The 52,661-nt window shown below is 67.8% G+C and carries 49 protein-coding genes, 1 tRNA gene and 1 pseudogene (1 of these 51 only partly in view); 31 read left to right on the top strand and 20 right to left on the bottom strand.

Translation table 11 applies throughout. The features are described from left to right. Window positions 1–310: 310 nt before the first annotated feature. Window positions 311–1,573 carry an SGNH/GDSL hydrolase family protein gene (locus WS89_RS08110; protein ID WP_059790409.1) on the bottom strand — a complete coding sequence of 421 codons (1,263 nt, stop codon included), beginning with the start codon at window positions 1,571–1,573 and terminating at the stop codon, window positions 311–313. Window positions 1,574–1,774: 201 nt separating this feature from the next. On the opposite strand from WS89_RS08110, the gene paaA reads away from it, so the two are divergent. From paaA to WS89_RS08070, 8 genes are all read left to right on the top strand, one after another. Then, on the top strand, window positions 1,775–2,773 hold the full coding sequence (gene paaA / locus WS89_RS08105; RefSeq protein WP_059790407.1) for a 1,2-phenylacetyl-CoA epoxidase subunit PaaA: 999 nt from the start codon (window positions 1,775–1,777) through the stop codon (window positions 2,771–2,773). 36 nt (window positions 2,774–2,809) lie between these two features. Further along, window positions 2,810–3,094 carry a 1,2-phenylacetyl-CoA epoxidase subunit PaaB gene (gene paaB, locus WS89_RS33675; protein ID WP_006482881.1) on the top strand — a complete coding sequence of 95 codons (285 nt, stop codon included), beginning with the start codon at window positions 2,810–2,812 and terminating at the stop codon, window positions 3,092–3,094. 8 nt (window positions 3,095–3,102) lie between these two features. Continuing rightward, entirely contained in the window at window positions 3,103–3,906 is an 804-nt protein-coding gene (gene paaC, locus WS89_RS08095; protein ID WP_059790405.1) for a 1,2-phenylacetyl-CoA epoxidase subunit PaaC, read from the top strand. Between the two features lie 25 nt (window positions 3,907–3,931). After that, window positions 3,932–4,492 (top strand): 1,2-phenylacetyl-CoA epoxidase subunit PaaD, encoded by a 561-nt coding sequence (gene paaD / locus WS89_RS08090; RefSeq protein WP_059790404.1) that lies wholly within the window; start codon window positions 3,932–3,934, stop codon window positions 4,490–4,492. A gap of 2 nt (window positions 4,493–4,494) precedes the next feature. Next, the gene (gene paaE / locus WS89_RS08085) at window positions 4,495–5,583 is read left to right on the top strand and encodes a 1,2-phenylacetyl-CoA epoxidase subunit PaaE (protein WP_034209525.1); all 1,089 of its coding nucleotides are present in this window, start codon (window positions 4,495–4,497) and stop codon (window positions 5,581–5,583) included. A 128-nt stretch (window positions 5,584–5,711) separates the two neighbouring features. Next, the gene (locus WS89_RS08080) at window positions 5,712–6,533 is read left to right on the top strand and encodes a DUF1835 domain-containing protein (protein WP_059500085.1); all 822 of its coding nucleotides are present in this window, start codon (window positions 5,712–5,714) and stop codon (window positions 6,531–6,533) included. Window positions 6,534–6,549: 16 nt separating this feature from the next. Further along, on the top strand, window positions 6,550–7,155 hold the full coding sequence (locus tag WS89_RS08075; protein ID WP_006482923.1) for a TetR/AcrR family transcriptional regulator: 606 nt from the start codon (window positions 6,550–6,552) through the stop codon (window positions 7,153–7,155). A 233-nt stretch (window positions 7,156–7,388) separates the two neighbouring features. Next, window positions 7,389–8,036, top strand: coding sequence for a GNAT family N-acetyltransferase (locus tag WS89_RS08070; RefSeq protein ID WP_059790402.1), 648 nt, complete (start codon window positions 7,389–7,391; stop codon window positions 8,034–8,036). Between the two features lie 67 nt (window positions 8,037–8,103). On the opposite strand, the gene WS89_RS08065 is transcribed toward WS89_RS08070, so the two are convergent. Continuing rightward, entirely contained in the window at window positions 8,104–8,628 is a 525-nt protein-coding gene (locus tag WS89_RS08065; RefSeq protein WP_059790400.1) for an Lrp/AsnC family transcriptional regulator, read from the bottom strand. A 214-nt stretch (window positions 8,629–8,842) separates the two neighbouring features. Between WS89_RS08065 and hppD the strand changes: the two genes are divergently transcribed. Next, window positions 8,843–9,940 (top strand): 4-hydroxyphenylpyruvate dioxygenase, encoded by a 1,098-nt coding sequence (hppD, locus tag WS89_RS08060; RefSeq protein WP_059503372.1) that lies wholly within the window; start codon window positions 8,843–8,845, stop codon window positions 9,938–9,940. Window positions 9,941–10,074: 134 nt separating this feature from the next. Here hppD and WS89_RS08055 read toward each other — a convergent pair whose 3' ends face one another. Then, complete coding sequence (locus WS89_RS08055; RefSeq protein ID WP_059790398.1) at window positions 10,075–10,269, bottom strand: hypothetical protein; 195 nt, start codon at window positions 10,267–10,269, stop codon at window positions 10,075–10,077. Window positions 10,270–10,597: 328 nt separating this feature from the next. On the opposite strand from WS89_RS08055, the gene WS89_RS08050 reads away from it, so the two are divergent. After that, the gene (locus tag WS89_RS08050) at window positions 10,598–14,188 is read left to right on the top strand and encodes an indolepyruvate ferredoxin oxidoreductase family protein (protein WP_059790396.1); all 3,591 of its coding nucleotides are present in this window, start codon (window positions 10,598–10,600) and stop codon (window positions 14,186–14,188) included. Between the two features lie 147 nt (window positions 14,189–14,335). On the opposite strand, the gene WS89_RS08045 is transcribed toward WS89_RS08050, so the two are convergent. Then, entirely contained in the window at window positions 14,336–16,606 is a 2,271-nt protein-coding gene (locus tag WS89_RS08045; protein WP_059790394.1) for an NADP-dependent malic enzyme, read from the bottom strand. A 459-nt stretch (window positions 16,607–17,065) separates the two neighbouring features. On the opposite strand from WS89_RS08045, the gene WS89_RS08040 reads away from it, so the two are divergent. The 7 genes from WS89_RS08040 (at window position 17,066) to WS89_RS08010 (ending at window position 24,612) form a co-directional block, all read left to right on the top strand. After that, entirely contained in the window at window positions 17,066–17,752 is a 687-nt protein-coding gene (locus WS89_RS08040) for an orotate phosphoribosyltransferase (protein WP_059503367.1), read from the top strand. Window positions 17,753–17,993: 241 nt separating this feature from the next. Then, the gene (locus WS89_RS08035; RefSeq protein WP_059503365.1) at window positions 17,994–18,590 is read left to right on the top strand and encodes a YbhB/YbcL family Raf kinase inhibitor-like protein; all 597 of its coding nucleotides are present in this window, start codon (window positions 17,994–17,996) and stop codon (window positions 18,588–18,590) included. Window positions 18,591–18,804: 214 nt separating this feature from the next. After that, a complete protein-coding gene (locus tag WS89_RS08030) occupies window positions 18,805–19,377 on the top strand; it encodes a flavodoxin family protein (RefSeq protein ID WP_059790392.1) in 573 nt (190 codons plus the stop codon). A gap of 191 nt (window positions 19,378–19,568) precedes the next feature. Continuing rightward, window positions 19,569–20,519 carry an N-acetyl-gamma-glutamyl-phosphate reductase gene (gene argC, locus WS89_RS08025; protein ID WP_059503363.1) on the top strand — a complete coding sequence of 317 codons (951 nt, stop codon included), beginning with the start codon at window positions 19,569–19,571 and terminating at the stop codon, window positions 20,517–20,519. 435 nt (window positions 20,520–20,954) lie between these two features. Beyond that, complete coding sequence (locus WS89_RS08020) at window positions 20,955–22,382, top strand: DUF2957 domain-containing protein (RefSeq protein ID WP_059503361.1); 1,428 nt, start codon at window positions 20,955–20,957, stop codon at window positions 22,380–22,382. A 142-nt stretch (window positions 22,383–22,524) separates the two neighbouring features. Then, window positions 22,525–23,766, top strand: coding sequence for a DUF2957 domain-containing protein (locus WS89_RS08015; RefSeq protein ID WP_059503359.1), 1,242 nt, complete (start codon window positions 22,525–22,527; stop codon window positions 23,764–23,766). Between the two features lie 18 nt (window positions 23,767–23,784). Continuing rightward, a complete protein-coding gene (locus WS89_RS08010; RefSeq protein WP_059503357.1) occupies window positions 23,785–24,612 on the top strand; it encodes an OmpW/AlkL family protein in 828 nt (275 codons plus the stop codon). Window positions 24,613–24,796: 184 nt separating this feature from the next. On the opposite strand, the gene WS89_RS08005 is transcribed toward WS89_RS08010, so the two are convergent. Beyond that, complete coding sequence (locus tag WS89_RS08005; protein ID WP_059790390.1) at window positions 24,797–25,726, bottom strand: LysR family transcriptional regulator; 930 nt, start codon at window positions 25,724–25,726, stop codon at window positions 24,797–24,799. Window positions 25,727–25,823: 97 nt separating this feature from the next. Here WS89_RS08005 and WS89_RS08000 point away from each other — a divergent pair, with 97 nt between their 5' ends. Beyond that, window positions 25,824–27,107, top strand: a complete 1,284-nt coding sequence (locus WS89_RS08000; protein ID WP_059503353.1) for an MFS transporter — start codon at window positions 25,824–25,826, stop codon at window positions 27,105–27,107. 91 nt (window positions 27,108–27,198) lie between these two features. On the opposite strand, the gene WS89_RS07995 is transcribed toward WS89_RS08000, so the two are convergent. Together WS89_RS07995 and WS89_RS07990 are read right to left on the bottom strand one after the other, a co-directional pair. Continuing rightward, complete coding sequence (locus WS89_RS07995) at window positions 27,199–27,834, bottom strand: LysE family translocator (RefSeq protein ID WP_059503351.1); 636 nt, start codon at window positions 27,832–27,834, stop codon at window positions 27,199–27,201. Between the two features lie 77 nt (window positions 27,835–27,911). Further along, the gene (locus tag WS89_RS07990; RefSeq protein ID WP_059503349.1) at window positions 27,912–28,781 is read right to left on the bottom strand and encodes an NAD(P)-dependent oxidoreductase; all 870 of its coding nucleotides are present in this window, start codon (window positions 28,779–28,781) and stop codon (window positions 27,912–27,914) included. Window positions 28,782–28,877: 96 nt separating this feature from the next. On the opposite strand from WS89_RS07990, the gene WS89_RS07985 reads away from it, so the two are divergent. Next, window positions 28,878–29,648 carry a Mut7-C RNAse domain-containing protein gene (locus WS89_RS07985; protein WP_059790388.1) on the top strand — a complete coding sequence of 257 codons (771 nt, stop codon included), beginning with the start codon at window positions 28,878–28,880 and terminating at the stop codon, window positions 29,646–29,648. A gap of 79 nt (window positions 29,649–29,727) precedes the next feature. On the opposite strand, the gene WS89_RS07980 is transcribed toward WS89_RS07985, so the two are convergent. After that, window positions 29,728–29,961 (bottom strand): hypothetical protein, encoded by a 234-nt coding sequence (locus tag WS89_RS07980; protein ID WP_012327737.1) that lies wholly within the window; start codon window positions 29,959–29,961, stop codon window positions 29,728–29,730. 359 nt (window positions 29,962–30,320) lie between these two features. Between WS89_RS07980 and WS89_RS07975 the strand changes: the two genes are divergently transcribed. The 4 genes from WS89_RS07975 to WS89_RS07960 are packed head-to-tail and all read left to right on the top strand — an operon-like array spanning window position 30,321 to window position 34,578. Next, complete coding sequence (locus WS89_RS07975; RefSeq protein ID WP_059790386.1) at window positions 30,321–31,526, top strand: efflux RND transporter periplasmic adaptor subunit; 1,206 nt, start codon at window positions 30,321–30,323, stop codon at window positions 31,524–31,526. 5 nt (window positions 31,527–31,531) lie between these two features. Continuing rightward, window positions 31,532–32,230 (top strand): ABC transporter ATP-binding protein, encoded by a 699-nt coding sequence (locus WS89_RS07970; RefSeq protein WP_034209543.1) that lies wholly within the window; start codon window positions 31,532–31,534, stop codon window positions 32,228–32,230. A 21-nt stretch (window positions 32,231–32,251) separates the two neighbouring features. Beyond that, window positions 32,252–33,403 (top strand): ABC transporter permease, encoded by a 1,152-nt coding sequence (locus WS89_RS07965; protein ID WP_059503342.1) that lies wholly within the window; start codon window positions 32,252–32,254, stop codon window positions 33,401–33,403. Between the two features lie 8 nt (window positions 33,404–33,411). After that, entirely contained in the window at window positions 33,412–34,578 is a 1,167-nt protein-coding gene (locus WS89_RS07960) for an ABC transporter permease (RefSeq protein WP_059503340.1), read from the top strand. A 13-nt stretch (window positions 34,579–34,591) separates the two neighbouring features. On the opposite strand, the pseudogene WS89_RS32045 reads toward WS89_RS07960, so the two are convergent. The 3 genes and pseudogenes from WS89_RS32045 to WS89_RS07945 all read right to left on the bottom strand — a co-directional run bounded on the left by WS89_RS32045 (window position 34,592) and on the right by WS89_RS07945 (window position 37,442). After that, window positions 34,592–35,935 (bottom strand): annotated as a pseudogene (locus tag WS89_RS32045) (carotenoid oxygenase family protein). 15 nt (window positions 35,936–35,950) lie between these two features. Beyond that, window positions 35,951–36,577 carry a DUF2239 family protein gene (locus WS89_RS07950; protein WP_059503335.1) on the bottom strand — a complete coding sequence of 209 codons (627 nt, stop codon included), beginning with the start codon at window positions 36,575–36,577 and terminating at the stop codon, window positions 35,951–35,953. A 133-nt stretch (window positions 36,578–36,710) separates the two neighbouring features. Further along, window positions 36,711–37,442, bottom strand: coding sequence for a glutathione S-transferase family protein (locus WS89_RS07945; protein ID WP_059790384.1), 732 nt, complete (start codon window positions 37,440–37,442; stop codon window positions 36,711–36,713). A gap of 40 nt (window positions 37,443–37,482) precedes the next feature. Between WS89_RS07945 and WS89_RS07940 the strand changes: the two genes are divergently transcribed. The 3 genes from WS89_RS07940 (at window position 37,483) to WS89_RS07930 (ending at window position 41,484) form a co-directional block, all read left to right on the top strand. Further along, window positions 37,483–38,466, top strand: a complete 984-nt coding sequence (locus tag WS89_RS07940) for a LysR family transcriptional regulator (protein ID WP_059790382.1) — start codon at window positions 37,483–37,485, stop codon at window positions 38,464–38,466. Between the two features lie 214 nt (window positions 38,467–38,680). Beyond that, window positions 38,681–40,021, top strand: coding sequence for an MFS transporter (locus tag WS89_RS07935; protein ID WP_059503330.1), 1,341 nt, complete (start codon window positions 38,681–38,683; stop codon window positions 40,019–40,021). 62 nt (window positions 40,022–40,083) lie between these two features. Then, window positions 40,084–41,484, top strand: a complete 1,401-nt coding sequence (locus tag WS89_RS07930) for an enolase C-terminal domain-like protein (RefSeq protein ID WP_059790415.1) — start codon at window positions 40,084–40,086, stop codon at window positions 41,482–41,484. 498 nt (window positions 41,485–41,982) lie between these two features. Here WS89_RS07930 and WS89_RS07925 read toward each other — a convergent pair. The 5 genes from WS89_RS07925 to WS89_RS07905 form a co-directional block, all read right to left on the bottom strand. Continuing rightward, a tRNA-Ala gene (locus tag WS89_RS07925) sits at window positions 41,983–42,058 on the bottom strand. A 65-nt stretch (window positions 42,059–42,123) separates the two neighbouring features. Continuing rightward, the gene (locus tag WS89_RS07920; RefSeq protein WP_059790379.1) at window positions 42,124–42,486 is read right to left on the bottom strand and encodes a c-type cytochrome; all 363 of its coding nucleotides are present in this window, start codon (window positions 42,484–42,486) and stop codon (window positions 42,124–42,126) included. Next, window positions 42,483–43,283: a BON domain-containing protein gene (locus WS89_RS07915; RefSeq protein ID WP_059503406.1), complete on the bottom strand. Its 801-nt coding sequence runs from the start codon at window positions 43,281–43,283 to the stop codon at window positions 42,483–42,485. Before WS89_RS07915 ends, WS89_RS07920 begins: the two co-directional genes overlap by 4 nt. Before the next feature lie 17 nt (window positions 43,284–43,300). Continuing rightward, window positions 43,301–43,885: an SIS domain-containing protein gene (locus WS89_RS07910; protein WP_059790377.1), complete on the bottom strand. Its 585-nt coding sequence runs from the start codon at window positions 43,883–43,885 to the stop codon at window positions 43,301–43,303. A 126-nt stretch (window positions 43,886–44,011) separates the two neighbouring features. Further along, window positions 44,012–44,440 carry a YraN family protein gene (locus WS89_RS07905; RefSeq protein WP_179949298.1) on the bottom strand — a complete coding sequence of 143 codons (429 nt, stop codon included), beginning with the start codon at window positions 44,438–44,440 and terminating at the stop codon, window positions 44,012–44,014. A 46-nt stretch (window positions 44,441–44,486) separates the two neighbouring features. On the opposite strand from WS89_RS07905, the gene rsmI reads away from it, so the two are divergent. Continuing rightward, the gene (gene rsmI / locus WS89_RS07900; RefSeq protein ID WP_059790376.1) at window positions 44,487–45,365 is read left to right on the top strand and encodes a 16S rRNA (cytidine(1402)-2'-O)-methyltransferase; all 879 of its coding nucleotides are present in this window, start codon (window positions 44,487–44,489) and stop codon (window positions 45,363–45,365) included. A gap of 78 nt (window positions 45,366–45,443) precedes the next feature. Here rsmI and WS89_RS07895 read toward each other — a convergent pair whose 3' ends face one another. Continuing rightward, complete coding sequence (locus WS89_RS07895) at window positions 45,444–46,055, bottom strand: septal ring lytic transglycosylase RlpA family protein (RefSeq protein WP_059790412.1); 612 nt, start codon at window positions 46,053–46,055, stop codon at window positions 45,444–45,446. A gap of 656 nt (window positions 46,056–46,711) precedes the next feature. Here WS89_RS07895 and WS89_RS07890 point away from each other — a divergent pair. The 3 genes from WS89_RS07890 to WS89_RS07880 all read left to right on the top strand — a co-directional run bounded on the left by WS89_RS07890 (window position 46,712) and on the right by WS89_RS07880 (window position 48,562). Then, window positions 46,712–47,356: an MBL fold metallo-hydrolase gene (locus WS89_RS07890; RefSeq protein ID WP_059790374.1), complete on the top strand. Its 645-nt coding sequence runs from the start codon at window positions 46,712–46,714 to the stop codon at window positions 47,354–47,356. Continuing rightward, on the top strand, window positions 47,353–48,012 hold the full coding sequence (locus tag WS89_RS07885) for a hypothetical protein (protein ID WP_059503317.1): 660 nt from the start codon (window positions 47,353–47,355) through the stop codon (window positions 48,010–48,012). The genes WS89_RS07890 and WS89_RS07885 overlap by 4 nt, the downstream gene beginning before the upstream one ends. A gap of 79 nt (window positions 48,013–48,091) precedes the next feature. Continuing rightward, window positions 48,092–48,562, top strand: a complete 471-nt coding sequence (locus WS89_RS07880; protein ID WP_006477376.1) for an Lrp/AsnC family transcriptional regulator — start codon at window positions 48,092–48,094, stop codon at window positions 48,560–48,562. 51 nt (window positions 48,563–48,613) lie between these two features. Here the strand turns inward: WS89_RS07880 and WS89_RS07875 are convergent, their stop codons facing one another. From WS89_RS07875 to WS89_RS07865, 3 genes are all read right to left on the bottom strand, one after another. Next, window positions 48,614–49,771, bottom strand: a complete 1,158-nt coding sequence (locus WS89_RS07875) for a cation diffusion facilitator family transporter (RefSeq protein WP_059503316.1) — start codon at window positions 49,769–49,771, stop codon at window positions 48,614–48,616. 245 nt (window positions 49,772–50,016) lie between these two features. Continuing rightward, entirely contained in the window at window positions 50,017–50,310 is a 294-nt protein-coding gene (locus WS89_RS07870) for an H-NS histone family protein (protein ID WP_034209561.1), read from the bottom strand. 360 nt (window positions 50,311–50,670) lie between these two features. Next, window positions 50,671–51,330, bottom strand: coding sequence for a HugZ family pyridoxamine 5'-phosphate oxidase (locus WS89_RS07865; protein WP_059790372.1), 660 nt, complete (start codon window positions 51,328–51,330; stop codon window positions 50,671–50,673). Between the two features lie 241 nt (window positions 51,331–51,571). Here WS89_RS07865 and WS89_RS07860 point away from each other — a divergent pair, with 241 nt between their 5' ends. Next, a protein-coding gene (locus WS89_RS07860; RefSeq protein ID WP_059790411.1) for an MFS transporter crosses the window boundary here: on the top strand, window positions 51,572–52,661 show its 5' portion. Its footprint extends 128 nt past the window's final position; 1,090 of the gene's 1,218 nt are visible here — the first part of the coding sequence; its start codon is at window positions 51,572–51,574; its stop codon lies off the right edge, out of view.

Genomic DNA, 52,661 nt, shown 5'->3' with positions numbered 1-52,661 from the left:
TGTTTCGCAGCGCGTCAACAACTTTCTGCACGACATCGTTGCGACTGCGGGGCCATCTTCCTGCGCCGCCGGGCTCGCTACTTCCGAACCTCAACAGCACCGCTTCCCTTCCTCCCGCGCTGCGTTTCCGTTAGCGCGAAAGAGGCGTGATTCTATGCATCCGCCCCCGTCCATGCAAGCTCTTTTGAAGAAAGTTTGAAAAAGCCTCCGTGCGCTGCCGCGCACGGAGGCTTTGGGCGCGACGCACGATGTCACGCTGTCGGCCCGCAGACCGGCGACAACCTTTCTCCCTCCTATATATAGAAGCGCGTCACTTGCTGCCCACCGCAGCCCGCAGTTGCTCGACCGGCACCGCGTCGGCCATCGCCGCGTAGCCCGCATCGCTCGGATGGATACCGTCGCCGCTATCGTATCGGCGCTGCAGCACGCTCGGGCGCGCCGGATCGCGCAGCACCGCGTCGAAGTCCACCACGCCGTCGAACCCGCCGCCGCGGATCCACCGGTTCACCTCGAGCCGAATCGCTTCGCGTCCGGCCGGCAACGCCGCCGGCGTGAGCGTCGCACCGAAGACCTTCACGCCCTGTCGGTGCGCCGCCTCGATCAGCCGGCGATAGCCGTCGATCAACGACGCGGCCGTCACCTGCGTATGCGGGTGATCGCAGTCGAGCCCCGCGCGCGGCGGCATCGCCGCGAAGTTGATGTCGTTGATCCCGATCAGCACGATCGCCGCCTTCACGCCCGAGCGCGACAGCGCATCGCGCTCGAACCGCGACGCCAGCGACGTGCCGTAGCACGCGGAATCGCTGAGCAACCGGTTCCCGCTGATGCCGAGATTCACGACGCCGATCGAATCGGCGCCCGACGCCGTCAGCCGACGCGCGAGCGCGTCGGGCCAGCGACGGTTCCGGTTCACGCTGGAGCGCAGCCCATCGGTGATCGAGTCGCCGATCGCGGCGACGCTGGCATGCGCGGAGCCGACTTCGACGGCCAGCTCGGTCACCCACGCATATTGGGTAAAACGGGTGCGGAACGCGGCGGCGGCCGGATCGCTCACATGATCGCCGGGCCCAGACACATAGTTGAACTGGTTCGACACGCGATGCCAGACCGTCATCCGCTGGTTCGGCCCCATCCGGAGATCGATCGCATACGGCTGCGCGGCCATCACGTCGATCGCCACCGGATCGCTTTCGAGCTCCTGGCCCGGCGCGAGCGTCACCGACGCCTTGCCGCCGAACCGCACCGGTACCGCCGCGCCGCCGGCAAGTGCCGCCCCTTCGCCGGCGCGCGCAAGGCTCGCGCCCTCGACGACCAGCGGCGCGCGACCGTATGCGTTGCTCACGCGAATCCGCGCGGCCCGCCCCGACACGGTCGGGTAGACGATCTGGCGCACGGTCCGCCCGGCCACGTCGGGAGCACGGTAGAGCGGCGGCGGCGAGGCAAGATCGGGAATCGGCTGCAGCGCGGTCGCCCACGCGGCGACCCAACCGGCCGGCGCGGCCGACGCCGCAAGCGGCGACACGAAAACGGCCGCGCCCAGCGCTACCGCGGCGAAACTGCTTCGAAATGACATCGGCGAAATCCTCATCGGAAAGCGGGCATTGTGCCGCAGAAGACGCGAGGCCCACGTGCGGGGCCGTACTCGCGCCGCCCGATCGCGCCCCGACTTCTGTCGTTTACCCGAATCCCGCCGCAAATTCGCGAGAAATTTATTAACCGACCGGTCGGTTGGTTTATACTTCGCAACACACTCAACCGGACGAGAGCTTTCGCCATGTACACGCAATCCCTCGACATCCCCGGCAACGTCGCGCCGCTCGACGCCGCAGCCGAGTCGCCCGAGCAGGCGCGGTTCGATGCGGTGATGGCCGCGGACGGCAAGATCGAACCGCAGGACTGGATGCCCGACGCGTATCGCAAGACGCTGATACGCCAGATCTCGCAGCACGCGCATTCGGAAGTCGTCGGCATGCTGCCGGAAGGCAACTGGATCTCGCGCGCGCCGAGCCTGAAGCGCAAGGCGATCCTGCTCGCGAAGGTGCAGGACGAAGCCGGCCACGGCCTCTATCTTTATAGCGCGGCCGAAACGCTCGGCGTATCGCGCGATGCGCTGATCGACGCGCTGCACGCCGGCAAGGCGAAATACTCGAGCATCTTCAACTACCCGACGCCGACCTGGGCCGACGTGGGCGTGATCGGCTGGCTGGTCGACGGCGCCGCGATCATGAATCAGATCCCGCTGTGCCGCTGCACGTACGGCCCGTACGCGCGCGCGATGATCCGCGTGTGCAAGGAAGAGTCGTTCCACCAGCGCCAGGGTTTCGACGCGCTGCTGTCGATGATGAAGGGCAGCGACGCGCAACGCGCGATGGTCCAGCAGGCCGTCGACCGCTGGTGGTGGCCGGTGCTGATGATGTTCGGCCCGAGCGACGTCGATTCGGTCCACAGCAGCCAGTCCGCCAAATGGGGCATCAAGCGGATCTCGAACGACGATCTGCGGCAGAAATTCGTCGACGCGACGGTCGACCAGGCGAAGGTGCTCGGCGTGACGCTGCCCGACCCCGACCTGAAGTGGAACGAGGCGCGCGGCCACTACGACTACGGCACGATCGACTGGGACGAATTCTGGCGCGTGGTCAACGGCGACGGCCCGTGCAACAAGGAACGCCTCGCGACCCGCGTGAAAGCACACGAAGACGGCGCCTGGGTGCGCGAAGCCGCGCTCGCGCACGAAGCGAAGCGCCGCGCCCGCGCCGAACAGCACGCCGCCTGAGCGGCACCCCTCGAATTCAGGAATCAGGAGAAAGCGATGAACAAGGAATGGCCGATCTGGGAAGTGTTCGTGCGCAGCAAGCAGGGCCTCGACCACAAGCATTGCGGCAGCCTGCACGCCGCCGACGCGACGATGGCGCTGCGCATGGCGCGCGACGTCTACACGCGTCGCCAGGAAGGCGTGAGCATCTGGGTGGTGCCGTCGTCGGCGATCACCGCGTCGGATCCGAGCGAAAAGGCCGAACTGTTCGAGCCGGCGGGCGACAAGATCTACCGTCACCCGACGTTCTATACGCTGCCCGACGAAGTCAACCACATGTAACGCGCGCCATGACGATCACGCCCGAACACCTCTCCTATGTGCTGCGCCTCGCGGACAACGCGCTGATCCTCGGTCAGCGCAACGCCGAATGGTGCGGCCACGGCCCGATCCTCGAGGAAGACATCGCGCTCACCAACATGAGCCTCGACCTCATCGGCCAGGCGCACATGCTGTATACCCACGCGGCCGAACTCGAGCGCCAGCTCACCGGCGCGACGAAGACCGAGGACGACTACGCGTACTTCCGCACCGAGCGCGAGTTCGCGAACTTCACGCTCGCCGAGCTGCCGCACTACGGCCCGGTGTCCGGCACCGCGCACGCCGACAAGGACTACGCGGTGACGATCGTGCGCAACTTCCTGTACGCGACGCTGATGCTGCACGTATGGAGCGCGCTGGAAACGTCGACCGACACGCAACTGGCCGCGATCGCCGCGAAATCGGTGAAGGAAACCCGCTATCACGTCCAGCATGCGCGCGAATGGCTCGTGCGCCTCGGCGACGGCACCGACGAATCGCACCGCCGCGCGCAAGCCGCGCTCGACTACCTGATGCCGTATACGCGCGAATGCTTCGCCGCCGATGCGATCGACGACGCGATCGTTGCAGCGGGCATCGGCCCGGCGCCGGCCGCGATCGAAGCCGCGTGGCGCGCGGACGTGGACGACGCGCTCGCGGAGGCCACGCTGACGCTGCCGGCGCCGGTGAAGCATGTGACGACCGGCAAGCGAGGCGAGCATTCGGAACACATGGGCTACCTGCTCGCGGAAATGCAGAGCCTCGCGCGCCAGCACCCCGGCGCGAGCTGGTAACCGGCCCACGCCACGGAGCCCGACGATGTCCGCCCAGACCGCTGCCCCAGCCCACGACGCCGCCGCGCACCGCGACGATCCGCTGCTCGCCCGTGCGTGGGACGTGCTGGAAGCCGTGCCCGACCCGGAGATCCCGGTCGTGTCGATCCGCGAGCTCGGCATCCTGCGCGACGTCCGCCGCGCGGACGACGGCCGGCTCGAAGTCGTGATCACGCCGACCTACTCGGGCTGCCCGGCGATGTCGCAGATCGCCGAGGACATTGCAGCCGCGCTGCAGGCCGCCGATCTGCCGCCGCACCGGATCGAGACGGTGCTCGCGCCCGCATGGACGACCGACTGGATCACGCAGGAGGCGCGCGACAAGCTGCGCGCGTACGGCATTGCGCCGCCGGCCGGCCAGTGCGGCAGCGCCGCGCCGCGGGAAAACGTCGTGCGCTTCGTGCCGCGGCCGGTCGCGGCACCCGCCTGCCCGCGCTGCGGTTCCGCGCGCACCGAACGTCTCGCGCAGTTCGCGTCCACGGCCTGCAAGGCGCTGTATCGCTGCGTCGACTGCCGCGAACCCTTCGACTACTTCAAACCCTACTGAATATGGCGACCCCGCAATTTCATCCGCTGCGTATCCGCGACGTGCGGCCCGAGACCGCCGACGCCGTGACCGTCTCGTTCGACGTGCCGCCCGAGCTGCGCGACGCATACCGCTTCACGCAGGGCCAGTTCGTCACACTGAAGACCCACATCGACGGCGAGGAGACGCGCCGCTCGTATTCGATCTGCGTCGGCACGACGGACTACGACCGTGACGGCGAACTGCGCATCGGCATCAAGCGCGTGCGCGGCGGCCGCTTCTCGAACTTCGCGTTCGACACGCTGAAGCCCGGCCACACGATCGACGTGATGACGCCGGACGGCCGCTTCTTCACGCACCTGAACGCCGACCACGGCAAGCAGTACGTCGCGTTTTCCGGCGGCTCGGGGATCACGCCGGTGCTCGCGATCGTGAAGACGACGCTCGAACTCGAGCCGCGCAGCACGTTCACGCTGATCTACGGCAACCGCAGCGTCGACGCGATCATGTTCGCGGAGGAGCTCGAGGACCTGAAGAATCGCTACATGAACCGCTTCGTCCTCTATCACGTGCTGTCCGACGACCTGCAGGACGTCGAGCTGTTCAACGGCGTGCTCGATCAGGCGAAGTGCGCGGAATTCCTCGCGACGCTGACGCCGGCCGACGCGATCGACGAGGCATTCATCTGCGGCCCGGCGCCGATGATGGACGCCGCCGAAGCCGCGCTGAAGGCGGCCGGCGTGCCGCAGGCGAAGGTGCACGTCGAGCGCTTCGGCACGCCGCTGCCGCAGGCCGGCGCACCGGTCGTCGAGATCACCGACCAGACGCCGGCCGCCGACCTCGAAATCGTGCTCGACGGCAAGAAGCGCAAGCTGCGTTTGCCGTACGAAGGCGTGAGCCTGCTCGACGTGGGCCTGCGCGCCGGCCTCGCGCTGCCGTATGCGTGCAAGGGTGGCGTGTGCTGCACGTGCCGCGCGAAGGTGGTCGAAGGAGAGGTGCGGATGGAGAAGAACTACACGCTCGAGGACCACGAAGTGAAGGACGGCTTCGTGCTCACGTGCCAATGCCACCCGATCAGCGACAAGGTCGTCGTGAGCTTCGACGAACGTTGAGCGGCATCGCGTCGCGGCGCCCGACGGTTTCTCGCCGTCACACATCTCGCTTACACTAGGGGCCGCCGGCCGGCTGGACGTCGCAACGTCCGCCCGGCCGGCGGTTTTCTTTTGTTGACGACAGGCCGATGAGTACCATTCATGTGATTCAGGGCGGCACCGCCGCCGCGTCGCTGCGCGAGGCTCTTGCGCAAGCCGGACGCGACGAGCGCGTCGTCGGTTTGCTCGACGATCTCGGCGTCGGGCCGCTGAAGGGCGCCGACGAGACGCCCGACACGCGCGCCGCCTTCTGGCAGCACGTGCTCGGCAACCAGATTCCCGACTGGAACGCGGAAATCGAAGGCGAATTCGCACGCCTCGACCAGCTCGCGACGGAGACCGGCCAGGTCGTCGTGTGGCACGCGCCGAGCGTCGGCGACAAGCTGCTGCTGCGCCGCGTCGCCTATCACCTGCGCAACGTGCCGCAGCGCCTGAACGAGGTGCGGCTGTCGGCCGCCGATCTCGACGCCGCGCAGCGCGCGTCGCTGTCGCGCACCGACCAGGCATGCGCGACCGGGATGTTCTCGCCCGCGGAACTGGCGCGCAAGCGGCCGGCGGCCGCGCCGGTCTCGGTCCTGCGCATCGGCCGCCTCGCGCTCGAATGGCAGGAAGCGAAGCACCTGAACGCCGAACTGCGTTATTGGGTCAGCAACACGATCAAGAGCGGCCACTACGCCGATCTCGACGCACTGATCGTCGCGCGCGCGGAAACCGACTGGCAGCCTGCGCGGCGCCTCGTCGGCAGCATCATGGCCGCCGCCGACCGCGGCGGGCTGTTCGTCAGCGACTCGATCGCCTGGTGGCGTTGCCGCGAGCTGGCGGTCGCCGGCCGGCTCGAGCTGCAGGACGATGCGCCCGACGCCCTCTCTTCCACGCAGGTGCGCGCAGTCCGCGCCGCCCCGCACCGCTAATCTTCCGTATTCGACCATGGCCCGAACCCGAGCGCCCGACCACGAATCCCAGCGCGAGCAGATCCTCGACCTGGCCGCCGAGAAATTCGCGCAGACGAGCTACCCGAGCACGTCGATGTCCGATCTCGCGACCGCGAGCGGCACGTCGAAGGCGCGGCTCTATCACTATTACGAGAGCAAGGAAGCGATCCTGTTCGACCTGCTCGACCGCTACACGAAACGGCTGATGCTGATCATCGCCGAGGTTGAGGGCGCGAGCCAGCGGCGCGGCCTCAGCGAGCGCGACGCGTTCGCCGAACTCGTGCGCGCGTTCCTCGCCGAATACGAGACGTCGCACAGCCGCCACGTCGCGCTGCTCAACGACGTGAAGTATCTCGAGGACGCGCAGCGCGAAATCGTGCTCGACCGCCAGCGCGACATCGTCGCGGCGTTCACGCGGCAGCTCGCGCGCGCGTACCCGGACCGCATCTCGAAGGAAAACCAGACCTCGGTGACGATGATGGTGTTCGGGATGATCAACTGGACCTTCACGTGGCTGAAGCCGGGCGGGCGCCTCGGCTACCGCGACTTCGCCGAACAGGTGATCGACCTGATCGAGCGCGGGCTGTCGACAGCCGCCTGATTGCCGCGCAGCAGCATGCGTTGCGTGGCGGGCACAGTGCGACCGCCCGCCACGCATTTCATATGATGAATTTTATATCCGTTAAAAATCAAATAGATAGAGAATGAACTAAGCGGATTTAGAATTCCTCCTCGGCATAAACACTGTCAAATACGGGTTTTCCCCAACCCCGCTCGGGTAAAATGCTGTTGCATTGCACAACCCGTTTGTGCGCCCACACTGAGGAACCCACGATGAACACGCAATTCAACGGCCGTGCCGATGCTGTCGGCAAGGTCGGTACTGCGCCGGTTCTCGTCAGGGAACTGGCTTCCAAAGACCGTGAGCAAATGCTCACCCACTTTCTCTCGCTCGACGAAGAGGACCGCCTGCTGCGCTTCGGCCAGATGGTTCCCGACCACGTGATCGAGAACTATGTCCGCACGATCGACTTCGGTCGCGATACCGTGTTCGGCGTGTTCGACCACGACCTCGAACTGATCGGCGTCGGCCACCTGGCCTATCTGCCGGCCGAGGGCGACACGCGCACGGCGGAATTCGGCGTGTCGGTGCTCGAAAGCGCGCGCGGCCGCGGCGTCGGCTCGAAGCTGTTCGAGCGCGCGGCGATCCGCAGCCGCAACACGCACGTGACGATGCTGTACATGCACTGCCTGTCGCGTAACGCGACGATGATGCACATCGCGAAGAAGTCCGGGATGCGGATCGAGTACGCGTACGGCGAAGCCGATGCGTACCTGTCGCTGCCGCCGGCCGACCACTCGACGATCATCGCCGAGATGCTGCAGGAGCAGGCCGCGGTGTTCGACTACGCGATGAAGCGCCAGGCGCGCCGCACGACGAAGTTCATCGAATCGCTGATGCCCGCCGCACTGACGGCCTGACGTCGACGACGTCAGCCAGCCGGGCCGCGCCTGCGGGCGTGCCCGGCGCCCTCCCTTCCCCGCCGCGCTAGCGCACCGAACGAATCGGCAACGCCGTCGTTTCCTTGAAGCAGTCGAGCGAGAAGCTCGTTTTCACGTCGATCACCGACGGATGATGCAGCAGATGCTCCTGCACGAAGCGGGAGAAATGCGCCATGTCCTCGACCTGCACGCGCAGCAGGTAATCCATGTCGCCCGTCATCGCGTGGCACGCGACCACTTCCGGCCAGGTCTGCACGGCCGCGCGAAACAGTTCCGCGTGGGTCGCGCCCGCGCGCGCCGACGTCTCGTCGGCCCGCATCGGCGCGAGGCCGCCGCGCTTTTCGAGCCGCACGCTCACGTAGGCCAGCAGGTCGAGCCCAAGCTTCTGCGGATTCAGCAGCGCGACGTAGCCCGTGATCACGCCGATTTCCTCGAGCCGCCGGATCCGCCGCAGGCAGGGGCTCGGCGACAGATTCACGCGTTCGGCGATCTCCTGGTTCGACAGGCGCCCGTTCTCCTGAAGAATCGCGAGAATTCGCCGATCGATGGCATCCAATTCGGCTTGCGCCATCTTCTGCCCTCCGATGATTATTTTGAGACTGGAAATTGCGCCATCGTAGGCGCGGGCGATTAAGTTCGCAAGTTTCCGCTCGCGGCCGCCCGCTACACTCTGTCGCATGTTTCGACTCGCCGCGCACGCGCGCTGCCGGCGCGGCCGTCGACATCGAACCACGCCGGGCACGCGCACGCCGCCCCGGCCGATCGCCCCGCACAGGAGACACGACATGCAGATCCCCACCTGGGACAACCCCGTCGGCACCGACGGCTTCGAATTCATCGAATACACGGCACCGGACCCGAAAGCCCTCGGACAACTGTTCGAACGGATGGGTTTCACCGCGATCGCGCGCCATCGCCACAAGGACGTGACGGTGTACCGCCAGGGCGATATCAATTTCATCATCAACGCCGAACCCGATTCGTTCGCGCAACGCTTCGCGCGGCTGCACGGCCCGTCGATCTGCGCGATCGCGTTCCGCGTGCAGGATGCCGCCAAGGCGTACCAGCACGCGCTGGAGCTCGGCGCATGGGGCTTCGACAACAAGACCGGCCCGATGGAACTGAACATCCCCGCGATCAAGGGCATCGGCGATTCGCTGATCTACTTCGTCGACCGCTGGCGCGGCAAGAACGGCGCACAACCGGGCGCGATCGGCGACATCAGCATCTACGACGTCGACTTCGAACCGATTCCCGGCGCGAACCCGAACCCGGTCGGCCACGGCCTCACCTACATCGACCATCTGACGCACAACGTCCATCGCGGCCGCATGCAGGAATGGGCCGAGTTCTACGAACGCCTGTTCAACTTCCGCGAAGTGCGCTATTTCGACATCGAAGGCAAGGTGACGGGCGTGAAATCGAAGGCGATGACGTCGCCGTGCGGCAAGATCCGCATCCCGATCAACGAGGAAGGCTCGGATACGGCCGGCCAGATCCAGGAATACCTGGACGCGTATCACGGCGAAGGCATCCAGCACATCGCGCTCGGCGCGAGCGACATCTACCGGGCGGTCGACGGGCTGCGCAGCAAGGAAGTGAAGCTGCTCGACACGATCGACACGTATTACGAGCTGGTCGACCGCCGCGTGCCGAACCACGGCGAATCGCTGGACGAGCTGAAGAAGCGCAAGATCCTGATCGACGGCGCGCGCGACGACCTGCTGCTGCAGATCTTCACCGAAAACCAGATCGGACCGATCTTCTTCGAGATCATCCAGCGCAAGGGCAACCAGGGCTTCGGCGAAGGCAACTTCAAGGCGCTGTTCGAATCGATCGAGCTCGACCAGATCCGCCGCGGCGTCGTGCAGGACAAGGCCTGACGCTGCCGCCGCGCGGCGGCCGCCCGAGTAACCGGGATGGCCACGCGATCCGGCGGCACAAAGAAAAAGGGCGGGAACCCTCGGATTCCCGCCCTTTTTGCATACCGGCGCAGCCCGCGGGCCGCGCGATCGCATCAACGCACGTTCGCCTTCGACTCGGCGGCACGTTCGGCCGACGGCTGTGCTGCGGTGTCCTGGGCCGGCACGATCTGACGCATTTGCGCGCCGGCTGCCGCCAGTGCGCTCGCGCCGCGCGCGTACACCGGGCCGGTCATCGCGAAAAACGCGGCGGACACGATCAGGAAACTCTGGATATGACGTGTGTTCATTGCACCTCCTGTAAAACTGCCGGCGCCTCCCCGACTGCGTCGGAACGAACCGACGCGGCCGGGCACCTCCGGCAGGCCGACAAGATTAACGGCATTTGCCGGCAGATCAATGCGGCTTTACATGCTTTTACATGATGTAACGCATCATCCCGCCCTGTTTTGCAGTGCGCCGCCCTCGTTTCCCGCGTTGCGACCGATGGGCGGCGGGTTTGCCCCAGTGCTACCATCCCTTGAAACCGGCGAACATGCCGGCCACTGCTGACGCGTCCAAAAGATGCCGACGCAACCGAAGTTTTGGTGATCCCAGACCGGGTGGAGGAGACAGTTAATGAATGCCCCGCTAGACGCAGACCAACGCGCGTCGCTAGAAGCCGCGCTGAAGTCCGTCACGCTTGACGACAAATACACGCTGGAACGCGGCCGCGCGTACATGAGCGGCATCCAGGCCCTCGTGCGCCTGCCGATGCTCCAGCAGGAACGCGACCGCGCCGCCGGCCTCAATACGGCCGGCTTCATCTCCGGCTACCGCGGCTCGCCGCTCGGCGGCCTCGATCTGTCGCTCTGGAAAGCCAAGCAGCACCTGGCCGCCCATCAGATCGTCTTCCAGCCCGGCCTCAACGAAGACCTCGCCGCCACCGCCGTGTGGGGCTCGCAGCAGGTGAACCTGTACCCGGGCGCAAAATACGACGGCGTGTTCGGCATGTGGTACGGCAAGGGCCCGGGCGTCGATCGCACCGGCGACGTCTTCAAGCACGCGAACTCGGCCGGCTCGTCGCAGCACGGCGGCGTGCTGGTGCTCGCCGGCGACGATCACGCGGCGAAATCGTCGACGCTCGCGCACCAATCCGAACACATCTTCAAGGCCTGCGGGCTGCCGGTGCTGTTCCCGTCCAACGTGCAGGAATATCTCGATTTCGGCCTGCACGGCTGGGCGATGAGCCGCTATTCGGGCCTGTGGGTCGCGCTCAAGTGCGTGACGGACGTCGTCGAATCATCGGCGTCGGTCGACATCGACCCGCATCGCACCGAGATCGTGCTGCCGACCGATTTCATCCTGCCGGAAGGCGGGCTGAACATCCGCTGGCCCGATCCGCCGCTCGTGCAGGAAGCGCGGCTGCTCGACTACAAGTGGTATGCGGCGCTCGCGTACGTGCGCGCGAACAAGCTCGACCGGATCGAGATCGACTCGCCGAATGCGCGCTTCGGGATCATGACCGGCGGCAAGGCGTACCTCGACGTGCGCCAGGCACTGACGGACCTCGGCCTCGACGACGAAACCTGCGCGCGGATCGGCATCCGGCTCTACAAGGTCGGCTGCGTGTGGCCGCTCGAAGCGCAGGGCGCGCAGGCGTTCGCGCGCGGGCTCGACGAAATCCTCGTCGTCGAGGAAAAGCGCCAGATCCTCGAATACGCGATCAAGGAAGAGCTGTACAACTGGCCCGATGCGCAACGCCCGCGCGTGTTCGGCAAGTTCGACGAGAAGGACGGCGCCGGCGGCGAATGGTCGGTGCCGATGGGCAACTGGCTGCTGCCCGCGCACTACGAGCTGTCGCCGGCGATCATCGCGAAGGCGATCGCGACGCGGCTCGACAAGTTCGAATTGCCGTCCGACGTGCGTGCGCGCATCGCCGCGCGGCTCGCGGTGATCAACGCGAAGGAAATGGCGCTCGCGAAGCCGCACGTGCAAACCGAGCGCAAGCCGTGGTTCTGTTCGGGCTGCCCGCACAACACGTCGACCAACGTGCCGGAAGGCTCGCGCGCGATCGCGGGGATCGGCTGCCACTACATGACCGTGTGGATGGACCGCAGCACGAGCACCTTCAGCCAGATGGGCGGCGAAGGCGTGCCGTGGATCGGCCAGGCGCCGTTCACGGACGAAAAGCACGTGTTCGCGAACCTCGGCGACGGCACCTATTTCCATTCGGGCCTGCTCGCGGTGCGCGCGGCGATCTCGTCGAAGGCGAACATCACCTACAAGATCCTCTACAACGACGCGGTGGCGATGACGGGCGGCCAGCCGGTCGACGGCGTGCTGACGGTGCCGCAGATCACGCATCAGCTCGCGTCCGAAGGCGCGAAGAAGATCGTGATCGTCACCGACGAACCGGAGAAGTACGACAGCCAGAAGGCGCTGCTCGCACCGGGCGTGACGATCCATCACCGCGACCAGCTCGACGACGTACAGCGCGAGCTGCGCGAGATCGAAGGCACGACGATCCTGATCTACGACCAGACCTGCGCGACCGAGAAGCGCCGCCGTCGCAAACGCGGCACGTATCCGGACCCGGCCAAGCGCGTCGTGATCAACGAAGCGGTGTGCGAAGGCTGCGGCGACTGCTCGGTGCAGTCGAACTGCCTGTCGGTCGAGCCGCTGGAAACCGAATTCGGCACGAAGCGCCAGATCAACCAGTCGAGCTGCAACAAGGACTTTTCGTGCGTGAAGGGCTTCTGCCCGAGCTTCGTCACGGTCGAAGGCGGCCAGTTGAAGAAGCCGAAGGCCGTGTCGGTCGACGGCAGCGCATTGCCGCCGATCCCCGAACCGACGCTGCCGGACATCGAGCGCGCGTACGGCGTGCTCGTCACGGGCGTGGGCGGCACGGGCGTCGTGACGATCGGCGCGCTGCTCGGGATGGCCGCGCACCTGGAGAACAAGGGCGTGACCGTGCTCGACGTCACCGGCCTCGCGCAGAAAGGCGGCGCCGTGATGAGCCACGTGCAGATCTCGCACGCGCCGACCGACATCCACGCCACGCGGATCGCGATGGGCGAAGCCGATCTCGTGATCGGCTGCGATGCGATCGTCACGGCCGGCGACGAATGCACGTCGCGGATGCGGCACGACGCGACACGGGTCGTCGTCAACAGTGCGCAGACGCCGACCGCCGAGTTCATCAAGAACCCGAACTGGGCCTTCCCCGGCGTGTCCGCCGAGAACGACATCCGCGCAGCGGCCGGCGACGCGGTCGACTTCATCGACGCGAACCGCTTCGCGGTCGCGCTGCTCGGCGATGCGATCTACACGAACCCGTTCGTGCTCGGCTACGCATGGCAGAAGGGCTGGCTACCGCTGACGCTCGCGTCGCTCGAACGCGCGATCGAGCTGAACGCGGTATCGGTCGAGAAGAACCGCGCGGCGTTCGACTGGGGCCGCCGCGCCGCGTACGATCTCGCCAGCGTAAAGCAGGCCGCGGCCGGCGACGCCCGCCCCGCGCAAGGCGCCACGGTGATCTCGCTGCACACGAAGAAGGCGGTCGACGCGCTGATCGCAAAGCGCGTGGCATTCCTCACCGCGTACCAGAACGCCGCGTACGCGTCGCGTTATGCGGCATTCGTCGACAAGGTGCGCGCCACCGAGCGTGCGCTGGCGGACGGCGACACCGTGCAGGAGCCGCTGACCGAAGCGGTCGCGCGCAACCTGTTCAAGCTGATGGCGTACAAGGACGAATACGAGGTCGCGCGGCTGCAGTCCGATCCTGCGTTCCTCGCGCGCCTGACCGCGCAGTTCGAGGGAGACTGGAAGCTGAAATTCCACCTCGCGCCGCCACTGTTCGCGAAGACGGATGCGCACGGCCATCTCGTGAAGAAGGCGTACGGCCCGTGGATGATGTCGGCGTTCCGGCTGCTCGCGAAGGCGAAGTTCCTGCGCGGCACGGGGCTCGATCCGTTCGGCCGCACCGCGGAGCGCCGCACCGAGCGCGCGCTGATCGGCGAGTACGAAGCGCTGATCGGCGAGGTGCTGGCCAAGCTGAACGCGGCCAACCGCCCGCTCGCGCTCGAGCTCGCGGCGCTGCCGGACGGCATTCGAGGCTACGGTCACGTGAAGGAGAACAACCTGCGCGCGGTGCGCCAGAAGTGGCACACGCTGCTCGCGAAGTGGCGTTCGCCGGCAGGCGGCGAGTCGCACCAGCAGGTCGCGTAACGGTACGCGGCGGGCGAAGCGTTCGCGGTCGGAACGCCCCGCCCGCGCCGCCCTTCACGGTTCATACGAAAAAAACGCCACGGAACGCAGGTTCCGTGGCGTTTTTCATTGCACCGCGCCTGATGCGCGGCACCCGCGGACGTGAACTTACTTCGTGTTCACGTTCGCGGCGGCAACGGCCGTCATGTTGATGATCCGGCGCACGGTCGCGGCCGGCGTCAGGATGTGGACCGGCTTCGCCGCGCCGAGCAGGAACGGGCCGACCGTCACGCCTTCGCCGCCGACCATCTTCAGCAAGTTGTACGCGATGTTCGCGGCTTCGACGTTCGGCATGATCAGCAGGTTCGCTTCGCCCGACAGCGTCGTGCCCGGGAACGCCTGCTTGCGGATCATTTCCGACAGCGCCGCGTCGCCGTGCATTTCGCCGTCGACTTCGAGGTTCGGCGCACGTTCGACGATCAGCTTGCGGGCCTCGGCCATCCGGCGCGACGACGCCGACGGCGCGCTGCCGAAGTTCGAGTTCGACAACAGCGCGGCCTTCGGCGCGATGCCGAAGCGCTCGATCTCGGCCGCGGCCTGGATCGTCATGTCGGCGAGCTGGTCGGCGCTCGGCAGTTCGTTCACGTACGTGTCGCACACGAACAGGTTGCGGCCCGGCAGCATCAGCAGGTTCATCGCGGCGAAGTGCTCGGCGCCCTTCGCACGGCCCAGCACCTGCTCGATGAACTTCAGGTGGCTGTGGAACGTGTCGATCATCCCGCAGATCATCCCGTCCGCATCGCCCAGGTGCACCAGCATCGCGCCGATCAGCGTGTTGAACTTGCGCATCGCGGCCTTCGCGACTTCCGGCGTCACGCCGTCGCGCGCGCCGATCTCCTGATACGCCTGCCAGTAGCGGTGGTAGCGCGCATCGTCTTCCGGATCGACGATTTCGAAATCGACGCCGGCCTTCAGCTTCGAGCCGATCTTCGCGAGGCGCATGTCGACGACCGACGGACGGCCGACGATGATCGGCTTCGCGATCTTTTCCAGCAGCACGAACTGCGCGGCGCGCAGCACGCGCTCGTCCTCGCCTTCGGCGAACACGATGCGGGCCTCCTTCTGCTTCGCCGCCGCGAACACCGGGCGCATCACCATGCCGGTGCGGTAGACGGTCGCGCCGAGCTGCTCGCGGTATGCGTCCATGTCCTGGATCGGACGCGTGGCGACACCCGAATCCATCGCGGCCTGGGCGACGGCCGGCGCGATCTTGATGATCAGGCGCGGGTCGAACGGCTTCGGAATCAGGTACTCCGGCCCGAATTCGAGCGAATGGCCTTCATACGCCTTCGCGACTTCCTCGCTCTGGTCGGTTTCCTCGGCCAGCTCGGCGATCGCGCGCACGCACGCGAGCTTCATTTCCTCGGTGATCGTCGTCGCGCCGACGTCGAGCGCGCCGCGGAAGATGAACGGGAAGCACAGCACGTTGTTGACCTGGTTCGGGTAGTCCGAACGGCCGGTCGCGACGATCGCGTCCGGGCGCACGGCCTTCGCGTCTTCCGGGCGGATTTCCGGTTCCGGGTTCGCGAGCGCCAGGATCAGCGGGCGATCGCCCATCGTCTTGACCATGTCCTGCTTCAGCACGCCCGCGCTCGAGCAGCCGAGGAACACGTCCGCGCCGACGATCGCGTCGGCGAGCGTGCGCGCGTCGGTGTTCGCCGCATAGCGCTGCTTCGACGGATCGAGGTTGCCGCGCCCTTCGTAGATCACGCCCTTCGAATCGGCGACGAGGATGTTCGACTTCGTGAGGCCGAGGTTCACCAGCAGGTCCAGACACGCGATCGCTGCGGCGCCCGCGCCCGAGCACACGAGCTTCACTTCCGACAGCTTCTTGCCGACGACCTTCAGGCCGTTCAGGATCGCGGCCGACGCGATGATCGCGGTGCCGTGCTGGTCGTCGTGGAAGACGGGGATCTTCATGCGCTCGCGCAGCTTCTGCTCGATGTAGAAGCATTCCGGCGCCTTGATGTCTTCGAGGTTGATGCCGCCGAGCGTCGGCTCGAGCATCGCGATCGCCTCGACGAGCTTGTCGGGGTCGGATTCCGACAGTTCGATGTCGAACACGTCGATGCCCGCGAATTTCTTGAAGAGGCAGCCCTTGCCTTCCATTACCGGCTTCGCGGCGAGCGGGCCGATGTTGCCCAGACCGAGCACGGCCGTGCCGTTCGTGATGACGCCGACGAGGTTGCCGCGCGACGTGTACTTCTGCGCGTCGAGCGGATCGGCGTGGATCGCCTCGCACGCGGCGGCGACGCCCGGCGAATACGCGAGCGACAGATCGAGCTGGTTCGACAGCGGCTTGGTCGGGGTGACCGAAATCTTGCCGGGTTTCGGGTTCAGGTGATAAGCGAGAGCGGCCTGCTTCAGTTGTTCGTCCATGATTGACCTGCGAGAGACATGCGAAATTGTGACGACTCAGTACACAGCACCTTCGGCCGCGTCTGCTTGAATCGAGGGGATGGTCGACTGCGAGACGGCCCGCGACGCGCCGGATCGGCACGCCATCGAACCTTGGCGGATGGCAAGAGGAAAGTACAAAGTACTGAACGATTTCCAAGGGTCGCCTAGTGTACACCCCCTAAATGACCTCTGTTGGTGCACCGCCGCATCCCCGGCATCAGCATCGAACTGGTCGCGCCCCGTTTGTTTCGCCGGTGGCGAGCGGCATCGCGAACCCGCGCGAATTCCGCCGAAAACCGCCCCGAATCGGGTAAAATAGCCGGCTACGCGCGCAGCGATGCGATTGGTCCGCCGATCGCGCCCCGGCCCCCCGGGCGGGTTCCCTTGCTGCGCCACCGGGCCCGCGCCCGCTCCTCGCTCATCACCCAAGGAATGCCCATGACAGGCTACGATCGTCAGTCGATCTCGGATACGACCGCCAAAATCCTGCTCGAAGTGCAGGCGGTGCACTTCAATGCCGAAAAACCGTTCATCTTCACGTCCGGCTGGGCAAGCCCCGTCTATATCGACTGCCGCAAGCTGATCTCGTATCCGCGCGTGCGCCGTGCGCTGATGGAAATGGCGGAAACGACGATCACGCGCGACATCGGCTTCGAGCAGATCGACGCGGTGGCGGGCGGCGAGACGGCCGGCATCCCGTTCGCGGCCTGGATCGCGGACCGGATGATGGTGCCGATGCAGTACGTGCGCAAAAAGCCGAAGGGTTTCGGCCGCAATGCGCAGATCGAAGGCCATCTCGAGGAAGGCTCGCGCGTGCTGCTGGTGGAAGACCTGACGACCGACAGCCGCAGCAAGATCAACTTCGTCAACGCGCTGCGCACCGCCGGCGCGAAGGTGAACCACTGCTTCGTGCTGTTCCACTACGACATCTTCAAGGAAAGCGTGTCGGTCCTGAAGGACATCGACGTCGACCTGCACGCGCTCGCCACGTGGTGGGACGTGCTGCGCGTCGCGAAGGCCTCGGGCTACTTCGAGACGAAGACGCTCGACGAAGTCGAGAAATTCCTGCACGCACCGGCCGAGTGGTCGGCCGCGCACGGCGGCGCGACGGCCCCGAAGGAATGACGCCACGCCGGCATGCGTGCCGGCGCACTGGCCGAGAAAGCCGCCTGCTTCATCGCAGGCGGCTTTTTTTTCGTCCGCCGACCGGCGCCCTGACCGATCGCAATCGCGCTCGCCGGTGTGCGTCGCTCATCGAACCCTAATGCTAGACTTGATCCATCGCCGCCGTCGGCGGCGCGGGCAACACATAACGCCAACAATGCCGGGAGCCTCGGCCCGGCCCACGTGACGGGAGAAGCGCCATATGCGTGTGGATCGCCGGATCGCTCCGCCTGCGCCATCGGGTCGCCCGTCTCCGCTCCGCCTCCCCGCCCTCCTGTACGCCGCCGTTTTCGCGGTGCTGCCCGCGCATGCGGAAGGCCCGTTCACCGTGACGAGCGACGACCTGACGCCGGGCGCCCGCGTGCGGGCCGCGAACGTGTTCGACCGCGGAGACTGCAAGGGCGCGAACCGCTCGCCGCAACTCGCGTGGCGCAACCCGCCGCCCGGCACGCGCGGCTACGCGGTCACGATGTTCGATCCCGACGCGCCCGGGCACGGCTGGTGGCACTGGGCCGTCGCGGGCATCCCCGCGACCGTCACGAGCCTGCCGGCCGACGCGAGCGCATCCGGCTTCCTGCGCCGCATCGGCGCGAGCGAGGCGCGCAACGATTTCGGGATCGACGGCTACGGCGGCCCATGCCCGCCGCCCGGCAAGCCGCATCGCTACGTGATCACCGTCTATGCGCTGAAAGGCACCGACCTGCGCGTCTCGCAGGGCCGCCCCGCGCCGATGTTCGAGCATGAAATCGGCACGCTCGCGATCGGCGCCGCGCAACTCACGGTCACTTACGGACAGTAGGCACTCGCGCGCCGCCGCCCGTTGCGCGGCACGATTGCCCGCGCCGGCGAATTTCAGTGCGCGGCCCGCGCGCTTTTTCCCGTCATTTCGGCTTGCTAGACTCGGCAGCACCGGTCGCGGCGCCCTGCCGCGTATCCGTCGCGCCGCCCGCGTGCGGCGCGCGACGCGGCGAGCCTGCGCTCGGCCGTTCCCATCCCTTTCCGGAGAACGCTTCATGTCGAACATCGTCATCGTCTATCACAGCGGCTACGGTCACACGCAGAAACTGGCCGAGGCCGTGCACGCGGGTGCGCAGGATGCCGGCGCCGCCGCACGCCTCATCGCCGTCGGCGAGCTCGACGACGCGGGCTGGGCCGCGCTCGACGCGGCGGACGCGATCGTCTTCGGCGCGCCGACCTACATGGGCGGCCCGTCCGCACAGTTCAAGCAGTTCGCCGATGCCACGTCGAAACCGTGGTTTACGCAGAAATGGAAGGACAAGATCGCCGCGGGTTTCACGAACTCGGCGACGATGAACGGCGACAAGTTCTCGACGATTCAGTATTTCGTCACGCTGGCGATGCAACATGGGATGGTGTGGGTCGGCACGGGCATGATGCCGGCCAACTCGAAGGCGGCCACGCGCAACGACATCAACTACGTCGGCGGCTTCACGGGCCTGCTCGCGCAATCGCCGGCGGACGCGACGCCCGACGAGGGCCCGCTGCCCGGCGACCTCGACACCGCGAAAGCGTTCGGCCGGCGTGTCGCCGACGCGACGGCGCGCTGGGTAGCCGGCGGCCGCTGAGCGCACCCGGGCGCCCGCCCGCGCCGCGCCGCCGTCCGTGCGGCGGCGCGGCGCGGGCGGCGTCAAAGGGAGGGACACAAGACGGCCGCCGGCCGTCTTTTTTCGCCCCGTGCGGTGCAGCACCGCCGGATGACGTCTTAAAATGGCGGTTTCAGGGCGCCGCGGCTCCCGTTTCATTCAGTGAGAGCGAAATGAGCACCAAAGTTTTTGTCGACGGCCAGGAAGGCACGACCGGCCTCAAGATCTTCGAATACCTGTCGGCACGCAGCGACATCGAGATCCTGCGCATCGATGAAGCGAAGCGCAAGGACGTCGACGAGCGCCGCCGCCTGATCAACGCGTCGGACGTCACGTTCCTGTGCCTGCCGGATGTCGCATCGCGCGAATCCGCATCGCTCGTCGAGAATCCGGACACCACGCTGATCGACGCGAGCACCGCGTTCCGCACCCACGCCGACTGGGCCTACGGCCTGCCCGAGCTGACCCGCGCGCAGCGCGAGAAGATTCGTACGTCGAAGCGCATCGCGGTGCCCGGCTGCCACGCATCGGCGTTCGTGCTCGCGATGCGTCCGCTCGTCGATGCGGGCATCGTCGCGCCGACGTTCGCCGCGCACAGCTACTCGATCACCGGCTACAGCGGCGGCGGCAAGTCGATGATCGCCGAGTACGAAGGCGCCGCGCCGGGCGGCAAGCTCGCGAGCCCGCGCCCGTACGCGCTCGGCCTTGCCCACAAGCATCTGCCGGAAATGGCCGCGCATACCGGCCTCGCGCACGCGCCGATCTTCACGCCGATCGTCGGCCCCTTCCTGAAGGGCCTCGCGGTGACGACCTACTTCACGCCCGAGCAGCTCGCGAAGCGCGCGACGCCGCAGGACGTGCAGCGCGTGTTCGCCGAGTACTACGCGGACGAAGCGTTCGTGCGCGTCGCACCGTTCGACGCGGAGGCGAACCTCGACAGCGGCTTCTTCGACGTGCAGGCGAACAACGACACGAACCGCGTCGACCTGTTCGTGTTCGGCAACGCGGAGCGCTTCGTCACGGTCGCGCGCCTCGACAACCTCGGCAAAGGTGCATCGGGCGCCGCGATCCAGTGCATGAACCTCAACATCGGCGCAGCCGAGGACGCGGGCCTCAAACGCTGATTCAACATCCCACGCGATGCAAAGCCGGCCATTGGCCGGCTTTTTATTTACCCGTATCAGTCAATATACAAAAACACGGGGCCGCGCATTTACAAATATTTACAAGCTTTCCATTGCGCGATTACCAGTGAATTAAACCAGCCCTCTTCCTCATCCAGTCAATCCCGAATAGGGATAAACCGGATACCGTCGATTTAAACGCTGCCGTTATACGCGGGAAGGCGTTGCGAGAGCGCGCCGAACGCCGCGCAACCGCTGCCGCGGCAGCTTTCGACAGTCCGTCACGCGTTTAAATTCTTACCGATTTCCTTATCGGGCAAGGATTCAAATCGCAGATCCCGTTTCAATCGCCTTTTTTAGACGGGTTCATCAATTGACAGCAAAAATCCAGGCGGCGACATTAGCTCGCACAATTAAACGATTGGAGACAGCGGCATGTCGCACGCCTTATCGAAGGGGGTGGCAACGGCCTTTGCCATTGCCCCTTTCCTGGTTGCATGTGGTGGGGGGGACTCCGGTGGCGCGCTCGCGCCGATCGATGCGCCCCAATGTTCCGGCTCGAGCTGCGGCACGCAAGGGCCGCCGCCTTCGCAGCCCATCAACGGCGCACTCTGCCCGGCCAACGCCGATATCGCGAAGAGCACGTATCTCGGCGGCGCAGGTAGCGGCGAGATCGTCAGCGTCAACATCGACGCGGTCGCGATGACGTACACGCTCACGTGGCTCGAATCGCCGATTCCGCTGAAGACGGGCACCGTCACGCCCAGCCGCGTCGGCACGACCATCACGGGCAAGGTCGTCCACCCGCCGGCCGGCACGCTGCCGACCGCCGAGCAGACGCGCTGCGCGTTCGTGCTCACGCCGGGCACCGGCCCCGCGTCGGACGGCTCGACCTATTCGACGGCCGCCGACTTCAACCAGGCGAACCCGCCGATGCTGCTGGTCGGCATGGGCGTGGCGGGCGGCGGCATTCCCGGCGCGACGATCCAGTACGACGGGCTGACGATCGTCCCGGGCGTCGTGCAGAACGTCGGCCAGGTGCCGAACCGTCACTTCGACTTCTATCCGTTCCTCGGCTTCGCGAACACGACGACCGACCTCTCGAAACTGCCGGGCACGTACAACGCGCTGCTCTACCACCTCGTGCCGTCGGGCAACTACGCGACGAAGGGCTCGAATTCGAGCGAGACGTTCGATGCGAACGGCGCGTGCACGTCGAGCGGTTCGGGCGGCTGCCAGACGACCGGCGATCCGTGGAAGACGAGCGCGAAGGGCGGCTACTTCGACAGCACGAAGGCGCCGCAGACGCTGCCGCAGACGCAACTGCCGATCGTCGGCGCGACCGGCAAGTCGGCGACCGCGCACATGGTGATCGGCCAGCTCAACGGCGCGACGGTGCCGGTGATCGTGCGCACGGGCAACGTGAACCTCGGCACGCCGCCGCTGCACCTCGATGCGCAGGTCGACGACGAATCGGGCATCGCGGTGCTCGGCGCGGCGACGGCGATCACGTCGGGCGCGATCGACGGCGGCTACGCGGGCGCGGACTCGAACTTCAAGTACACGGCCGCGCTGATCCGCGGCAGCAACGCGTCGTTCATCAACCCGTCCACGCAGGCCGAGGAAGACGGCTTCACGCTCGACTACGGCCAGACGACGCCGGGCCTGCTGAACGCGACGACGATACCGAAGCCGCCGCCCGGCACGAACTACCCGTCCGCATCGGGCGTCGTGATCGCGACGGGCGGGCTGTACGCGGCGCTGATCCAGGGCACGGTGAACGGCGGCGTCACGTCGACGTCGGCGAATTCGACGACATCGTCGACCCCGTACTTCGGCGTGGGCGCGCAGATCAGCAAGTAGCGATCGAGGGCGCGGCGGCCGGCCCGCCGCCGCGCGCAGGGAAGGCACGAAGGCGCTCGGCTCGGCGCCGGCAGGACGAGCACACGACAGAAGCGGCCGACAGGGAGCTGGCCGCCGCACAAGACAAATCTGGAGGAGCAACATGAAGCGCAACCTCATTCTGGCGGCGGCCCTTGCCGCCCCCCTTCTTTCCGCATGCGGCGGCGGCAGCGACAATCCGCCGCCGCTCGTCGAAGAGCGGCTTTGCCCCGCCACGCTCGACTACAACACCGTGTTTACGGGCGGCGCGGGCAGCGGCGAACTCGCGAAGGTCCAGCTCGACACGACCAAGATGACCTGGCAGGTCACCTATGTCGAATCGCCGGTGCCGCAAAAGACCGGCACCGTCGTGCCGACCCGCGCGGGCACCGTCGACAGCGGCACGCTCACGCAGGAAACGCTGTTGCCGACCAACAAGCTGAACCAGTGCGCGTTCCGCCTGAACGGCGCGAGCCTCGACGCGTCGCGTCCGGCGCGCATCTTCGTCGGCTTCGGCGTGGCGGGCGGCACGATTCCCGGCAAGGAGATCCAGTTCGACGGCGTGCTCGGCCAGGCCGCGGTGCCCGACACGAAATTCCCGTACTACCCGTTCATCGGCTTCTCGTCGATCGAAACCGACATCACGAAGGTCGCGGGCACGTACAGCCACATCGGCTTCGGCGAAGTGCCGTCGCAGAAATTCGCGCCGGCATCGATCGACGCGAAGGTGACGATCAACGCGGACGGCACGTGGACCAAGTGCGACACGACCGGCCAGTTCGCCGGCGGCGCATGCGCGCAGCAGGGCACGAACTTCGTGCAGTCGGCCGACGGCAGCGGCGCGTTCCAGTCGAACAACTACGCGAGCCAGTTGAAGCCGACGCTGTCGGCGACCCCGCAGGGCAAGGGCTTCATGATCGTCGGCAAGCTGCGCAACCAGCTCGTGCCGATCCTCGTGCGCACGGGGGTCGCGAACCCGAACCCGACGCCCGACAGCAACGGCGTGCCGGGCCTGACCGCCGACGACGAATCGAGCATCTCGATCCTCGCGCCGCAGACGGCCGTGGCGGCCGGCTCGCAGAACGGGGAATACATCGGCGTCGACAGCCAGTTCGATTACCGGACCACCGCGCTGATCGACAAGCAGGCCACGCTGCTCGACCCGTTCCAGCCGTCGCAGGCGTCGCTCGCCACCGCGCTCGACCTCGACTACACGCAGAAGGTGCCGGGCACGGTCACGACGATCCACACGGGTTCGGGCAGCACGTCGCCGACCGGCAAGTTCATCTTCACGGGTGGCGTGTTCGGTTTCCTCGACAACGCCGGATCGACGCCGTATTTCACGATCGGCGCATTCGTCCAGTAAGCGGAGGGAGAAGCCGTGATGAAGAAAACCCTTCTCTGCGCGGCGGCGGCCGCCGCCGCGCCGCTCGCGGCGCACGCGCAGAGCGCCGGCAGCAACGTCGTCACGCTGGGCTGGTTCCACATCATGCCGCAGCAGAGCAGCACGCCGATGACGACCAACGTCGCGCCGACGCCGATCAACACGCCGCTGCGGCTGCCGCCGTCGTTCACGTCGCCGGGCACCGGGCTGCACACGAGCGGCGCCGACACCGTCGGCCTGACGGTCAGCCACTTCCTGACCGATCACATCGCGGTCACGTCGGTGGCAGGCGTGCCGCCGGTGTTCAAGGTGTCGGGCCAGGGCACGATCAAGCCGCCCGGCCCCGCCGGCGCGCTCGGCACGCAGAACATCGGGCTGGGATCGGTCAACCCGATCGTGAAGAGCGTGCGGCAGTGGAGCCCGGCGGTGATCCTGCAGTACTACTTCGGGCAGGCCACCGCGAAGTTCCGGCCGTTCCTCGGCCTCGGCGTGTCGTACAACTGGTTCAGCGACCTGCAGCTCAACACGAACTTCATCAAGCAGACGCAGGACAACCTCGGTGCGATCCTTGCGGCGGGCGCGGGCAAGCCGGGGACGACCTCGGTGGAAGCGAAGGCGTCGTCGTCGTGGCAGCCGGTGTTCAACGCGGGCCTGCAGTACAACCTGACCGAACACTTCGGGCTGGTCGCGTCGGTGACCTACATCCCGCTGAAGACGACGTCGACGGTGACGATCAAGGCGGCCGACGGCTCGGTGCTCGCCGAGTCGAAATCGGACCTGAAGGCGGACCCGATCATCAGCTACGTCGGGATGACCTACAAGTTCTGAGCGCGGCGAGAGCCGGCAAATGGAGCGCCGCGACACAATCGCAGGCAAAAAAAAGCCCGCCTAAGCGGCGGGCTGAATCCATATCAGAGGAGACATGGAGGAGACAGGTACAACTATAGCGAATCGGTTTCCGCAATGCAACATTTCCGTAGAGAAAATAAGGATTTTCCCTCGAACGCGGCCTCTAGTTCGCCGTGACGGCACCTGACCCCTTCCCGTTCTCCCGTTCGAGCACCTCGCCCAGCGCGTCGCGCAGCAGCGCGACCGGCCGCACCAGCCGGCCCGGTAACGTGCCGTGCACGATCCACACGTTGATCCGCGTTTCCAGCCCCGTCGTTTCCACCACCCTCAGCGCATCGCGATGCGCGCTGCGCGCCAGCGCGTTCGGCGCCGCGATCCCGATGCCGGCGCCGCGCGCGACGAGCGACAACTGCAACTCCGAGCCGAATGCCTCGACCGCGACGTCGAACGGCAGCCCGGCCGCGCCGAGCGCCCGGCTCAGCGCCGAACGCATCCCGCAGCCGTCCTGGCTCAGCACCCACGGAAAACCCGACAGCGTGTCGAGCGACAGCGGGCCCGCCGGCAGCGGGAAATCGCGCGCGGCGACGAGCACCGTCGGCTGCGTGGCGAGCAGCGTCGCCGTCAACGCGTCCGGTAGCGCCGCGCTCGCCGGCACCATCACGGTGGCGACGTCGAGCGCGCCGCGCTCGACGCCCTGCACCAGCGCGGGCGACCAGCCGGCCGTCACGCGCAGCGTGAGGCGCGGGAACGCGTCGCGCATCCGATCGATCGGCCGCTCCAGCGCGAGCTCGGACAGAAACGGCGGCACGCCGATGCGCAGCTCGCCCGACGGTTCGCCGTCCGGCGCGCCCGCCGCCATCAGCTCGTCGACCGCGCCGAGCACGTTGCGCGCGAGCGCGTAGACGTCGCGCCCGGCCGCGGTCGGCTTCAGCGGCTTGCTCTGCCGCTCGAGCAACGGCACGCCGAGCAGCGATTCGAGGTTCTGCACGCGCCGCGTCAGGCCCGGCTGCGTCAGATGAAGCTTCGCGGCCGCGGCAACCATCGACCCGCTGTCGACGACCGCGACGAACGCCTGGAGATCACGCGTATTCAAAACAAACTCGCATAATCATGTTAGACATATTTCAATTGTCGCATAAACATCAGGGACCTACGATGGGAATTCCTTCGACCTCCCCGTCAGGCTTCCGATGAACTGCCCTGCCAACCGTTGCTCCGCCCCCGTTTCCTCGTCCGTCGCCGCGCCGCCCGCGCTGAGCACCGGCATGACGCTGTTCTTCGCCGCGACGGTCGGCGTGATCGTGATGGATCTGTTCGCCGCGCAACCGCTGACCGGCCCGATCAGCGCGGACCTGCACCTGCCGCCCGGCCTCGCCGGGCTCGTCGCGATGCTGCCGCAACTCGGCTACGCGGCCGGCCTCGCATTGCTCGTGCCGCTGGTCGACCTGCTCGAGAACCGCCGCCTGATCGTCGCGACGCTCGCCGTCTGCGCGGCGGCGCTCGCGCTGCCCGCCTTCACGCGCTCGGGCACCGTGTTCCTGCTCGCGACGCTCGCGGCCGGCGCCGCGTCGAGCGTGATCCAGATGCTCGTGCCGATGGCCGCGTCGATGGCGCCCGAAGCGCAGCGCGGCCGCGCAGTCGGCAACGTGATGAGCGGGCTGATGCTCGGGATCCTGCTGTCGCGGCCGCTCGCGAGCCTGATCGCGGGGTCGGCCGGCTGGCGCGCGTTCTATCTGCTGGCCGCGCTCGCGAACGCGGCGATCGCCGTCGTGCTCGCGCTGCGCCTGCCGACGCGCACGCCGTCGATCACGGCCGGCTACCGCGCGTTGCTCGCATCGATGGGACGCCTGCTCGCCGACGAGCCGGTGCTGCGCCGGCATGCGCTGTCGGCCGCGCTCGCGATGGCCGCGTTCAGCGCGTTCTGGACCGCCGTCGGGCTGCGGCTCGCGCAGCCGCCGTTCGCGCTCGATCTGCATGGGATCGCGCTGTTCGCATTCGCCGGCGCCAGCGGCGCGATCGTCACGCCGCTCGCCGGCCGCGCGGGCGACCGCGGTCACGGCCCGGCCGCGCAGCGGCTCGCGCACGGCACGATGCTCGCGGCGCTCACCGTGCTCGGGATCGCCGGCGCCGGCTGGTTCGGCTTCGACGCGCATGCGCATCGCGGCGTCGCGCTCGCGCTGCTGGCCGGCGGCGCGGCGCTGCTCGATGCGGGCGTGATCGTCGACCAGACGATCGGCCGTCGCGCGATCAACCTGCTGAACCCGGCCGCGCGCGGACGCCTGAACGGGCTGTTCGTCGGGCTGTTCTTCGTCGGCGGCGCGCTCGGCGCGGCGCTCGCGGGCAGCGCGTGGGCATGGGGCGGATGGAGCGCAGTGTGCGGTGTCGGGTTCGCGTTCGCCGGCGCGGCGGCCGTGTTCGGGCTGACGGCCGGACGCGGCGCCGGCGCGGTGGCGCTGGATCGCCCGCGTGCGTAAGCGGACAGCGGTGCGACGCGGAGCCCGAAAACTGAACGCCCCGCCCTCTTGCGAGGGACGGGGCGTTCGGTACGCCGGTGCGGGCCGGGAATCAGTGACGAACCAGCGCCATCATCGCGCCGAAGCCGACGAACAGCCCGCCCGTCAGCCGGTTGAACACCTTCGCGACGCTCTGGCTCTTCAGCGTGGCGCCGATGCGCGTGCCGAACGCCGCGTAGACGAGATACCAGCTCACTTCGATCGCCGCGAACGTGACGACGAGGATGCCGAACTGCGGCAACGTAGGCTCGGCCGCGTTGATGAACTGCGGCAGCAGCGCGGCCGCGAACAGGATCGCCTTCGGATTGCTGCCCGCGACCAGGAAGCCATTGCGGAACAGCGCCACGCGCGACGCCGACGCCCCTTGCGACACGGCATCGGCGTCGGCCGCCGGCGCGTCGTCCACGCGTGCGCGCCACGCCTTCACGCCGAGATAGATCAGGTAGGCCGCGCCCGCGAAGCGCAGCGCGTTGAACATCGCCGGCCATGCCTCGAGCACCGCGCCGAGCCCCGCCGCGGATACCGCGAGCATCAGCACCAGCGCGCTCAGGCAACCGGCCATCGTCGCGGACGAGCGCCGCAGCCCGTGCCGCGCGCCGTGCGTCATCACGAGCAGCATGTTCGGGCCCGGAATCGCCGACACGACGAACACCGTCGCCACGAAAAGCCACCACGTATGCAAGTTCATGAACTGCCTCTGCCTGGAATGATGTAAGGGAAAACGGACTGCCGATTATGCCGTGCGCACGGCGCTTCTGTCGCGTGTCAGCGGCCGGCGCGGCGCAGCGCGGCCTCGCCGAGCACCGCGAAATCCTGGTCGCCGCCGCCGTGCGCGAGCACGTCGAGCAGGCTGTCGCGCACGACGCTCGCCACCGGCAGCGGCACCGACGTCGCGTCGCCGGCCTCCAGCGCGAGCCGGACGTCCTTCAGCCCGAGCCGCGCCTTGAAACGCGCGGGCTCGTAGCGCCGCTCCGCGATCATCGCGCCGTAGCCTTCGTAGACGGGCCCCGGGAACACGCTGCTGGTGATCACGTCGAGGAAATCGCGCATCGCGACGCCGTGCGCGCCCAGCAGCGCGGACGCCTCGCCGAGCGTCTCGATCGCCGACGCGAGCGTGAAATTCGCGGCGATCTTCGCGACGTTCGCGTGCTGCGGCAACGAACCGAAGCGCCAGGTCTTCTGGCCGATCGCGTCGAACAGCGGCTGCACGCGGTCGATCGCCTCGGCCGGGCCGCCCGCCATGATCGTCAGGCGCGCGGCGGCCGCAACGTCGGGCCGCCCCATCACCGGCGCGGCGACGTAGTCGATGCCGCGCGACGCATGCGCGTGCGCGAGCGATTCGGCGAGCGCGACCGACACCGTCGCCATGTTCACGTGGATCAGCCCGCGCGGCGCCTGGGCCAGCAGCGCGTCGTCGAATACCGCGCGCGCGGCCGTATCGTCGCCGAGCATCGAGAACACGGCGTCGCCGCGAAACGCGTCGGCCGGCGTGTCGACGACACGCGCGCCGACTGCCGCCAGCGGCTCGGCCCGCTCGCGCGACCGGTTCCAGACCCGCACCGTGTGGCCCGCCTTCAGCAGGTTCGTCGCGATCGCCTGCCCCATTTCGCCCAGCCCGATAAACCCGAGATCCATGTCCCGCTCCTTCGCTTCGTGAAGCCGCGAGTTAAACACAGATGCCGGCGCTTTGCAGCGCCTGCCGCCGGCCGGGCGCGGTGCGATACTGCACGGATGACGACCGCGACCTTCCGCTTTCACGGCGAACTGAACGCCTTTCTCGCGCGCCCGCAGCGCGACCGGGCGTTCGCGCACGCGTACGCCCGCGATGCGACGGCGAAGCATGCGATCGAGGCGCTCGGCGTCCCGCATACCGAAATCGGCCGGCTGTGCGTGAACGACGCGCCGGCCGCGCTCGACCGGCCGCTCGACGACGGCGACCGCGTCGAGGTCTTTCCCGAGCGCGCAGGGCCGGCGGCCAACGGCGCGGCCGCGCGGCAACCGGCGTCATGGCGCTTCGTTGCCGACGCGCATCTCGGCGGCCTCGCGCAACTGCTGCGCCTCGCCGGTTTCGACACCTGCTACGACAACCACTACCGCGACGATGAACTCGCGGCGCTCGCCGAGCGGGAGAACCGGATCGTGCTGACGCGCGACCGCGAGCTGCTCAAGCGGCGCGCGGTCGCGCGCGGCTGCTATCTCCATGCGCTGCAGCCGGCCGACCAGTTGCGCGAACTGTTCGAGCGGCTCGATCTCGCGCCGCACATGCGGCCGTTCCGGCTGTGCCTGCGCTGCAACGCGCCGCTGCATCCGCTCGATGCGGCGGCCGCGGCACCGCGCGTGCCGGCCGGCATCCGGCAGCGGCACCGGCGCTTCGCCGCGTGCGACGTGTGCCGGCGCGTGTTCTGGGAAGGCTCGCACTGGCGGCGCATGCGCGCGGTGGTCGACGCGATGCGCATGCCGCCGCCCGCCCGGCTCGACGAACCCGCCGAACCCGGCGCCTGAAAAAACGAAACCCCGCATGCCGAAGCATGCGGGGTTGGCAGACCGGTGACCGGCAACGCCGGCCGTGGCGGCGAACCGCTTAGTTCTGCGTGCCTGCGTCGTTCGTGCCGGCAGCCGATGCGGCTGCAGCCTTCGCCTGGCCCTTCTTCGAACCGTGGTGCTTCAGCTGGTGCTTCGGCTTGCTGTGATCCTTCTTGGCCGGTGCCGAAGCGGCGGCCGACGTGTCGGCTGCCGGCGCGGACGCCTGTGCGAATGCCGAAACCGATGCGAGTGCGAATGCTGCGGCGATGATCGAAGCGAGCGTCTTCTTCATTGTTCTTCCTTTAGCGGAGAAAAAATCAAACGTACCGGTAATCAAAGATGCGAGGCATTCGCACCGGAGCCCCAGGCCGCGAGGCCGGCTTTCGCCGTTTCCGTCGCGACAAAACCTGACGCACTGGTTCCATAACGCACCGCGTTCGCGGCAAGTTGACACGTTGCTTGCATCCTCGGGTTTCCCCGGGGGCAGGCGCGTCGGCCGGCGCCGGCAGGCCGGACAGGCCGCCGCCGCGCGGCGCCGCAAACCGGCTCGCGCGACGCCGGGGCGGCGCTTATACTGGCGTCCATCCGTCCCTTTCCCCGGAAACCGGATCGCGCCGGTCATACGACCGCCGCCGTCTCGAGGCGCTCAAATTGCCCGATCACAATCTGGACAAACTGAAAATCGACCGGCGTCCGATCGCACCGGTGCCGCGTCGGCGCCGGTGGGTCCGCTATGCGGTCGCCGCCGCGCTGATCGTCATCGCGATCGTCGCCGGCCTCGCGCTCACCGGTCGGCCGACCGTCGACACTACGTCCGTCACGTCCGCCTATCCGTACCAGAACGACACGCAGCTCAATGCGACCGGCTACGTCGTGCCGCAACGCAAGGCCGCGGTCGCGTCGAAGGGCCAGGGGCGCGTCGAATGGCTCGGCGTGCTCGAAGGCACGCGCGTGAAGCAGGACGAGGTCATCGCGCGGCTCGAAAGCAGCGACGTGCAGGCGTCGCTTGCCCAGGCGCGCGCGCAGGTGCAGGTCTCCCGCGCGAACCTCGGCGTCGCGCAGGCGGAACTCAAGGATGCGGAGATCGCGTTGCGCCGCACCGCCGCGCTCGCGCCGCGCGGCGCCGTGCCGGCCGCGCAGCTCGACACCGACACGGCCCGCGTGAACAAGGCGCGCGCGACGCTCAATAGCGACCGGGCCGCGATCGCGTCCGCCGAAGCGAACGCGCAGGCCGCGCAGGTCGCGGTCGACCAGACGGTGATCCGCGCGCCGTTCGACGGCATCGTGCTGGCCAAGCACGCGAACGTGGGCGACAACATCACGCCGTTCTCGTCCGCGTCGGACAGCAAGGGCGCGGTCGTGACGATCGCCGACATGGAGACGCTCGAGGTCGAGGCCGACGTCGCCGAATCGAACATCGCGAAGATCCGCGCCGAGCAGCCGTGCGAGATCCAGCTCGACGCGCTGCCCGACATGCGCTTCGCCGGCCGCGTGTCGCGGATCGTGCCGACCGTCGACCGCTCGAAGGCCACCGTGCTCGCGAAGGTGCGCTTCGTCGACCGCGACGAGCGCGTGCTGCCCGACATGAGCGCGAAGATCGCATTCCTGTCGAAGCCGGCGTCGCCGCAGGACCGGCAGCCGGTGACCGCCGTGCAGGCGAGCGCCGTGGTCGAGCGCGACGGCCGGCCGGTCGTGTTCGTCGTGAAGGACGACACCGTGCATGCGGTGGCCGTGACGCGCGGCATGCGGATCGGCGAGCTGGTGGCGATCCGTGGCGTGAAACCCGGCGACACGGTCGTGCTCGCGCCGGGCGCGAAGCTGAAGGACGGCGCGAAAGTGACCGTCGCGAAGAAGTAGCGCGCGTGAACGACGCCCCGCCGCCCCTCGTCGAGATCAGCCACGTCGCGAAGTCGTACCGGCGCGGCAACCAGATCGTGCCCGTGCTGACCGACATCTCGCTCGACATCGGCGAAGGCGACTTCGTCGCGCTGATGGGACCGTCCGGCTCCGGCAAGAGCACGCTGCTGAACCTCGTGGCCGGCATCGACCGGCCCGACAGCGGCGAGTTGCGCGTCGGCGGCCTCGACATCTCGCAACTCGCCGAGGCGCAACTGGCCGAATGGCGCGCCGCGAACGTCGGCTTCATCTTCCAGTTCTACAACCTGATGCCCGTGCTCACCGCGTTCGAGAACGTCGAGCTGCCGCTGATGCTCACGCACCTGTCGCGCCGCGAACGACGCGAGCGCGTCGAGCTCGTGCTCGACATGGTGAATCTCGGCGATCGCACGCGCCATTACCCGTCCGAGCTGTCGGGCGGCCAGCAGCAGCGCGTCGCGATCGCGCGCGCGCTGATCACCGATCCCGTGCTGATCGTCGCCGACGAGCCGACCGGCGACCTCGACCGCGCGTCGGCCACCGACGTGCTCGCGATGCTGCAGCGGATGAACGCCGAACTCGGCAAGACGATCATCATGGTGACGCACGACGCGCATGCGGCCGGTGCCGCGCGTTCGCTCGTGCATCTGGAAAAAGGGGAGCTGATCGATGGGCACGCCGGCTGACCGGCGGCGGGAGCGCGCAAGATGGTCGTGAAGCTGATCGCGCGCAACGCGCTGCGGCACCGGCTGCGCACGCTCCTGACCGTACTCGGGCTGACCATCGCGGTGCTCGCGTTCGGGCTGCTGCATACGGTGGTCGACGCGTGGTACGCGGGCGCGGCGGCCGCGTCCAGCGGCCGGCTCGTCACCCGCAACGCGATCTCGCTGGTGTTTCCGCTGCCGGTGAGCGACGAGAACCGGATCCGCGGCGTCGACGGCGTGACGGCCGTGGTCCGCTCGAACTGGTTCGGCGGCATCTACCGCGACCCGAAGAACTTCTTCGCGAGCTTCGCGGTATCGGACAACTATCTCGACCTGTATCCCGAATTCATCCTGCCGGCGCAGCAGCGCGCCGACTACGACCGCGACCGCCGCGGCTGCCTCGTGGGCCGCCAGCTCGCGACGCAATTCGGCTTCAAGGTCGGCGACGTGATCCCGCTGAAGGGCACGATCTATCCGGGCACGTGGGATTTCGTCGTGCGCGGGATTCTCGACGGCCGCGACGATTCGACGATCACGCGCCAGTTGGTGTTCCATTGGGATTACCTGAACGAGACGGTGCGCAAGCGCACGCCGAAGCAGGCCGACCAGGTCGGCGTGTTCGTGCTCGGCATCGCGAACCCCGACGACGGCGCGTCGATCGCGCGCAACGTCGACGCGGTGTTCAAGAACTCGCTCGCCGAAACGCTGACCGAGACCGAACAGGCGTTCCAGCTCGGTTTCGTCGCGATGTCGAACCAGATCATCGCGGCGATCCGCCTCGTGTCGTACGTGGTGATCCTGATCATCATGGCCGTGATGGCCAACGCGATGGCGATGAGCGCGCGCGAGCGCACGGCCGAATACGCGACGCTGAAGGCGCTCGGCTTCGGCCCCGGGTTCCTCGCGCTGATCGTGTTCGGCGAATCGGTCGCGATCGCGGTGGCCGGCGGCGGGCTCGGCATCCTCGCGACGCCGCCCGCCGCGAGCCTGTTCAAGCAGGCGGCCGGCGGCATCTTCCCGGTGTTCAAGGTGTCGACCGAGACGGTCGTGCTGCAGGCCGCGTGCTCGGTCGCGGTCGGCCTCGCGGCCGCGCTCGTGCCGGCATGGCAGGCCGCGCGCGTGCGCGTCGTCGAAGGCCTGCGGGCGATCGGATAGAGGCGCGCATGGCGATCCCGCTCACCTACATCGCGCGCAATCTGTGGACCCGACGGCTCACCACCGCGCTCACCGCAGGGGGGATGGCGCTCGTGATCTTCGTGTTCGCGACGGTGCAGATGCTCGACGCGGGGCTCACGAAAACGCTCGTGTCGACCGGCGAGGCGGACAACGCGGTGGTGATCCGCAAGGGCGCCGAGACCGAGATCCAGAGTTCGATCGACCATCAGCAGGCCAACGCGCTCGAGATGCACCCGGCCGTCGCGCTCGGCCCCGACGGCCGGCCGCTCGTATCGAAGGAAGCCGTCGTGCTGATCTCGCTCGTCAAGACGTCGACCGGCAAGCCGTCGAACGTCGTGATCCGCGGCGTGTCGCCGGCCGGCCTCGCGCTGCGGCCGCACGTGAAGCTCGCGGCCGGCCGCCCGTTCGCGCCGGGCTCGTCGGAGATCGTCGTCGGCAGCGCGATCGCGAAAGGCTTCAGCGGCACGCAGCTCGGCGACCGCCTGCATTTCGCGCAGCGCGACTGGACCGTCGTCGGCGTGTTCGACGCGGGCGGCAGCGGCTTCGACTCGGAGATCTGGGGCGACGTCGACCAGTTGATGCAGTCGTTCCGGCGTACCAGCTATTCGTCGATGGTGCTGCGCATCCCGAGCGCCGACGGCTTCGCGCGCTTCAAGGCCGACATCGACGTCGACCCGCGGCTGACCGACGAGGCGAAACGCGAACAGACCTTCTACGGCGACCAGTCGAAGGCGCTGTCGACGTTCATCAACATCCTCGGCATCACGCTGTCGACGATCTTCTCGATCGCCGCGATGATCGGCGCGATGATCACGATGTATGCGTCGGTCGCGAACCGCGTGGCCGAGATCGGCACGCTGCGCGCGCTCGGCTTCAAGCGCACCAACGTGCTCGTCGCGTTCCTGCTGGAGGCGCTGCTGCTCGGCTTCGTCGGCGGCGTGATGGGGCTCGCGTGCGCGTCGCTGATGCAGTTCGCGTCGTTCTCGACGACCAACTTCCAGACCTTCTCGGACCTGTCGTTCCGCTTCGTGCTGACGCCGGCGATCGTCGTGAAGACGCTCGTGTTCTCGCTCGTGATGGGGCTCGTCGGCGGCTTCCTGCCGGCGATGCGCGCCGCGCGGCTGAAGATCGTCGACGCACTGCGCGCGCAGTGACGCGCGCCGCCGCTCACGTTCGACGTTCGCGCGGCACCCACGCGCCGTGGAACCCGGCCGGCACGCGACGCGGCAGATGCACGGTCGCCACCGGCCCCGCGTCGATCGCGCGCATCGAGGATCACGACGTCGCTCGTATCCGTCGCCGCGCGGTAGACCATCACCAGCAGCCAGCCGTCGTCCTCGCCGTCTTCGTCGCGACGGCCCGGACGCGGCACGAACACCGGTTCGCCGTTCTGGTCGCCGGGCGGCACCGCGAAATGCATCGTCGTGCCGCGCACGTGATCGAAACGCATCACGCCGCGCATTTCCGTGGGGTTCGGCTGCTCGGCCGCATACAGATAGCGGTAGCGGCGCCCGGTCCGGCTTTCGTCGATGCGCGGCAGCTCGATGCCGCCGTCGGCGAGCGGTCCTTCGTCGACCAATCCGTTCGCCGTATCGATCACGTAGCGCCACAGCTCGCCGACCGGGTTGTCGGCGAAGCGGCCCGTGCGCGCGTCGAGCCGCAGGAACGACGGATAGCGCACCGCGTCGAGCACGATGCACGACGCGTCGCAGTCGTACGCGTTCACGACGTGCTGGATGAAGCACGGCTCGACGCCGAACCAGCGCACGTCGCCGCCGTGGCGCGGGATCACGCCGATGCGCGCGGGCCGGTCGTCGTGCCAGCGCAGCGGCATCCGGTGGCCTTGCTTCAGCAGCGAGAAGTCGTAGCCGACGTTCAGGTCGAGCAACAGGCTGCGGGTTTCGGTGATCGTGAGGTCGTGCATCATCGACGGCGCGCTCAGCTCGATCTCGAGACCGACGCGCGGCACGCCCTGCGCATCCACGACGCCGTAGCGCAGCCACGGCGCACGCCAGTCCGCGCGAAACAGGATCAGCTCGCCGGTCACCGGGTCGACCTTCGGATGCGCGGTCATCCCGCCGTCGAAACCCGCATGCCGCGCCGGCAGGCCGGGCGAATCGAGCGCGGCGGTGATCGCGAGCGGCGCGCCGCCCTCGGCCAGCGCGAGCAGTTCGCCCGCATGCTGCAACACGCTCACGTTCGGATTGGTGTCGGGCAGATGCGGCACTTGCCCGGGTGCATGCACGGCGGCCCAGCGCTGCGTGCGCGCCCAGCGGTTCCGGTAGCTGGCGCGCGGCCGCCGTCGAACGCGATCGCATGCAGCATCGCGGCCTCCGGCCACCACGACAGCACGTCGTTGCCTTCGAAACGGCCGCCCGGCGGGTTCGGGCCGTTGCGCAGCAGCGTGCCGTCGAGTTCGCGCGGAATGGTGCCCGTCACACGCAGATCGACGAGGTCGACTTCGTCGGCGACCGGCGCAATCGCGCCGCGGTTCAGGTCGAATACGGTCATTGCGTCGGCGCTCCGTCAGTGGCCTTCGGTGGACGGCGGCAGGTCGCCGCGCGCCAGCGCGAGCGCATGGTCGCGTACGTCGTCGGGCCAGCCGGCGACGCACTCGGCCAGCCGCGCCGGATCGTTCGCATACAGCGCCCGCGCGGCTTCCTCGAAACCGGGCAGGTCGCCCGCCATCGCCGACATGAAGTGGTAGGCACGGGCCTGCGCGTCGCGCTGCCGGTCGGCCGCCGCATGCGTGCGCCGCGCGTCCTCGACGAGCTTGCGCAGCGCGACCGACGCGCCGCCCGGCTGCGCGCCGAGCCATTCCCAGTGACGCGGCAGCAGCGTGACCTCGCGCGACACGACGCCGAGCTTCGGCCGGCCGCGGCCGCGCTGCTCGCCCGCGCCGGCCGGCTCGCCGGCGCCGCCGGATGCATCGCCCGACGGCACCGCATAGCGCGCGCGAACGTCGTCCGCCGTGCCGCGCAGGTCGAGGTCGATCGAGCGGCCCGTCGCGTCGTCGAAGATCAGGATCGAACCGGGCATCGCGTCGCCGGCCGCCTGCCGGACTGCGAGCGCGACCGTCGCGAGCGGGCCCGACGCGAGCCGCCGGTGCCCGTCGAAGGCCGTGTACGAAGGAAGGAGCGTGGAAGTCGTCATGGTGGTCGCCCGCAGGCTGGAATCGGAATGACGCTATTTTTATCCGGGTATTAATTGGATGTCAATATTATCCGGGTAAAAAACGCCAGCGGATTCCACCCCGCCGCGTGGCCGGGATGGCCGACGTGGCCGGTCAGGCCACCCGCGCCGGCACCGCGATGCCGCGCGCGCTGGCCAACGCGTCGTCGAGCGACACATGCCCTTCGAACGCCGACGACGCCGGCGGCGGCAGGTTTTCCTCGATCGCGTGCGCGAACTGCACGCCGGCATCGTCGGCGAGCCGCGCGCGCAGCGCGGCGACACGCGGGAACGCATCGCGCTCGAACACCGCGTGATAGTCGGCCCAGCGCGCGATCCCGGCGAAGTACGCATCGGCCAGCGTGCGCCGCGCGCCCAGCAGCCACGGGCCTTCCCCGCGTTCGAGCAGCGCTTCGAGTTGCCGGTGCGCCTTCAGCACCTTGCCGCGACCGTATGCCTGCAGCGCCGTTTTCTCGGCGCCTTCGGTGTCGTGTTCGTACACGTACCAGAGCGCACCGAACGCGTTGAAGAACGTCGTGTTCAGCCACGCCAGCATCCGGTTCAGCCGGTCGAAATCCGCGCTGCCCTGGCGAAACGCGAGGCCGCTGTCGAGCGCCTGCGCGCCGATATGGCCGAGGATCGCGATGCTTTCGGTCAGCACGTCGCCGTTCGCGGTGACGAACGCCGGCGTTTCCGCGACGGGGTTCAGGGCGACGAACGCGTCGCTCGTCACCGCGCCCGGCATCGTGATGCGCGACAGCCGGTACGGGCGGCCGACCCATTCGAGCGCGACGATCGAGCCGAACGAGCAGCCGGCGGGAATACCGTAGAGAAGGATCGGAGACATCGGAGAATTCCGCGAAAGTTGAACGAGCCGTCATGCTCCCATGGCGGACGATGGCGCAGTAGCCGCTAAAATCGAAACCCGTCGTTTCTCCATGTGGACGCTGGAAGTGAATCTGAACGATCTCTACCTGTTCGTGCAGGCGGTGGATGCCGGCAGCATGTCGGCGGCCGCGCGCCGGCTCGACCTGCCGAAATCGACGGTCAGCAAGCGCGTGGCCGAGCTCGAGCGCACGCTCGGCGCGCGGCTCGTGCATCGCACGTCGCGCAGCTTCCGGCTCACACCGGTCGGCGCCGAATTCTTCGAGCATGCGCGCGCCGCCGTGATCGAGGCCGAAAGCGCGCGCGACGCGGTGCTGCGGCAGGCCGCCGAGCCGGCCGGCGTCGTGCGGATCACGAGCTCGGTGCCGGTCGCGCAGCACATCCTCGCGCCGTGCCTGCCGGCGCTGGCGATCGCGCACCCGAAGCTGCTGCTGCAGATTCATGCGAGCGACCGACTCGTCGACATCGCGCAGGAAGGCTTCGACATCGCGGTGCGCAGCCATTTCGCGCCGCTGCCCGATTCCGCGCTCGTGCAACGGCCGCTCGCGGCGTCGCCGATCGTCGTCGTCGCCGCGCCGGCCTATCTCGCACGGGCCGGCACGCCCGACACGCCGGCCGATCTCGCGCAGCACGACGGGCTCCACCCGGGGCCGCAGCCGTGGCGGCTGCAGCGCGGCGACGACGCCGGCGACACCGTCGACGTGACGCCGCGCTTGCGGCTGCAGGCCGACGAATCGACGCTGCTGCTACAGGCGGCGACGGCCAGCCTTGGCCTCGCATGCCTGCCCGACTGGATCGCCGGGGCCGCGCTCGCGTCCGGTACGCTCGTGCGCGTGCTGCCCGGCTGGTGCGCCGGCACCGTCACGACGACGCTGCTGATGCCGCATCGGCGCGGCCAGTTGCCGGGCGTGCGCGCCGCCGTCGAGTTTCTCGCGCAGCACGTGGCGCACCACCACCGCAGTGGCCCGGACGACGCGCACGCGTGACCGCGCACCGCCTTCGATCGATTCAAATGCTGAATCGATCAAGTCAGCAATTGGCATGAAAGCGCAAATGTCGACATGACAGAATGACCGGGACGCTGCGCCTGCATCGGCGTCCGGTGCCCGGCCTCCCGTCGGCGGCATCCACACACATCACGCGCGCACCCGACGCGCCTGCCGCACGACGGCACCTTCCGCCCTTCGGAGGAGACGAGTCATGAATCCGCTTCACGCGCTGCCGGCGTCCGCGTCGGCAACGGCCCGGCGCACCCGCGTGCGCTGGCTGGTGCTGGCCGTCCTGTTCGCGATCACGACGATCAACTACGCGGATCGCGCCGCCATCGCGATCGCGGGCCCGGCGCTGGCCCGCTCGATGCACCTGAGCCACGTGCAGATGGGCTTCATCTTTTCCGCGTTCGGCTGGTCGTACGTAGTCGCGCAATTGCCGGGCGGCTGGCTGCTCGACCGCTACGGCTCGCGCATCGTCTACGCATTCAGCATCTTCTTCTGGTCGCTGTTCACGCTGCTGCAAGGCGGGATCGGCTTCTTCGGCGGGGCGGCCGCGTTCGCGCTGCTGTTCGGGCTGCGTTTTCTGGTCGGCGCGGCCGAGGCGCCGTCGTTCCCCGCCAACAGCCGGATCGTGTCCGCGTGGTTCCCGGCGCCCGAGCGCGGCACCGCGTCGGCGATCTTCAACGCCGCGCAGTACGCGGCGACCGTCGTGTTCGCGCCGCTGATGGGCTGGCTCGTGCATGCGTTCGGCTGGCAGTCGGTGTTCGCGGTGATGGGCGTGCTCGGCTTCGTGTTCGTGCTGGTGTGGAACCGCACGATGTACGACCCGAAGCATCACCCGAACATCAACCGCGCGGAACTCGACTACCTCGCCGAAGGCGGTGCGCTCGTTAACATCGACCAGGCGACGGGCGGGCGCGACGGCGGCCCGTCGATGCGCCACGTGAAGGCGCTGCTGAGAAACCGGATGCTGGTCGGCGTGTACGTCGCGCAGTACTGCATCAACGCGCTCACCTACTTCTTCATCACATGGTTCCCCGTCTATCTCGTGCAGGCGCGCGGGATGTCGATCCTCAACGCCGGCCTCGTCGCGTCGATCCCCGCCGTATGCGGGTTCCTCGGCGGGATTCTCGGCGGCGTCGTGTCCGATGCGCTGCTCAGGCAGGGCCGGTCGCTGTCGGTCGCGCGCAAGGTGCCGATCGTGATCGGCATGCTGCTGTCGATGTCGATGATCGTCTGCAATTACACCGATTCGCACGTGCTCGTCGTGGTGTTCATGGCGCTGTCGTTCTTCGGCAAGGGGCTTGGCGCGCTCGGCTGGGCCGTCAACGCCGACACCGCGCCGCGCCAGATCGCCGGCCTGAGCGGCGCGCTGCTCAACACGTGCGGCAATCTTTCCAGCATCACGACGCCGATCGCGATCGGCTATATCGTCGACCGCAGCGGCTCGTTCAACGGCGCGCTCGTCTATGTCGTCGCGCATGCGCTCGTCGCCGTGGTCTGCTACCTGTTCGTCGTCGGCGAGATCCGCCGCGTCGAGCTTCAATGAACGGCGCGGGCCGCACCGGCGCGTCCGGCTGCCCGCACGCCACCGGAACCAGGAGCGAATCGATGTCCGAACCCAGCCGTGCCGGCACCCCGCGCGTCACCCGCATGCAGGTGATTCCCGTCGCCGGCCGCGACAGCATGCTGCTCAATCTGTGCGGCGCACACGCGCCGTACTTCACGCGCAACCTCGTGATCCTCGCCGACAGCAGCGGGCATACGGGCGTCGGCGAAGTGCCGGGCGGCGAAGGCATCCGCTACGCGCTCGAGCGCATGACGGATCTCGTGGTCGGGCAGTCGATCGGACGCTACCAGGCAACGCTCAACGCGGTGCGCGCGGCGCTGTCCGGTGCGGGCGGCGCCGGCGCCGGGCGCACGATCCGCCACGAAGTGACGTCGGCCGGCGAGGCGGCGGTGCTGCGTCAGCCGCACGAGATCAACCTGCGGCTCGACAACGTGATCACCGCGATCGAAGCCGCGCTGCTCGACCTGCTCGGCCAGCACCTCGACGTGCCGGTCGCGGCGCTGCTCGGTGAAGGCCAGCAGCGCGACGCGGTGCCGATGCTCGCGTATTTGTTCTACCTTGGCGACCGGCGCCGCACCGATCTGCCGTATCGCGACGAAGCGCAGGCGTCGGACCCGTGGTTCCGGCTGCGCAACGAAGCGGCGCTCACGCCGGCCGCGATCGCGCGGCAGGCCGAAGCCGCGGTCGAGCGCTACGGTTTCGCCGATTTCAAGCTGAAGGGCGGCGTAATGGCCGGCGCCGACGAGATGGAAGCGATCGCGGCGATCAAGGCACGCTTTCCCGCCGCGCGCGCGACGCTCGACCCGAACGGCGCGTGGTCGCTCGACGAGGCCGTCGCGCTGTGCCGCGGGCAAGGCCACCTGCTCGCGTATGCGGAAGATCCTTGCGGGCCGGAAGGCGGCTATTCGGGCCGCGAGGTAATGGCCGAATTCCGCCGCGCGACGGGGATTCCGACCGCCACCAACATGATCGCGACCGACTGGCGGCAGATGGATCATGCGGTGCGGCTGCAGGCGGTCGACATTCCGCTCGCCGATCCGCATTTCTGGACGATGCAGGGCTCGGTGCGGCTCGCGCAACTGTGCCGCGACTGGGGGCTCACGTGGGGATCGCACTCGAACAACCACTTCGACGTGTCGCTCGCGATGTTCACGCATGCGGCAGCGGCCGCGCCCGGCACGATCACCGCGATCGATACACACTGGATCTGGCAGGAAGGCGACGCGCGGCTCACCCGCGAGCCGCTCGCGATCGTCGGCGGCAAAGTGGCCGTGCCGGAACGGCCGGGGCTCGGCATCGAACTGGACATGGCGCAGGTCGAGGCCGCGCATGCGCTGTACAACGAGGTGGGCGGCACCGCGCGCGACGATGCGGTCGCGATGCGTTATCTGGTGCCGGGGTGGACGTATGATCCGAAGCGGCCGAGTTTCGGGCGGGTGTAGAGCGGGCTGAAGGGGCGGCTGCCGAACGCGGAAAACGGCCGCATTCGGCCGGCTGCCCGAATCGGCCCGCGCGGTCGGCGGTCGGGCGCTTCCATCCATCGGCAACAGAACGCGCTCCATGACGGCATCCGGTCCGACACTGCGGCAGATCATCGTCTTCGTGCTGTATTCGGTGCCGTGTCTGGCCGGGAGCATGACCGTCGCTGGCTATGTCGCGCCCCGGATCACGCGGAACGTATCGAATTTCGAAGGCGGTGCGGGCTATGCGGCGCTGGGGTGGATCGTCATCCTGACCTGCACGTTCTGCGGGCTGTCGACCGCCCTCCGCGTGGTGCTGCGGAAAAGAACCGTGGTGCTCGCGGTTATTACGGCGGGATTCGCTGTGTTGTCGGTGTTGGCGTTCAGGGCGATCCGCGAGTTGGCGACCTGGCGGGTCGATCAGCGGTTCCGCAAAAACAAAAAGGGCTTGATCTTGCGATCAAGCCCTTCGAAGTCCGTTGGTGGAGCGGAGGAGGATCGAACTCCCGACCTTCGCATTGCGAACGCGACGCTCTCCCAGCTGAGCTACCGCCCCAACAGTCGATCATCATACACACGCATTTCCGCGCTTGGCAATAGGGGTTACGTCACCCCGACGCGTTACTTCGACGGCGCCCCCGCCAGCACCCATTCGACCACCGAACGGACGTCTGCGTCGCTCATGCGCGGATGCGCCGGCATCGGAATCGCACCCCAGACACCCGAGCCGCCGTCCTTCACCTTCTTCGACAGCTTGGCCACGGCCTGCGGATCGGACTTGTAGCGCGCGGCGATATCCTTGAACGACGGGCCGACGAGCTTGCGGTCCACCGCGTGGCAGCCCATGCACGCGTTGCTGCGGGCCACCTTCAGGCCGTCGCCGACGTCCGCATGCGCGACGCCCAGCGTGCCGGCCGCGAGCGCCGCAGCCGCGGCGCCCTGCACCATCCATCGTTTCATCTGCTTCATCCGCATGCCCGTCATTGCGCCTTCGCCTTCGGATTGCCCGGATGCACGCTCGACGAATTCGAGATCGGCGCGGGCGGCTGCAGCGGCGCGGACTGCACCGATGCGTCGGGCACCGCGCCGACCGTCGCGCTGTCCGCCGGTGCGGCAGCCGCCTGCGCGCCGGATGCGCCGCTCGCCGGCGACGCGTCCTGCAGCGCCTGCGCGTCCTGCGGCTTCACGTACTGGAACACCTTCACGACCTTCTCGACGCCCGGCACCTGGCTCGCGGCTTCCGCACCGCGATTGCCTTCATCCACCGTCACGAGGCCCATCAGGTAAAGATTGCCGCGTTCGGCGACGACCTTGTAGTAGTTCGCCGAGATGCCCTTCGTCGCGATCAGCTCCGACTTCACGCGCCCTTCGAGGTACGAGTCGTTCGCGCGCGACGACAGCGACGACGCCGGCTCGACCGACAGCTCGTTGACGATGCCGTTCACGTTGTTGATGCCGCGCACGATTTCCTCGGCGCGCTGCTTCGACGCATCGTTCGGCACTTCGCCCGTCAGCAGCACGCGACGGTTGAACACCGTCACGTTCACGTGCGACTGGTCCGGCAGCCCGTTGTTGATCTGCGTGAGCGACTTGACCTGGATCTCGCGATCCTCCGTCTGCGCGCCGAGCGTACGGCGATCGGTCGCGATCAGCGCGCCGCCGCCCGCCGCAGCGCCCACGACTCCGAGCACACAACCCTGCAGCGACACGGCGAGGCCCGCCGTCAGCGCGGCGAGCAGCGTGGTTCTGACGAGCGTCTGTTTGACGCGGCTTTGATTCATCGACGGCTCTCCTTCGTTCAATCCTCACCCAGCAGCATCGCGTCGATGCCGTCGCACAGGCAGTGGATGGTCAGCAGATGGACTTCGTGGATGCGCGCCGCGCGAACGGCGGGCACGCTGATCGGAATATCGGTGTCGGACAGCGCGGCCGCGACCGTGTGGTCGTTGCCGCCCGTCAATGCGACGACGGTCATCTCGCGCTCGTGCGCCTCGTCGATCGCCGCGAGCACGCGCGGCGATGCGCCGCCCGCGTCGAGCACCAGCAGGATGTCGCCCGTCTGGCCCAGCACGCGCACCTGCTGCGCGAACAACTGCTCGACGGCCGCGGCGCCCGCGAGGCCGGCCTGCGACGCGTCGGTGGCCAGCGCGATCGCGGGCAAGCCCGGACGCTCGCGCTCGAAACCGCCGACGAGCGACGCGGCGAGGTATTGCGCGGCGGCGGCCGACGGGCCGTCGCCGCATGCGACGATCTTGTTGCCGTTCGCCAGTGCGGCGAACATCGCATCGACCGCGGCTGCGATCGGCAGCGACAGCGTGTCGGCCGCTTCGGCGTGAAGCGCGGCGCTGTCGCGGAATTGTTGCTGAATACGTTCGACTGACATCGATTCCTGGTGAACTGGGCGCGCGGCACAACTCGCGCGACATCGTGGGTGCGGCGAGTTTACCGTACTCCGGCGCCCTCTCCGGGGGTCCGGCAAGAACTCTTTACATCTCGTCACAGCTCGCGGCTACGCGTCGTCGGTACGAAATGCGTCGCGCAACCACGCGAGCCGCCCGGCCTCGAACGCGACGACGTCGAAACGGCATGCGGCGCCGGCGCCGTGCCGCGACCAGAACTGCAACGCGGCCGCGACCAGACGCCGCCGCTTGCGCCAGCCGACGCTCGCGGCCGCACCGCCATGCCGGGTGCTGCGCCGCGCGCGCACTTCGACGAACACGAGCATGCCGTCGGGCTCGCGCATCACGAGATCGAGCTCACCGCCGCGCATCGTCACGTTCGCGGCGACGAACCCGAGACCGCGGCGCTCGAGAAACTGCCGCGCGCGCTGCTCGAACGCCGCGCCGACCGGTTTGGATCGCGCCGCGCCGGAAAAGTTGTCGCCCGAATGCGGCCGACCGCGCGCGCCATCCGGCCGGGCCGGCGCCGCGTGGCACAATGCCGTCCTTGTTCCGCTCGTGCCGCGATTGCGTGCCTTGCCTGCCATGACTGCCCTCCTCGAACTCGCGCCTACGCAGCACTACCCGGACGCCGCGCTCTACGTGGTCGCCACGCCGATCGGCAATACGGCCGACATCACGCTGCGCGCGCTGCACGTGCTCGGCCTCGCCGACCGCATCGCTGCCGAAGACACCCGCAATACGGGCCAACTGCTCGCCCGCTACGGGATCTCGAAACCGCTCGTCGCCGTGCACGAGCACAACGAACGCGAAGCCGCGCAGCGCGTGATCGAACTGCTGCGTGGCGGCGAACGCGTGGCCTACGTGTCGGACGCCGGCACGCCCGGCATTTCGGACCCCGGCGCGCGACTCGTCGACGCCGTGCGTGCCGCCGGCTTCACGGTGGTTCCGCTGCCGGGCCCGAGCGCTGCCGTGACCGCGCTGAGCGTGGCCGGCGACTGGGCCGGCGCATTCACGTTCGCGGGCTTCCTGCCGCCGAAGGCGAAACAGCGCGCGACCGCACTGCAGGCGCTGGCGTCGCACCCGTACGCGCTGGTGTTCTACGAAGCGCCGCACCGGATCGCCGAGACCGTCGCCGCGCTCGCCGACGCGTTCGGCCCCGCGCGCCGGCTGCTGATCGCGCGCGAGCTCACCAAGCTACACGAGCAGTTGTTCCAGGGCACCCTGGCCGAAGGACAGAGCTGGCTCGCGGGCGATGCGAACCGGCAGCGCGGCGAGTTCGTGCTGGTCGTCGAAGGCGCGCCGGCGGCAAGCGGCGAAGCCGACGATACCGCGCACGACGCGCTGCTCAGGCTGCTGCTGGAAGAAGTGCCGGTGAAGAGCGCGGCCAAGCTCGCGGCCGCGCTCACGGGTGCATCGCGCAACACGCTGTATGCGCGTGCGCTCGCGCTGAAGGAAGGCTGACGCGCGACGCCGGCGCGCGGAAACGACAAAGGGCTGCCGGAAGGCAGCCCTTTGTGCATGAGCGGACGATCCGCCGCGTTACTTCGCCGAGATCGACGCGAACATTTCGTCGCGCGCCTCGCGCGCTTCCTGCGGCGACAGCCCTTCGATCTTCACGCGGCCCGTGCCGGCGTGCACGAGGCCGATCACCTTGGCCGCCGCATACGACAGGTCGAGCACGCGGCCACGCTTGAACGGCCCGCGATCGTTGACCTTCACGACGACCCACTTGCCGGTCGATGCGTTCGTCACCTTGATGTACGACGACAGCGGCAGCGTGCGGTGCGCGGCGGTGAACGCGTTCATGTTGAAGCGCTCGCCGTTCGCGGTGCGGCGGCCGTGGAAATCCCGCCCGTACCACGATGCGCGACCGGTCTGGCGGAAATCGGACACGTCCTTGCCGTCGATCGGCTCGGCGTCCGCCAGCGACGACTTCTTCGCGTCCTTGCTGTCGGCAGCCGGCATCGACGCCAGCGCGGAATCGAAATTGAGCGGCTGCTTGTCGTCGTCCGCCTTCGCTGCAGCGGCCGTCCTGTCGACCGCCTTCTTCTGGCTCACGCTGCCGGTGGTCTGGCTGGGTGGCACCGCACAGCCCGTCAGCGCAAAAAATAATGCAATGGTTCCGAATCGGCTCGGAAAACGTAAATTCATCGACGTGTCGCCTTCTGGTTCGGGCCGCATCGATACAACGCTGCTTCACAACGCAGAGATGCGGCCCGGACGGCAAATGCGTGCACGCCCCGCTCGAGTGCGAGCAGGCGGCTAGCATGGGCGCGGCGTTCGTCTAGGCCGCAACCGTCCTGATTAGCTTTCACGTCTGGCGCAACCTGTCCCCAACAGCCTGACCAGACCCCACATGCCGCCATCGAACATGGCTTCACGTTCGCGCGCGTCGATACGACCAACGCACAGGAACGGCGGCACAGGCCTCATCCGGCGGCGCGGCAGCTGGGCCGCAAGCGGGCGCGCAGCACCCGGCCGGACAAGACGTGAGCACCGAATGCTCGGTGCTGGATACACCGCCGGACTCCCCCGGCGGCCGATGCTTGACGGTGAATCGGATGCCTTATTTAACAGGGCCGAAACACCAGCGAATTGCGTGAAATTCACGCGCAATGGGGCGCATTATACATAAATCAAAACCTTGTCTCGAAAAGCGCCCCCGGCGGACCATTGATTCTCGCTATGGCTGTAACAATCGGCATGCTCCGGGAATGCCCTCATCCACGCGCCGCGGCATGCGTCGCACGCACGGCAGGCGGCGCGCGCGACCGGTACAATCGCTCCTTTTAGCCGCCGGTGCCTCCATGAAAGTCACGCTCATTCCGGTCACGCCATTCCAGCAGAACTGCTCGCTGCTCGTCTGCGAGAAGACGGGCCGCGCCGCCGTCGTCGATCCGGGCGGCGATCTCGACCGGATCGAACAGGAAGTCGCGCGGCAGAACGTGCAGGTCGAGAAGGTGCTGCTCACGCACGGGCACATCGATCACTGTGCGGGCGCGAAGACGCTCGCGACGCGCTACGGCGTGCCGATCGAGGGGCCCCAGGAAGACGAACGCTTCTGGATCGAGAAGCTTCCGATGCAGAGCGAACGCTTCGGCTTTCCGGCCGCCGACAGCTTCGAGCCCGACCGGTGGCTGAACGACGGCGACATCGTGCAGTTCGGCGACGAGACGCTCGAGGTCTATCACTGCCCGGGTCACACGCCCGGCCACGTCGTGTTCTTCAGCCGCGCGCATCGCGTCGCGATCGTCGGCGACGTGCTGTTCGCGGGCTCGATCGGCCGGACCGATTTCCCGCGCGGCAATCACGAGGATCTCGTCCGTTCGATCAAGGAAAAGCTGTGGCCGCTCGGCGACGACGTCACGTTCGTGCCCGGTCATGGCCCGGTGTCGACGTTCGGTGACGAGCGCCGCACGAACCCGTTCGTGTCCGACAAGGTATTCGGATGAATCAGACCGCCATCCCGGAAATTTACGTCAGCACCGACGTCGAAGCCGACGGCCCGATTCCCGGCCCGCACTCGATGCTGAGCTTCGCGTCGGCCGCCTATACCGAGGACAAGCAACTGATCGCGACGTTCTCGGCAAACCTCGAGACCCTGCCCGGTGCGCACGCGCACCCGGTGCAGGAAGCCTGGTGGAAAACCGAACCCGAAGCGTGGGCCGCATGCCGGCGCGACCTGCAGACGCCCGAGACGGCGCTGGTCGCCTACGTCGAATGGGTCGAGGCGCTGCCCGGCAAGCCGGTGTTCGTCGCGATGCCGGCCGGCTTCGACTTCACGTTCATGTTCTGGTACATGATGCGTTTCGCGGGGCGCTGCCCGTTCTCGTGGTCGGCGCTCGACATCAAGACGCTCGCGTTCGCGATGACGGGCCTGCCGTACCGCAAGGCGATCAAGCCGCGCTTTCCGAAGCACTGGTTCGACGATCATCCGCACACGCACGTCGCGCTCGACGACGCGATCGAGCAAGGCGCGCTGTTCTGCAACATGCTCGCCGACCTGCGCCGTCAGCAGGCCGCGCTCGCGGGCCTGGCCGTGTCGGATACCGATCGGTCGGATAGCGCGGGGGCGGGACAAAATCCCACGGATCCGCGAGCAAATTAGCGAATCTCGCTCAACAGCGCGTCGCCAGATTGCCTTTCCTTTCCCGGCCCTCTAACATTCAGCGTGTTGTAGCTGCCGCATGGAGGCGCAGGTGACGCTCGATTCCTTTTCGCAAAAAATCCTTCGCCTGTTGCAGCTCGACGCGCGCCGTTCCGTTCAGGAAATCTCCGACCAGGTCGGGCTGTCGAGCACACCGTGCTGGCGCCGCATCAAGGACATGGAACAGTCGGGCGTGATCCAGCGCTACACGGCGCTGCTCGATCGCGAGAAGCTCGGCCTGCACGTCTGCGCGCTCGCGCACGTGCACCTGACGCGCCACAACGAAGGCGGCGTCGAGCAGTTCGAGCGCGAGATCGCGACCTGCCCGGAAGTCACCGAGTGCTACAGCACGACCGGCGAAGCCGATTACATCCTCAAGATCGTCGCGCCGGACATCAAAGCCTACGACGTGTTCCTGCACGAACGCATCTTCAAGATTCCGGCCGTGTCGCAGGTGCGCACGAGCGTCGTGCTGCGCGAAATCAAGTTCGACACGCAACTGCCGCTGTAACGCGCAGCCCCACCCCTGCGGCCGGCCGCGTTCGCGGCTGCCGGCTGCCGGTCACGTCTGCACGGGCAGCGTGCGCGTGAAGCCGATCCGGCGCGCACCGAACTCGCGCTTCAGCGTCTCGACGTCGAGCCGACCGGCCAGCGTCGCATCGGCGTCTCGCGGGTCGCTGTCGAGCGTCACGTCGACCTCGAGCCCCGTACTCAGGTAATGCAGATTGATCGCCGCCGCGTGCAACCCGCGCTGCGCGAGCGCGGCCTCGAGCCGGGCCGCGAGCTCGCCGCGCGGCGGCAGCGCGAGCGCCGGACGGCGCGCCGCGTCGTTCTCGGGGTCGACATGGATCAGCGCATCGAGCACGCGCGGGTCGGACAGCACGCGCGCCCGCGCGGTCTCGGCGATGTAATGCCCTTCGGAGACGGAGATCTTCGGATCGACGAGGATGTGCGCATCGACGAGCGCGGCATCGCCCATCTTGCGCGTGCGCAGGTCGTGCACGTCGCGCACGCCGGGCGTCGCGGCGAGCAGCGCGCGGATCTCGGCCGTGTCGGCCGTATCGAGCGCGCGGTCGGAGAGGTCCTGCAACGCGTCATAGCCGAACGTCCAGCCCATGCGCGCGACCATGAAGCCGACGATCGCCGCCGCGATCGGGTCGAGCAGCCGTACACCGGCCAGGCTGCCGACGATGCCGATCGCGACGACGAGCGACGACGCGGCATCCGAACGCGCATGCCACGCGTTGGCGACGAGCATCGCCGAGCGCACGCGCCGCGCTTCGCGCAGCATGTAGCGGAACAACGCTTCCTTCGACACGAGCACCGTCAGCGCAACGATCAGCGCGGAAAAATGCACGGCCGGAATGTTTTCGAGATTAACGAGACGGTCGCCGGCGCGCCAGAGCATGCCGATACCGACAGCAATCAGGATCGCGCCGAGAAACAGCGACGCGACCGTCTCGTAGCGGCTATGGCCGTAATTGTGGTCGGCATCCGGCGATGCGCCGCTATGCCGATTCGCAACCAGCACGACAAAATCCGAGATCAAATCGGAAATCGAATGCACACCGTCGGCAATCAATGCCTGCGAATGCGCAATCACGCCAACGACGATCTGAAATGTCGCAAGCACGACATTCAGCACAATACTGACGAGCGTGCTCTTGCGCGCAACTGCGTGCTTATCCGCGCTCTGCGCGTCGCCGGAAAACGTGGACATGAAATATGAGATATCGGTGTGCGAGTCGTAATTCTATCAAAGGCGCCCTGCGAGCCCTTCCAATACCCACAAATTTCTCATTTAAATCAATCGCTTATGCGAACGTGTCGCATTTTCATTCACGCGACACATGCTTACATTTTCATGACGGCGCGGCAGGGCTCTGCCGGTATCCTGAAACAAAAAAGCCGCGCTCCTCGACGGACACGCGGCTCTCTTGAAGAGCAGGCAACTTAAACGAACGTTTAAATCGCAAACTGATCGCGGTTCTTGCCGGCGATCCAGCGCGGCGGCTTGCCACGACCCGACCACGTCGCGCCCGTTTCCGGGTCACGGTATTTCGCCGCCACGCCTGCGCGCGGACGACCAACCTTGCCGGCCTTCGCGCGGCTGAGACCGAGTTCGGCGAGCGAAAAGCCGTAGTCGGCAATTTTCTGCTTCACGTCATTCAGCACTTCAGCGTATTCACGCGACTTCGCTTCTTCGATTTGCTTCTCCAGCTTCTCCCGCTGGGCCAGCAGGTCCTTGTAAGAAGACATAGTTTCCCTTTCTATCTATCTGACCAATGGCGCCGGTCTGCAGCCGGCTCACCATTCATGAAATATATGTGCCTCGGATTTTCGAAGGCAGAGATTAGCACAAAAAAGATTTGATAGAAGCGAGATTCATGAAAATCCCGAGGCCAATTGGTATTCGCACATGTCATTTTGACCGGCCGCGGCCTTTTCTCAAATTTTTACGCTCCTGCATAGAGATTAGGACATTAGCGATCGACTATTCGGTCTATCAACATACGCAATTACCCTGCATTCAAGAAAATCAAAGCTTTCATCGGACGACAGTTTTGCAAAAACCACATGACGCAGTTTGCTAAACGGACAAATCCCTGACCCGTGACGTCACGTCACATCCTTTGCGCAGGCGATCAATCGCTCGTGCAGCGCACCGGCATCGGCCGAAGGCGACTCGAACGGCGTGCGCACGCGGCGCCCGTCGCATCGCCAGTCCGCGCCGTGGCGATCGACGCCGAGCAGGTCGAGCCCGTCGCGGTGTGCGTCGCTCGTCTCGTATGCGCGCCACAGCGCCTGTTCGTCGTCGAATGCGAGCGGCGGCAGCGCATCGAGATGCGTGCCGTCGACCCAACCCATCCGGCCGAACCCGCCGATATAGCGCAGCCGCTCGATCTCGAGCGCCCAGAACGCGAAATCGCCGAGCGCGAGATAGCGCGCGGCGTCCGGTTCGTAGCGCAGGTAACGCGCGGTGACGTGCGGATCGTCGCCGAGCGGCACGAACCGGCCCAGCAGCGTCGCGCGCTCGGCATTCAGGACCTCGCCGCCGCTCGCATCGACGACGAGGAAACCCGCACGCGGATCGGCGGCGAGATTGCGCGTATGCTCGGCCAGGCCGCTCACCAGGATCACGGGCCGATGGCTTGCATCGGGCGCAAACGGCACGACCGTCGGATACGGGAAGCCCTGCGGTTCGCGCGCATGAGTGGCGAGCGTGCCGAGCGCGCAGCGGTGCAGCAGATGCAAGGCGAAGGCGGGATCGATGTTCAAGCGGAACTCCTGCGGTCGAAAGGCGGCGCGGCGGGCATCGCTTCGATGTTACCCGCGCTCGCCGCACGTTGCGCATCGGCCGAACGGCCGATGCGACGCCGAACCGCCGCCTCGGGATGGCCCGATCGCCCGCGCATCGACCGAACGGCCATCGCCCGGCAAGAACGTAAGCGGTTCGATAGAATCGGACAAATCCGACGGGCACCGTGTGCGCCCGCGCATTTTCCTGGCGAGCCTCCCCGTGTCCGAATCCTCCTCCCCCGAATCGTCGTCCCCGTTCGCCGCGCCGCCCGACGCGCATCGCGTGCTGCCGCTGCCGGCCCGCCAGCGTGCGCGCACGGCGTCGATGGCGCTGTTCTTCGTCGCCGGCATGATGTACGCGTCGTGGGGCGTGCACGTGCCGACCGTGCGCGACAAGTTCGCGCTGAGCCCCGGGCTGCTGTCGATCGCGCTGTTCGCCGTCGCCGGCGGATCGATCGCCGCGATGCTGACCATCGCGCGCTGGATCGCGCGCGTCGGCTCGCGCACCGCGTGCCTCGCCGGCGGGCTCGTGATGTCCGCGTGTGCGGCGCTGATCCTCGTCGTGCCCGACTACTGGATGCTGCTTCCGGTGCTCGCGCTGTTCGGCTTCTCGATGGCGACGCTCGACGTCGCGATGAACGCCGAGGCCAGCGCGGTCGAAATCGCACTCGGCAAGCCGATCATGTCGTCGCTGCACGGGATGTTCAGCATCGGCGGGATGGCCGGCGCGGCGGCCGGCGGCGCGCTGCTGTCGGCCGGCATGGCGCCGGTCGCGCATCTCGCGCTCGCGGCGGCAGCGTGCGCCGCGGTGCTCATGGCCGCGAGCCCGGCCGTGCTGCCGCACGTGCCGCATCACGAACAGGCACACGGCGGCGGCAACCGCTGGCGCTCGCCCGCGTTGTGGATGCTCGGCGGCATCGCGTTGATCGCGCTGGTCGCCGAAGGGGCGATGTACGACTGGGCGACGGTCTACATGCGCGACGTCGTCGCGGCGAGCCCCGCGCTCGCGAGCGCCGCGTACGCGGCGTTCTCGGGCGGGATGGCCATCGCGCGCTTCGCGGGCGACGCCGTGCGCGCCCGCTTCGGCGCGCCGCAGCTCGTGTTCGCGAGTGCGTCGCTCGCGTGCGCGGGGATGATCGGCGCGCTGCTGCTGCCGAACCCGGTCGCGGTGCTGACGGGTTTCACGCTGATGGGCCTCGGGCTGGCCAACATGATGCCCGTGCTGTTCGCGGCCGCCGCGCGCGTGAAAGGCATCCATGCGGCCGAAGGGCTCGCGCACGTGGCCGGGCTCGCGTATTTCGGGCTGCTGT

It is taken from the genome of Burkholderia sp. MSMB1072 (assembly GCF_001524725.1).
Taxonomy (GTDB): domain Bacteria; phylum Pseudomonadota; class Gammaproteobacteria; order Burkholderiales; family Burkholderiaceae; genus Burkholderia.
This window is presented reverse-complemented; position numbering and strand designations above follow the sequence as displayed.

Excerpts from the sequence above, each read along its gene's own strand:
- WS89_RS08110 (WP_059790409.1), bottom strand. The coding sequence starts at position 1,573 with ATGTCATTTCGAAGCAGTTTCGCCGCGGTAGCGCTGGGCGCGGCCGTT.
- paaA (WP_059790407.1), top strand. The coding sequence starts at position 1,775 with ATGTACACGCAATCCCTCGACATCCCCGGCAACGTCGCGCCGCTCGAC.
- paaB (WP_006482881.1), top strand. The coding sequence starts at position 2,810 with ATGAACAAGGAATGGCCGATCTGGGAAGTGTTCGTGCGCAGCAAGCAG.
- paaC (WP_059790405.1), top strand. The coding sequence starts at position 3,103 with ATGACGATCACGCCCGAACACCTCTCCTATGTGCTGCGCCTCGCGGAC.
- paaD (WP_059790404.1), top strand. The coding sequence starts at position 3,932 with ATGTCCGCCCAGACCGCTGCCCCAGCCCACGACGCCGCCGCGCACCGC.
- paaE (WP_034209525.1), top strand. The coding sequence starts at position 4,495 with ATGGCGACCCCGCAATTTCATCCGCTGCGTATCCGCGACGTGCGGCCC.
- WS89_RS08080 (WP_059500085.1), top strand. The coding sequence starts at position 5,712 with ATGAGTACCATTCATGTGATTCAGGGCGGCACCGCCGCCGCGTCGCTG.
- WS89_RS08075 (WP_006482923.1), top strand. The coding sequence starts at position 6,550 with ATGGCCCGAACCCGAGCGCCCGACCACGAATCCCAGCGCGAGCAGATC.
- WS89_RS08070 (WP_059790402.1), top strand. The coding sequence starts at position 7,389 with ATGAACACGCAATTCAACGGCCGTGCCGATGCTGTCGGCAAGGTCGGT.
- WS89_RS08065 (WP_059790400.1), bottom strand. The coding sequence starts at position 8,628 with ATGGCGCAAGCCGAATTGGATGCCATCGATCGGCGAATTCTCGCGATT.
- hppD (WP_059503372.1), top strand. The coding sequence starts at position 8,843 with ATGCAGATCCCCACCTGGGACAACCCCGTCGGCACCGACGGCTTCGAA.
- WS89_RS08055 (WP_059790398.1), bottom strand. The coding sequence starts at position 10,269 with ATGAACACACGTCATATCCAGAGTTTCCTGATCGTGTCCGCCGCGTTT.
- WS89_RS08050 (WP_059790396.1), top strand. The coding sequence starts at position 10,598 with ATGAATGCCCCGCTAGACGCAGACCAACGCGCGTCGCTAGAAGCCGCG.
- WS89_RS08045 (WP_059790394.1), bottom strand. The coding sequence starts at position 16,606 with ATGGACGAACAACTGAAGCAGGCCGCTCTCGCTTATCACCTGAACCCG.
- WS89_RS08040 (WP_059503367.1), top strand. The coding sequence starts at position 17,066 with ATGACAGGCTACGATCGTCAGTCGATCTCGGATACGACCGCCAAAATC.
- WS89_RS08035 (WP_059503365.1), top strand. The coding sequence starts at position 17,994 with ATGCGTGTGGATCGCCGGATCGCTCCGCCTGCGCCATCGGGTCGCCCG.
- WS89_RS08030 (WP_059790392.1), top strand. The coding sequence starts at position 18,805 with ATGTCGAACATCGTCATCGTCTATCACAGCGGCTACGGTCACACGCAG.
- argC (WP_059503363.1), top strand. The coding sequence starts at position 19,569 with ATGAGCACCAAAGTTTTTGTCGACGGCCAGGAAGGCACGACCGGCCTC.
- WS89_RS08020 (WP_059503361.1), top strand. The coding sequence starts at position 20,955 with ATGTCGCACGCCTTATCGAAGGGGGTGGCAACGGCCTTTGCCATTGCC.
- WS89_RS08015 (WP_059503359.1), top strand. The coding sequence starts at position 22,525 with ATGAAGCGCAACCTCATTCTGGCGGCGGCCCTTGCCGCCCCCCTTCTT.
- WS89_RS08010 (WP_059503357.1), top strand. The coding sequence starts at position 23,785 with ATGAAGAAAACCCTTCTCTGCGCGGCGGCGGCCGCCGCCGCGCCGCTC.
- WS89_RS08000 (WP_059503353.1), top strand. The coding sequence starts at position 25,824 with ATGAACTGCCCTGCCAACCGTTGCTCCGCCCCCGTTTCCTCGTCCGTC.
- WS89_RS07995 (WP_059503351.1), bottom strand. The coding sequence starts at position 27,834 with ATGAACTTGCATACGTGGTGGCTTTTCGTGGCGACGGTGTTCGTCGTG.
- WS89_RS07990 (WP_059503349.1), bottom strand. The coding sequence starts at position 28,781 with ATGGATCTCGGGTTTATCGGGCTGGGCGAAATGGGGCAGGCGATCGCG.
- WS89_RS07985 (WP_059790388.1), top strand. The coding sequence starts at position 28,878 with ATGACGACCGCGACCTTCCGCTTTCACGGCGAACTGAACGCCTTTCTC.
- WS89_RS07980 (WP_012327737.1), bottom strand. The coding sequence starts at position 29,961 with ATGAAGAAGACGCTCGCTTCGATCATCGCCGCAGCATTCGCACTCGCA.
- WS89_RS07965 (WP_059503342.1), top strand. The coding sequence starts at position 32,252 with ATGGTCGTGAAGCTGATCGCGCGCAACGCGCTGCGGCACCGGCTGCGC.
- WS89_RS07960 (WP_059503340.1), top strand. The coding sequence starts at position 33,412 with ATGGCGATCCCGCTCACCTACATCGCGCGCAATCTGTGGACCCGACGG.
- WS89_RS07950 (WP_059503335.1), bottom strand. The coding sequence starts at position 36,577 with ATGACGACTTCCACGCTCCTTCCTTCGTACACGGCCTTCGACGGGCAC.
- WS89_RS07945 (WP_059790384.1), bottom strand. The coding sequence starts at position 37,442 with ATGTCTCCGATCCTTCTCTACGGTATTCCCGCCGGCTGCTCGTTCGGC.
- WS89_RS07940 (WP_059790382.1), top strand. The coding sequence starts at position 37,483 with ATGGCGGACGATGGCGCAGTAGCCGCTAAAATCGAAACCCGTCGTTTC.
- WS89_RS07935 (WP_059503330.1), top strand. The coding sequence starts at position 38,681 with ATGAATCCGCTTCACGCGCTGCCGGCGTCCGCGTCGGCAACGGCCCGG.
- WS89_RS07930 (WP_059790415.1), top strand. The coding sequence starts at position 40,084 with ATGTCCGAACCCAGCCGTGCCGGCACCCCGCGCGTCACCCGCATGCAG.
- WS89_RS07920 (WP_059790379.1), bottom strand. The coding sequence starts at position 42,486 with ATGACGGGCATGCGGATGAAGCAGATGAAACGATGGATGGTGCAGGGC.
- WS89_RS07915 (WP_059503406.1), bottom strand. The coding sequence starts at position 43,283 with ATGAATCAAAGCCGCGTCAAACAGACGCTCGTCAGAACCACGCTGCTC.
- WS89_RS07910 (WP_059790377.1), bottom strand. The coding sequence starts at position 43,885 with ATGTCAGTCGAACGTATTCAGCAACAATTCCGCGACAGCGCCGCGCTT.
- rsmI (WP_059790376.1), top strand. The coding sequence starts at position 44,487 with ATGACTGCCCTCCTCGAACTCGCGCCTACGCAGCACTACCCGGACGCC.
- WS89_RS07895 (WP_059790412.1), bottom strand. The coding sequence starts at position 46,055 with ATGAATTTACGTTTTCCGAGCCGATTCGGAACCATTGCATTATTTTTT.
- WS89_RS07890 (WP_059790374.1), top strand. The coding sequence starts at position 46,712 with ATGAAAGTCACGCTCATTCCGGTCACGCCATTCCAGCAGAACTGCTCG.
- WS89_RS07885 (WP_059503317.1), top strand. The coding sequence starts at position 47,353 with ATGAATCAGACCGCCATCCCGGAAATTTACGTCAGCACCGACGTCGAA.
- WS89_RS07880 (WP_006477376.1), top strand. The coding sequence starts at position 48,092 with ATGGAGGCGCAGGTGACGCTCGATTCCTTTTCGCAAAAAATCCTTCGC.
- WS89_RS07875 (WP_059503316.1), bottom strand. The coding sequence starts at position 49,771 with ATGTCCACGTTTTCCGGCGACGCGCAGAGCGCGGATAAGCACGCAGTT.
- WS89_RS07870 (WP_034209561.1), bottom strand. The coding sequence starts at position 50,310 with ATGTCTTCTTACAAGGACCTGCTGGCCCAGCGGGAGAAGCTGGAGAAG.